This window comes from Bradyrhizobium sp. UFLA05-112 (assembly GCF_053572325.1).
The window spans coordinates 1-57,671 of the sequence record NZ_JBANBK010000030.1 but is presented as its reverse complement, the minus strand read 5'-3'; the positions used below and the strand labels follow the sequence as shown (position 1 = coordinate 57,671).

The 57,671-nt window shown below is 58.8% G+C and carries 47 protein-coding genes and 4 pseudogenes (1 of these 51 running past the window's edge); 11 read left to right on the top strand and 40 right to left on the bottom strand.

The window, feature by feature from the left end; genetic code table 11:
- Positions 1–712, top strand: partial view of a hypothetical protein gene (locus SO180_RS19140; protein ID WP_449380387.1) — the 3' portion only. Its footprint begins 1,196 nt before the window's first position; the window shows 712 of its 1,908 coding nt (coding positions 1,197–1,908); its start codon lies beyond the left edge, outside the window; it ends in the stop codon at positions 710–712.
- 1,042 nt (positions 713–1,754) lie between these two features.
- Here SO180_RS19140 and SO180_RS19135 read toward each other — a convergent pair.
- Positions 1,755–3,158, bottom strand: coding sequence for an MATE family efflux transporter (locus tag SO180_RS19135; RefSeq protein WP_449380412.1), 1,404 nt, complete (start codon positions 3,156–3,158; stop codon positions 1,755–1,757).
- Between the two features lie 1,097 nt (positions 3,159–4,255).
- On the opposite strand from SO180_RS19135, the gene SO180_RS19130 reads away from it, so the two are divergent.
- Together SO180_RS19130 and nodU are read left to right on the top strand one after the other, a co-directional pair.
- Positions 4,256–4,597, top strand: a complete 342-nt coding sequence (locus tag SO180_RS19130) for an SAM-dependent methyltransferase (protein ID WP_449380386.1) — start codon at positions 4,256–4,258, stop codon at positions 4,595–4,597.
- Positions 4,598–4,874: 277 nt separating this feature from the next.
- Positions 4,875–6,545 (top strand): nodulation protein NodU, encoded by a 1,671-nt coding sequence (nodU, locus tag SO180_RS19125; protein ID WP_449380385.1) that lies wholly within the window; start codon positions 4,875–4,877, stop codon positions 6,543–6,545.
- A gap of 812 nt (positions 6,546–7,357) precedes the next feature.
- On the opposite strand, the gene SO180_RS19120 is transcribed toward nodU, so the two are convergent.
- From SO180_RS19120 to SO180_RS19110, 3 genes are read right to left on the bottom strand one after another with little or no spacing between them, the layout of a single operon-like run.
- Positions 7,358–8,344, bottom strand: a complete 987-nt coding sequence (locus SO180_RS19120) for a tyrosine-type recombinase/integrase (RefSeq protein ID WP_449380384.1) — start codon at positions 8,342–8,344, stop codon at positions 7,358–7,360.
- On the bottom strand, positions 8,341–9,255 hold the full coding sequence (locus tag SO180_RS19115; RefSeq protein WP_449380383.1) for a tyrosine-type recombinase/integrase: 915 nt from the start codon (positions 9,253–9,255) through the stop codon (positions 8,341–8,343). The genes SO180_RS19120 and SO180_RS19115 overlap by 4 nt, the downstream gene beginning before the upstream one ends.
- On the bottom strand, positions 9,249–9,923 hold the full coding sequence (locus SO180_RS19110; protein WP_449380382.1) for a tyrosine-type recombinase/integrase: 675 nt from the start codon (positions 9,921–9,923) through the stop codon (positions 9,249–9,251). Before SO180_RS19110 ends, SO180_RS19115 begins: the two co-directional genes overlap by 7 nt.
- A gap of 338 nt (positions 9,924–10,261) precedes the next feature.
- Between SO180_RS19110 and SO180_RS19105 the strand changes: the two genes are divergently transcribed.
- Positions 10,262–10,510 (top strand): hypothetical protein, encoded by a 249-nt coding sequence (locus tag SO180_RS19105; RefSeq protein WP_449380381.1) that lies wholly within the window; start codon positions 10,262–10,264, stop codon positions 10,508–10,510.
- A gap of 275 nt (positions 10,511–10,785) precedes the next feature.
- Here the strand turns inward: SO180_RS19105 and SO180_RS19100 are convergent, their stop codons facing one another.
- Positions 10,786–10,914, bottom strand: a complete 129-nt coding sequence (locus SO180_RS19100) for a transposase (protein ID WP_449380380.1) — start codon at positions 10,912–10,914, stop codon at positions 10,786–10,788.
- Between the two features lie 596 nt (positions 10,915–11,510).
- Between SO180_RS19100 and SO180_RS19095 the strand changes: the two genes are divergently transcribed.
- Positions 11,511–14,141, top strand: coding sequence for a CehA/McbA family metallohydrolase (locus SO180_RS19095; protein ID WP_449380379.1), 2,631 nt, complete (start codon positions 11,511–11,513; stop codon positions 14,139–14,141).
- Between the two features lie 232 nt (positions 14,142–14,373).
- Positions 14,374–15,051 (top strand): annotated as a pseudogene (locus tag SO180_RS19090) (Mu transposase domain-containing protein); the annotation flags it as partial.
- Positions 15,052–15,143: 92 nt separating this feature from the next.
- On the opposite strand, the pseudogene SO180_RS19085 reads toward SO180_RS19090, so the two are convergent.
- The 19 genes and pseudogenes from SO180_RS19085 to phnF form a co-directional block, all read right to left on the bottom strand.
- Positions 15,144–15,316: pseudogene (locus SO180_RS19085) on the bottom strand (transposase zinc-binding domain-containing protein); the annotation flags it as partial.
- Positions 15,317–15,474: 158 nt separating this feature from the next.
- Positions 15,475–16,947, bottom strand: coding sequence for a hypothetical protein (locus SO180_RS19080; protein ID WP_449380378.1), 1,473 nt, complete (start codon positions 16,945–16,947; stop codon positions 15,475–15,477).
- A 22-nt stretch (positions 16,948–16,969) separates the two neighbouring features.
- A complete protein-coding gene (locus tag SO180_RS19075) occupies positions 16,970–17,359 on the bottom strand; it encodes a cupredoxin domain-containing protein (RefSeq protein ID WP_449380377.1) in 390 nt (129 codons plus the stop codon).
- A gap of 16 nt (positions 17,360–17,375) precedes the next feature.
- On the bottom strand, positions 17,376–17,978 hold the full coding sequence (locus tag SO180_RS19070) for a CC0125/CC1285 family lipoprotein (RefSeq protein WP_449380376.1): 603 nt from the start codon (positions 17,976–17,978) through the stop codon (positions 17,376–17,378).
- Between the two features lie 47 nt (positions 17,979–18,025).
- Positions 18,026–18,724, bottom strand: a complete 699-nt coding sequence (locus tag SO180_RS19065) for a cytochrome b/b6 domain-containing protein (protein ID WP_449380375.1) — start codon at positions 18,722–18,724, stop codon at positions 18,026–18,028.
- Between the two features lie 31 nt (positions 18,725–18,755).
- The gene (locus SO180_RS19060) at positions 18,756–19,241 is read right to left on the bottom strand and encodes a c-type cytochrome (RefSeq protein WP_449380374.1); all 486 of its coding nucleotides are present in this window, start codon (positions 19,239–19,241) and stop codon (positions 18,756–18,758) included.
- A gap of 59 nt (positions 19,242–19,300) precedes the next feature.
- Entirely contained in the window at positions 19,301–20,635 is a 1,335-nt protein-coding gene (locus tag SO180_RS19055) for a DUF1552 domain-containing protein (protein ID WP_449380373.1), read from the bottom strand.
- 13 nt (positions 20,636–20,648) lie between these two features.
- The gene (locus tag SO180_RS19050) at positions 20,649–22,283 is read right to left on the bottom strand and encodes a DUF1592 domain-containing protein (protein ID WP_449380372.1); all 1,635 of its coding nucleotides are present in this window, start codon (positions 22,281–22,283) and stop codon (positions 20,649–20,651) included.
- Positions 22,284–22,727: 444 nt separating this feature from the next.
- A complete protein-coding gene (locus SO180_RS19045; protein ID WP_449380371.1) occupies positions 22,728–23,810 on the bottom strand; it encodes a hypothetical protein in 1,083 nt (360 codons plus the stop codon).
- Positions 23,811–23,867: 57 nt separating this feature from the next.
- Positions 23,868–24,872 (bottom strand): succinylglutamate desuccinylase/aspartoacylase family protein, encoded by a 1,005-nt coding sequence (locus tag SO180_RS19040; protein ID WP_449380370.1) that lies wholly within the window; start codon positions 24,870–24,872, stop codon positions 23,868–23,870.
- 27 nt (positions 24,873–24,899) lie between these two features.
- Positions 24,900–25,181, bottom strand: a complete 282-nt coding sequence (locus SO180_RS19035; RefSeq protein ID WP_449380369.1) for an energy transducer TonB — start codon at positions 25,179–25,181, stop codon at positions 24,900–24,902.
- 493 nt (positions 25,182–25,674) lie between these two features.
- Positions 25,675–26,070: an ExbD/TolR family protein gene (locus SO180_RS19030; RefSeq protein ID WP_449380368.1), complete on the bottom strand. Its 396-nt coding sequence runs from the start codon at positions 26,068–26,070 to the stop codon at positions 25,675–25,677.
- A 3-nt stretch (positions 26,071–26,073) separates the two neighbouring features.
- Entirely contained in the window at positions 26,074–26,757 is a 684-nt protein-coding gene (locus SO180_RS19025) for a MotA/TolQ/ExbB proton channel family protein (RefSeq protein ID WP_449380367.1), read from the bottom strand.
- Between the two features lie 28 nt (positions 26,758–26,785).
- On the bottom strand, positions 26,786–28,924 hold the full coding sequence (locus SO180_RS19020) for a TonB-dependent receptor (protein ID WP_449380366.1): 2,139 nt from the start codon (positions 28,922–28,924) through the stop codon (positions 26,786–26,788).
- A 328-nt stretch (positions 28,925–29,252) separates the two neighbouring features.
- Entirely contained in the window at positions 29,253–30,524 is a 1,272-nt protein-coding gene (locus SO180_RS19015; RefSeq protein WP_449380365.1) for an extracellular solute-binding protein, read from the bottom strand.
- Entirely contained in the window at positions 30,521–31,354 is an 834-nt protein-coding gene (locus SO180_RS19010) for a carbohydrate ABC transporter permease (RefSeq protein WP_449380364.1), read from the bottom strand. The genes SO180_RS19015 and SO180_RS19010 overlap by 4 nt, the downstream gene beginning before the upstream one ends.
- Positions 31,351–32,271: a carbohydrate ABC transporter permease gene (locus SO180_RS19005; protein ID WP_449380363.1), complete on the bottom strand. Its 921-nt coding sequence runs from the start codon at positions 32,269–32,271 to the stop codon at positions 31,351–31,353. The genes SO180_RS19010 and SO180_RS19005 overlap by 4 nt, the downstream gene beginning before the upstream one ends.
- Positions 32,271–33,437, bottom strand: coding sequence for an ABC transporter ATP-binding protein (locus SO180_RS19000; protein WP_449380362.1), 1,167 nt, complete (start codon positions 33,435–33,437; stop codon positions 32,271–32,273). The genes SO180_RS19005 and SO180_RS19000 overlap by 1 nt, the downstream gene beginning before the upstream one ends.
- A 358-nt stretch (positions 33,438–33,795) precedes the next feature.
- Positions 33,796–34,554 carry a phosphonate metabolism transcriptional regulator PhnF gene (gene phnF, locus SO180_RS18995; RefSeq protein WP_449380361.1) on the bottom strand — a complete coding sequence of 253 codons (759 nt, stop codon included), beginning with the start codon at positions 34,552–34,554 and terminating at the stop codon, positions 33,796–33,798.
- A 251-nt stretch (positions 34,555–34,805) separates the two neighbouring features.
- On the opposite strand from phnF, the gene SO180_RS18990 reads away from it, so the two are divergent.
- Both SO180_RS18990 and SO180_RS18985 read left to right on the top strand, forming a co-directional pair.
- Positions 34,806–35,861, top strand: coding sequence for an aminotransferase-like domain-containing protein (locus SO180_RS18990; protein WP_449380360.1), 1,056 nt, complete (start codon positions 34,806–34,808; stop codon positions 35,859–35,861).
- Between the two features lie 64 nt (positions 35,862–35,925).
- The gene (locus SO180_RS18985; protein WP_449380359.1) at positions 35,926–36,792 is read left to right on the top strand and encodes a phosphonopyruvate hydrolase; all 867 of its coding nucleotides are present in this window, start codon (positions 35,926–35,928) and stop codon (positions 36,790–36,792) included.
- A gap of 1,094 nt (positions 36,793–37,886) precedes the next feature.
- On the opposite strand, the gene SO180_RS18980 is transcribed toward SO180_RS18985, so the two are convergent.
- Positions 37,887–39,680 (bottom strand): hypothetical protein, encoded by a 1,794-nt coding sequence (locus SO180_RS18980; RefSeq protein ID WP_449380358.1) that lies wholly within the window; start codon positions 39,678–39,680, stop codon positions 37,887–37,889.
- Positions 39,681–40,222: 542 nt separating this feature from the next.
- Positions 40,223–40,826: pseudogene (locus SO180_RS18975) on the bottom strand (IS5/IS1182 family transposase); the annotation flags it as partial.
- 177 nt (positions 40,827–41,003) lie between these two features.
- Here SO180_RS18975 and SO180_RS18970 point away from each other — a divergent pair.
- Complete coding sequence (locus tag SO180_RS18970; RefSeq protein WP_449380357.1) at positions 41,004–41,693, top strand: class I SAM-dependent methyltransferase; 690 nt, start codon at positions 41,004–41,006, stop codon at positions 41,691–41,693.
- 479 nt (positions 41,694–42,172) lie between these two features.
- Here the strand turns inward: SO180_RS18970 and SO180_RS18965 are convergent, their stop codons facing one another.
- From SO180_RS18965 to SO180_RS18920, 10 genes and pseudogenes are all read right to left on the bottom strand, one after another.
- Positions 42,173–42,946 carry a class I SAM-dependent methyltransferase gene (locus SO180_RS18965; RefSeq protein ID WP_449380356.1) on the bottom strand — a complete coding sequence of 258 codons (774 nt, stop codon included), beginning with the start codon at positions 42,944–42,946 and terminating at the stop codon, positions 42,173–42,175.
- A 177-nt stretch (positions 42,947–43,123) separates the two neighbouring features.
- Entirely contained in the window at positions 43,124–44,188 is a 1,065-nt protein-coding gene (locus SO180_RS18960) for a glycosyltransferase family 2 protein (protein WP_449380355.1), read from the bottom strand.
- Between the two features lie 801 nt (positions 44,189–44,989).
- Entirely contained in the window at positions 44,990–45,439 is a 450-nt protein-coding gene (locus tag SO180_RS18955) for a CopG family transcriptional regulator (RefSeq protein ID WP_449380354.1), read from the bottom strand.
- Positions 45,440–45,448: 9 nt separating this feature from the next.
- Positions 45,449–47,425 (bottom strand): conjugal transfer protein TraG, encoded by a 1,977-nt coding sequence (locus SO180_RS18950; RefSeq protein WP_449380353.1) that lies wholly within the window; start codon positions 47,423–47,425, stop codon positions 45,449–45,451.
- Between the two features lie 91 nt (positions 47,426–47,516).
- Complete coding sequence (locus tag SO180_RS18945; RefSeq protein ID WP_449380352.1) at positions 47,517–49,244, bottom strand: relaxase/mobilization nuclease domain-containing protein; 1,728 nt, start codon at positions 49,242–49,244, stop codon at positions 47,517–47,519.
- 241 nt (positions 49,245–49,485) lie between these two features.
- A complete protein-coding gene (locus SO180_RS18940) occupies positions 49,486–50,079 on the bottom strand; it encodes a lytic transglycosylase domain-containing protein (protein WP_449380351.1) in 594 nt (197 codons plus the stop codon).
- A 317-nt stretch (positions 50,080–50,396) separates the two neighbouring features.
- A complete protein-coding gene (locus tag SO180_RS18935) occupies positions 50,397–50,903 on the bottom strand; it encodes a S26 family signal peptidase (RefSeq protein ID WP_449380350.1) in 507 nt (168 codons plus the stop codon).
- Complete coding sequence (locus SO180_RS18930; protein WP_449380349.1) at positions 50,903–51,367, bottom strand: DUF2840 domain-containing protein; 465 nt, start codon at positions 51,365–51,367, stop codon at positions 50,903–50,905. Before SO180_RS18930 ends, SO180_RS18935 begins: the two co-directional genes overlap by 1 nt.
- A 362-nt stretch (positions 51,368–51,729) precedes the next feature.
- Positions 51,730–52,596, bottom strand: a pseudogene (locus SO180_RS18925) (replication initiator protein A); the annotation flags it as partial.
- Between the two features lie 3 nt (positions 52,597–52,599).
- Positions 52,600–52,878: a helix-turn-helix transcriptional regulator gene (locus tag SO180_RS18920; protein WP_449380348.1), complete on the bottom strand. Its 279-nt coding sequence runs from the start codon at positions 52,876–52,878 to the stop codon at positions 52,600–52,602.
- 1,240 nt (positions 52,879–54,118) lie between these two features.
- Between SO180_RS18920 and noeE the strand changes: the two genes are divergently transcribed.
- Positions 54,119–55,294, top strand: a complete 1,176-nt coding sequence (noeE, locus tag SO180_RS18915; RefSeq protein ID WP_449380347.1) for a nodulation protein NoeE — start codon at positions 54,119–54,121, stop codon at positions 55,292–55,294.
- A gap of 536 nt (positions 55,295–55,830) precedes the next feature.
- On the opposite strand, the gene SO180_RS18910 is transcribed toward noeE, so the two are convergent.
- The 3 genes from SO180_RS18910 to SO180_RS18900 form a co-directional block, all read right to left on the bottom strand.
- A complete protein-coding gene (locus SO180_RS18910) occupies positions 55,831–56,352 on the bottom strand; it encodes a DUF2285 domain-containing protein (RefSeq protein WP_449380411.1) in 522 nt (173 codons plus the stop codon).
- Positions 56,353–56,410: 58 nt separating this feature from the next.
- Positions 56,411–56,542, bottom strand: coding sequence for a transcriptional regulator domain-containing protein (locus SO180_RS18905; protein WP_449380410.1), 132 nt, complete (start codon positions 56,540–56,542; stop codon positions 56,411–56,413).
- Between the two features lie 217 nt (positions 56,543–56,759).
- Positions 56,760–57,035, bottom strand: a complete 276-nt coding sequence (locus SO180_RS18900; RefSeq protein ID WP_449380346.1) for a DNA -binding domain-containing protein — start codon at positions 57,033–57,035, stop codon at positions 56,760–56,762.
- 165 nt (positions 57,036–57,200) lie between these two features.
- Here SO180_RS18900 and SO180_RS18895 point away from each other — a divergent pair, with 165 nt between their 5' ends.
- A complete protein-coding gene (locus SO180_RS18895; protein WP_449380345.1) occupies positions 57,201–57,455 on the top strand; it encodes a helix-turn-helix domain-containing protein in 255 nt (84 codons plus the stop codon).
- A gap of 102 nt (positions 57,456–57,557) precedes the next feature.
- Here the strand turns inward: SO180_RS18895 and SO180_RS18890 are convergent.
- Positions 57,558–57,671, bottom strand: a 114-nt coding sequence (locus SO180_RS18890) for a DUF736 family protein (protein WP_449380409.1), incomplete at its 5' end; no start/stop codon positions are given.

Genomic DNA, 57,671 nt, shown 5'->3' with positions numbered 1-57,671 from the left:
CGTTGTCTTCCTGAGTCCTCTTGCGCAACAGCGACGCAACGTCGCCACCCTGCTGCCCCTGACTGTGTTAGCACAGTTGTTCGCTGCATCAGTGATCAATGCTGCCATCCTCAAGCCGCGGGGTCAGGAGAAAGATCTGCGCGCTTATACCGCTGTTACCCCCCTGCCGGGCGGTGGAAAATTGGTGCTCTCGCAACCCCACCACGACTATCTGACCACGGCCAGAGCGCAGGCTCGTGCGGCCGGCCTCGAAGTCGGTGCCCCGGTGGTTGATCTCTCTGGTCGCTCGCCGGGCCTCCTGTTTGTGCTCGAAGCGCGAGCGCTCGGTCTACCATTGCTGGTCGGGCCATATGTCACTAGCGAAGCACACTATGGTCAACCTGGGCCGACCGTGCCATCTTCCGGCAGTAACGCCGTCGCAGTGGAAACGCTCCGACTTGAGAACTGCGCCGATCTGGCCAAAGCGTGGCTACTGATCGAGCCGGAGGGACCGCATCATCTTGACCAAGCCAGTGTCATGGCCTCCTTTGGAGCCCGTGAGGCGGACTACGTCGCCGCCGCTGCGTTCGAAGCCCCCATCAATGACGGGGATGATCCGGATGCTAACAGGCAGTCTTTGCTCAAGCCCATACGCCCCGCCGCGCTAGCGGAGCAATCCTGCCGTGAAGCTAGGTGGCAACGGCCGGATCGCCAGAAATGGAGCCAATGGTGAAAGCTGTGATCGGCGCCGGTGGTCTTAACCCTAATGTCCGAGGAAACCTACCTGGTACCGAAGCAAATCTTGACCGATGATCGCATGATTCTTGGCCGCATAGCGAGGCTCAGCAACCGCTATCCGCGAAGACTGTTAAGCAGTGTCCAAGCGCCTCACTCGACTGTCTGGTTGTCACCCTGGCTCGCACGCATGGCGTGGAGCAAGCTCGGAATGAACCGTGACGACGACGCCAATTTCTTAGCTCACACTGCACAAGGTATACGACCAGCCCGGAAGGAAGGACGATCCCAATCGGAAGCGCGTTATATCCCACTGAGGTTTGCGAGACGGAATGGACGAATGGAGAAACGACTCCGGCGACACTTCTGACGCCTGCTTCGACGCCATGGCTCTTCTTAGGGCCGGCGAGCTGTTGAGGACAGAAGTGGGTGGGTATGCATAATGGCTCGAGGCTGCAGCCTCAAATCAACTTCGGATTGATTAGCGCTGACCGCTGCCATCTCTTTGACGAGTCCTTTTGCATCGTCGGCGGGTCCATAAGAGGCCACGCTGAAGCCGACGTAGCCCAGCGGAAAGCCCCCACGCCAAACGCAAAAGGGGAAACGAAAGAGAGAAAAGCAGCTTCACCAGCCGCGCCGTTGGTGCCGCTCCGCGTCAGGTGACCTCGCAGCTGAGCCCCCCGCGGACGAGATCTTTCACCTGCTTCATCGCTCTTGCCGGTGATGATGGCTAATCGCTTGAGGCTCGGAAGGGCGAGCCCGATTGAAGACATTTGCGTATTCAGGCTGAATCCGCCATCAACTGGCTGTTTCGCAGGATACGGGAAGCTGAGGTTCGGGTGGCGCTCGCGGGCCTCCGCCGGCCCGCAGGAGGCAGTCGAGTTGTAGTTGGACGTGCCGTCTAATCTCGGGTTCGTGCCATGTCGGGGAAACGCATTGTACTGCGCGGGGAATTTCGATGCGAGGCGGCAGTGTCCAGGGCGGCAGCGTGGCCGCCTTCAATCGTCAGGGCTGTCATCGCACCGTTGCCAGCGCGCCCCCTAAAGAGCAGGCCTGCTTGCCACGAGATGGAAACGCAGAACAAGAAGCACCGCGCAGACGGTCGTCCCGATTGATAAGCCAATCCAGATACCGACGGCTCCGAGACCCATCTTCAATCCAAGCACGTAGCTAAGGGAGAAGCCAATTGGCCAATAAGCTATGCCGGCGAAGAGAAGCGGTACCCGCGTGTCCTTCAGTCCGCGCAGGCCGCCAGTCGCAACGCTCTGTGCGGCATTACTGACAAATAAGCTCGCGCCGACCAAAAGAAGCTTTGCGGCTAGTCCGACCGTCGCGTCGAAGTCGCCGGCCGATTTGCCCAGAAACAACCTGGCGATCTCAAAACGTCCGGCGATCACCGCGAGCGTCAGCAATGCAGCGATCACAATACCGAGCACCATCGCGACCAGACCTGCCCGCTTAACGCCGGGACCATCGTTGCGGCCGACTGCATGCCCGACGCGTACGGCTGCCGCCATGCTGATGCCGAAAGAGATCATAGACAGGATCACGGCGACCTGGAACGCGATCTGATGTGCTGCGAGTGTGCTTGTTCCGCTCAGGCCCGCCAGGACCGCAGCGGCCGAGAATGCTCCGCAGCCGATCAAGGAGGCCATTGAGATCGGCGACCCGGTCACAATCAGCGCTCGCATTAGGGGCCAATCAAAATGCCAAAGATGTGCAAGCACGTGGTAGTCACGGAAAGGACGACGCATTGTGGCGAACCACAACCCAGCCAAAAATGTCCCGCAGTTCACCAAGGTGGTCGCAAGACCCGCACCGAACAGCTCCAGCCGGGGTAGGCCGAGCTTCCCATAGATCAGCGGATAAGCTAGCAGGGCGTTGGCGGGGATCGCCGCGAGCGTGATCCACAAGACCGGCTCCGGCCGGTTGACTGCGCTCAGGAAACCACGGATAGCTAGAAAGCAAAGCGCCGGTGCCGCGCCCCAGGCGAGTCCGAACAGGTATTGCTGGGCGAGCCGTGCCACGTTGGGCGCTTGACCAAGCGCGACCAGTATTTGCTCTCCGCACACTGCAAATGCCACAATCGGGAGCGATAGAAGCAGCGCCGCCCACAATCCCATGCGTAGCGCGCGCCGTACCACCGCCAGATTATCCGCCCCAAACGCCTGCGCCGCCAACGGCGTGATCGCCGCGAGCACGCCTATGCCGAAGGTGACGCTGACGAGATAGATCCTGCCAGCCAGCGCTGCCGCGGAGAGTGCCTCAGCGCCGAGTCGCCCGATGAAGGCAACATTGGTCGTCATCACCGCGATCTCCCCAACCTGCGTCAACACCATCGGCAGTGCGAGTTTTGCGGTTTCCCTGAGCTCGACAGCGAAGTGATGGCCTGTCGCCTGTCTCGCCACTCCGCGCCGCAAACCGGATATATCCGTAAAACTCATGCTGTTCGGTTTGCTTTGGCAGGCAAGCGATCCTCTTGTTTCACCGAGAGGATCCCGTTTTCCGCCTGAGTTAGCGATGGCCGCGACGCGCGCACTGAGACGGATAGCGGCGTTGAGGCGGTCGAATTCAAATGAAAGCATAAGTCAACTGAGAGGCGGTAGCATTGTGAGCCATTCACTGAAACTCCTTTAGCATGCGATGCTGGATGACATCCTCTCTCATCAATATTTGTGCCATCTGCGAGAGATTGAGTCGTAGAGGCTATTTGCTCAAGAGGAGGTGCCGTGGACCCGATAGCATGTCGAAAATCCGACAGTCGGCGTCAGAGCGCCTGATTTCGATGTCGCAGAGATGGCTCGGACTTTGTTGTGTCCTCGTATGCGGCCGACAGCTTTATGGCATGGGCCAAGCGTGTCCAGTCGCTCTCTTCAAACCATCAGAAAGTCTGCCGACTCGTCCAACGATCCTGTCACCATGCCTCCATCGATGACATAAGAGACCGCCTCCACCCACGATGGATTTGTGACCTTGGTGCCGCGCTCGCCTTTCGTATTGACGCGTATTCGGCGAAACTGTTGGCGGGCACGAGGACCACGGTTTTCCGGGTTCAGCCGAGCGCGTCGGTACGGCAAGGAAATATTGCGGATGTTAGGTTACTGAAAAATTCTCGACTCGCGGTGGAGTGGGCATCCCCAGCACGTCATGATCAACTCTCGGCCGGTAATAATATCGCAAACAACGGGCACCGAATGTCCGAAGACGCGCTAGGCATCGTTCTGGATTGTCGCCGTGCCGGTCGATCACGCGAAACAGGGCGATCATCGCCTGGTTTCAAAAAGGGAGATACGCACCGATGTCTGGAACCCGCCAAGCGTGTTTGCCGCCGCGACATTCGGCGCAAACTCGCGAGCATTCCTTCTGGTTCGCGCTGGCCCGAATCCTGCACGTACTACGGTCGACGGCGACAGAAGGGGAGGCTCGTTTGAGTGTCAATAGCCACGCGACGATTAGGTCGCCGGAGACTGTTACGCACGTACAGAACCGCGGCGAAGAACACGTCGTCGTCCGTAATCCAACCCTACTAGGTGAATAATTCGTGACCCTGCACAACAACTATCAGTTGTTAGAGCGGGGATTGTCTCCCGACGAACCGCGGCGACTCGACGATATTCCGTGTGGCCGGGAGCATAACGGCGCGCTGACTGTCACTTTTCCAAGGGATCACAACGCCCTCGAAGTCGGGTGTGCGGCTACGCATTCACGGAAACGCGAGCATCCCAACTGCGAACGGCTCACAGTGGCCTGCGTCGTGCCGCAAGCAATTAGTCGAGCGCGCCAATGGAGGAAGAGGTGGACGCAATTCACGTGGATCGTCTCAGACATTCGACTGTTCTTGGAACCATTCGATCTGATCGTTGTAGCAGATGTTCTCTATTGACTCGAGGACGGCTGAGATGGGGCGCCGATCCGCAACCTGGTGCGGGTGCTTGGGCCAGATCGCGGCATCTGGATCACCGATCGACGCGCGATGCCCCCCGTCGGCTGTGCCGAGGCGGTCATCACTGTGCTGAACGAAACATTGATCGAAGATCGAAGTTGAGCGTCGGCCATGCCAGGAGGCGTCAACCTACTGAAGATTGCTTGCTGGCTTCTGCCTTCGGAGTCCGATTCGATCTTCGAATCAACGAATTTACGGGGTTCGACATGGAGGCACTATGCGCATCTGCGGTATCAAACTGACGCATGACGGAGCGATCGCTCTTATTGAGGACGAACGGCTTGTCTTTTGCATCGAGCAAGAGAAGCGGGGCAACAGTCCGCGTTATCAAGCCATCGACAATCTAGATGCAATTGTCGTTGCTTTGGCGGAGCACGGTCTGGGTACGAAAGATGTTGACGAGTTTGTCATCGACGGCTGGGCCGGAGACGCAGAGTCGCAATTGGATGTCGTCAGCGATACGTCGCCTATCACTCTCAAAGCGGCGCCGTATCTTGAACCTCATGCCGAGGGCCTGCTCACTTCATGCGACGGCTCTGGGTTGATCCTTGACGGCAAGATGTACCCTTACAAAAGCTATCCCCACGTCACAGACCATTTAGCCTCTGCATACTGCACTAGCCAGTTTGCCAGAGCTGGACAACCTGCGTTCTGCCTAGTGTGGGACGGCGCCATGTTTCCACGTCTCTATTACGTAGAGCGCCGCGGGGCCCGGTTCCTCGAATACCTGTTTCCGATAATTGGACATGCCTATCCTGCGGCGGGCCATCACTTTGGACCTTATAAGAACCGCACCCACCGGAGAGACCGGAGCCTTTCCGGCAAGTTGATGGCCTACATTGCGCTTGGGTCTGTTGATGAAGATATCGTGGCGGTGTTTCAGGAGCTCTATTGGGAACGCTTTGCTGCCGACATAAAGTGTGCCCGTGGTTATCGTGCTGATCTCAACAGCATAGATTCTAAGGTTGCGGAGCTGCATGATTTCTTCGATGCCAGCGCGCTCCGGTTGAAGGTCAAGTCACCCGAAGACGTGCTTGCATCGTTTCATTGCTTCCTTGAGCGTCTGCTCGTCCAGGAAATGGCGATTGCTTTGCAGCGGCATTCGTCTGTTCCGGGACCACGGAACTTATGTATTGCCGGCGGCTGCGGTCTCAATATCAAATGGAACAGCGCACTACGTGCGGCAGGCCTGTTTGATGCTGTCTGGGTGCCGCCGTTTACGAATGACAGCGGCTCGGCTATCGGTGCCGCTTGCGCTGCAGTGGCGGCGCGAAAAGGCTTCGTTTCGCTGGAATGGTCGGTCTACAGTGGCCCAGCCCTGCAACGTAGCGATGTGCCGCCCGAATGGGAGGCCGCGCCGTGCAGTATGCAGGAACTTGCGACAGTCCTCGCGAGCAACAAGCCGGTGATTTTCCTTGCTGGGCGCGCCGAGCTCGGACCGCGCGCACTAGGTGGCAGAAGCATTCTCGCGGCGGCCACATCGCCGGGCATGAAGGACCATCTCAACGACATCAAACTTCGGGAACACTTCCGGCCAGTGGCGCCGATATGCCTGGAGGATCGTGCACCGGATATTTTCAGGCCTGGAACGCCGGATCCTTACATGCTTTTCGATCACCACACACGGGCAGAATGGCGGGACAAAATTCCTGCCGTTATACATCTCGACGGATCCGCGCGATTGCAGACTGTTTCCAGAACCTCTGAACACAAAGTCGCTCATCTTCTCATCGAATATGAAGAGCTCACGGGCATTCCATTGCTTTGTAATACAAGTGCCAACCACCATGGACGTGGTTTTTTCCCGGATCTCGCGTCAGCCTGCCAGTGGGGACGCGTTGAACACGTCTGGTGCGACGGCCTACTGTGGACCAAATGCCGCAAGTGAGCGATCGCTCGCCGACCGGCATTGACGGCAAGGCGGATGCGCGCGTCGCCGGGACGCCTATTTCAAGACCGCTGGCAACGTCCACGTCAGGGAATGAGCTCGGATGGCGCAAGAGGTTATGGCGCTCTGACGAACCACCAGTCCTCTCGCTCGATCGAGCAAATTGAGCCTAGGCTTTTGACGTCTTGATTGGAATGAACCGCATATTTGGGGCGAGTAATTGCTTTCGCAGAATGCGGTCACATTATTGGCATCGGTCTTAACCTCCCGTCGCAAGTTGCGGCTCTACATGTTCGGCGGAATCACTCTCACGTCGCGCTCAAGCCGCTGAATCTGCGCGCAAGACAGAGACGGTCTCGGTTGTCTGAACAGCAATTCCGCGTCGATAGGTGGAGCTTCTGCCAGAGTTAGGCTGCCGCGCGGAATGGCAGCAGGTTGAAGTAAGCTTGATCCGGGGTGCCGCGGTCAAGGCTCGAGTGGGGACGCCGGCCATGGTACAAGGCTTGAGAGCGCCCACGGGACCGTATGCCGTGAGGTTCTGTACCGGCTTCACCCTTGGGCAGGCCGCGAGGTTTTCGTCCATGCCGTGATCGAACGGTCTAATTCTGTCGGCTCTTTTGGCCCGAAAGACATAAGGCGCGCCGTCGTGCGGATCTGAGCCGGCATCGCGCTCAAGCGCAACAAGACCATGGACACCCCTTGCGATTATGTGGTGCACCACATAATAGAGAGCGTTTTTAGATTAGCGGCGCGCCACCGAAGCTTCGACGTGCGCCGATGTGAGTGCGCCGGTAATCTAAAAACGCTCTCTATTATCCGGAGGTGAGCATCTCGATCAACCGATCTGGCGGGCGGAATTTGCCTGGCTTGATGCCGAGCGGTGCCAGGGCGCCGAGCATCTCGAGTTTCTCGGCCGGGTCGGCGCGTAGGTAAATCTCAGTGCTCTGGAGAGTGGCGTGCCCGAGCCACAGCGCCACCTTGCGGACATCGCGGGTCGCTCGCAGCATGTGCATAGCGCAGCTGTGACGCAGTACATGGGGTGATATCGACTTCGTGGCAAGCGAGGGCACGATGGCGGCGGCGGCGGCGTGCTTTGCCAGGATATATTCGAAGCCGGCGCGCGTCATCACCCGGCCGGCGTTGTTCAAGAAGAGCGCAATATCGCGGTTCTTGGGTCTGACCGCTGTCCAGGCTCGGATCGCGGCCGAGGTCTCCTGCCAGAGTGGTAGCACGCGCTCTCGCCGTCCTTTGCCGAAGACATGGATGCTGGCGGGCGCCCGACCGTCGAATTGATCGAGGGAGAGACCGACAAGCTCAGAAACGCGCAGCCCGCCGGCAAAGGCGAGATGCAGCACGGCGCGATCGCGAATGCCCAACATTGTCCGCCGATCCGGTGCGTCAAGCAGCGCCTGAACCTCAGCGCGCGAAAGCGAAGCGACGAGCGTCTCGTCAATCTTCTTCATTGGAATCGAGTGCACCCGAAGGGCTTGATCGAGCACCACAGCTACTCGGTGTTCGAGATAGCGAAAAAAGGACTTCACGGCCGCCAACCGAGCGTTGCGCGAACGCGCTTTGTTGCCGCGCACCTCCTCGACATGTTCCAGGAAGGCAAGGATCATCGCGACATCGAGATCCTCGATATGCAGCAAGCAGGGCCTCTTGCGGAGTCGTCGTGCGGCAAAGGCCACCAGCAGCTGGAAGCTGTAGGCATAGGCGTCGCAGGTATGGATGCTGGCTCGACGCTCGCGGGGAAGATGTTCTCGAAGGAAGGCGGTGAGGTGCGGGGCGAGTTGGGTCATGCCTGCTCTCCCCGATACAAGCCTTCGCCGGCCGCTGCCATATGCGTCATCAGCTCGGGCGTCGCCTGGAGATACCAATATGTATCGCTCACATGGGCGTGGCCCATATAGGTGCTCAGGGCTGTGATATGGCGAGCGACTGCCTGGGCGTCGTGCGCACAGCGTTCGAGAGAGCGAACGGCGAATGTATGGCGAAGATCGTGGATCCGCGGTCCTCGCGATCCTGGGGCGCCACGCAAGCCGATCGACCGAACGAGTTGCAGGAAGACCGTTATCGCTGTCGGATAGGCAGGCGGCATTCCCTGATGCGAAATGAAGAGCGCATCGCTCTGGCTTGATGCCTTTAGGCGAGCGGCGAGATATCCGTCCAATGCGCGTCTGGTCGTTAAATGGAGCGGCAGCAACCTGCTCTTCTTGAACTTAGTCTGGGCAATAATCAGCCCATCGTGTGTCACGTCTGGTAGTCGGATGGTGAGCGCTTCCGAAACGCGCATGCCGGTCGCGGCAATCAACCCGAACATTGTGGCGTATGTCAGTGGCCGAATTGAGCCAGCGGGGCCAAGGTGGCGCGCGGCGTCGATCAGCCGTCGGATGTCGCCGGGACTGTAAATATATGGAGTGCGGCGTCGAGGACTGGCGCGGCCGAAGATATCGGCTTCGGGAACTTCATGGCGCGAATCTTCAGCATGCAACGCGATCGCAAAGCGGCGTACGGTCAGCAGACGGTTGCGTCGTTGCTCGGGAGATGGGGCCTGTAGCGCCCACTCACGCACGGTCGTAGTCGTTATGACACGCTCACCCCGATGCTCGGCGAAGGCGACAAAGTTGCGCAGGAGGATGCCCGGCGTCCGGAACTTGAAGCCCAGCGCGCGTTGAAGAGCTGCATGATCGGCGAGATGTTGACTCAGCATACCAGGTCTCTCGGCCAGGGCTGAGAAATCAGCTCCAGCATTGGAATGTCGACCTTGGCGTAGTGAGCGGTCATATCAAGAGAGCGGTGACGCAGCACCGTGCCGACAGCCTCGAGTGTGGCTCCCGAACGTAACATCGTGGTTGCCGCGGAGTGGCGCAGCAGGCTGGCTCCGGTCGACGGCGGGTCGGAAATGCCTGCCCGCTTCAGCGCAAGTGCGACGATCGTGGAGACATAGCTGGACCGCGAGAATGACCGGTAGGGTGCGATCATTAAGAGAAACATTGCGTCTGAATGCACGCGAGGCCGTTCCTGCTCGATGTAGGCGAGTAGGGCATCTCCGACGTCCTGCGGGAGCGGCAGCCGAACCTCGCGGCGCGCTTTGCCACTCAAGCGCAGCATGCCGGATGTCCAATCAAGATCGCTGAGCCTGGGCCCAGCGACATCTCCAGCCCGAAGCCCCAGACGCGCCAGCAGGAGCAGGATCGCCTTGTCACGCAAACGGCCCCTGACGAGATGATCGCAGGATGCAATGACCCGGTCGACATCAGCGGCGACAAGATATCGCGGCAATGACGAAAGACGCCGTTGCACGACAGACGGGATGGCGTCGTCGAGGTTGGGTCGGCAAAGTCCAGCACCAGCAAGGAAACGCAGATAGCTGCTCAAGGCGCTCGTTATGGTCCGCATGTTGGCGGGGCCGGTCCGCTCACGCCACTCGCGGACAACTTTACGTATGAGGGTTGCGTCATAGTCGTGGGTCGCCGTGCCAGTGCTGGCAGCAACCGATGCAAATCGCGCCGATGGCGGGTAATGGTCCGCTCCGACAGTCCCCGGTGAATACGCAGCCAGCTCTGATAGTCGTCCACCAGGGGATATGGTGACGCGACCTTCGAGGGTGCTCGTGCGACTCCGATCCGTTGGAGGAAAACAACGAACCGCCTTGCGCGCCGCCAATAGCGGGGCGAAATACGCTGCCATTGCCGGCTGCAGGGACAGTGACACCGATGTTCGGCAAAGCGACGAACGACGTCGTCATCAATGGCATCGATTGGGATAGCCTCAGCACCGAGCCAAGCCGCGAAATGACGCGCCCAAGCCGTATAACCGCCAATGGTCAGCGGTGTGTATCTCTGAGCGGCAAGGTCGGCCGCAAACTGATCAATCCACAACGACACCGGTCCCGGATCGAGGAACCAGTGATTACGATTATTGGTATCCATCTTCGCTCTCCTCACGATGCTGAATCATCGTGAGGAGCATAGTTATGTGGAGCGAATGCGTGCCCGCTTCTTAATTAACTACCTGTGGATGCGTCATAATCCACGTGTTGCCAAAGCCAACTCCGCATAATCATGTCCGCCGCATAGTTGCGGAAATCGACTGGATGGCTGGCGAGGAACACCAGAGAATCATGCCAAACGAACCGCTCGGATCACCCGCTAGAAGTGTACCTGGTCGACATCCATGCCGGCGCGCACGATGTCCTCGCCAATGGCAATCTCGATCACTGCGGCTGCCACAGACGTCGCTACACCCTCCCAACTCGAGTGCCGCTCGGCCCGAGCTCGCGGTGCCAGGCGAACAGCTGTGACGGGTGAATGCCGATCCGGTGGGCAATCGCCGATACGCTCGCGCCAGGCTCCAGCGCTTCCGTCACAACTTGCGCTTTGAACTCGGCCGACCAGCGTCGGCGAAGCTACCGCGGCGCTCTCTCAAGACGGTCGGCGATCGCTTCAATCATGTGGAAAGTTCTAGTGCCAAAATTAGTTGCATTCCAAAATTAGTTGCATTCATAGAAGCCTCATATCGGCTTACAAACTCAGCAGCCGTAGCCCATCGTTCACCCACTCCGCTCAGCTCCAACGTAGTACTCGCACTGAATGGCTAGGCCTTTCTCGCCTGCATCGGGGCCTTGATGATTCCGGTCCCGGGGTTGGTGTCGCACTCGAGACGACTGTCGGTGTTGAGCTTTATGAGCCAACTGGTATCGCGGTGGGCTCATCTCAGCTAACGAGTGCCACGGGTATGCGCTCCTCACAGAGGACTATCGCACTCCGACGCCTTCGCGGTGGATCCCCCGGGTCTGTCTCCAGAAGCGAGTTCAGCCGGGAGCACAGTGTTTCCCATATTGCGGCAGCACGACCTGTCACACAGCTGTCATGCTTCATGATTTTAATGTGCTAGAAGTCTAGAACGAATGGGGTGACTCAGCTTGATTGCTAGTACTCGACCTGCCGGACTGGAGCCGGCAGAATGAAAACGCCACCGTCGCCGCACTTCATTGCTGTAGACCTAAAGCGCTATTTCAACACTCGACGCCGGCAGCTGGACGCGAGGCTCGGTCAGAAAGCTGGCGACAGCAATTGGAGCGCCAAGCTCCAAGGGCCCCAGACGCTTCGAGGCATGCCGTTTATTTTCGGCGACGAAGGTGGGGCAGATGTGCTAGCTCTGCGGCCTGCAGAGGCTCCTGTCAGCATTGTTCTCTCGCCGACGGTCGCCACCTACGTGATCTTTGTTCAGGCAGTCACCGATTGTCCACCTAAGACGCCCCACGGCTTCGGGCGTATCGGGCCGACACGCCCTAACGACGGCAGTGACCTTGGTGAATTGGTGTCGACCTACTCGCTCCAATATGCCGATGGCAGCGAGGTCGAGGTGCCCGTGTTGCGGCGCTTCGGAATTCAACAGAGGCATATCTCTTGGGGCGCTAGTCCTTTCGAAGCAGTACCGGCGCGGGAACCGAGCGTACATGCGACCCATGGTGAAGATGTCGCGCTCGGACGAGCGTCAGGCCTGAGTTTCGGGTATGCCGAAATGCGAGCGAATTCGGGGCGCCGTCTTAATGGCGAGAACCTGTGGCTTTATGCGCTGCCAAATTCGCAACCGCATAAGGAGATCACGGCCATTCGAGTGCGAGCGGAAAATGAGGTCTCGCTCATCTATGCGGTGAGTACCACCGAGCTAACCGAGCATCCCCTGCGCCTTCAAGGTCGCCGCAAGCTGAGAATGCGCCTGCCCCCTGGAGTGAATCTCAACACTCTAGGAGAAATCGATACTGACGATCGCGGCAATCAAATTGGTATCGACCTCGGAACCGTCATCTCTGCTCGCGCCGTACTAGAGTACTCGTGCTCAGACTGGCTGAGCGATCTGCATGACGTCCAGCCGGTGCGGTCTGGTCAAGAGGTTATCGTCGAATACTCCGCTCACCCTGATGCGAGACTTTACCTACGGTCTGACGACGGCAGTTTGCTCGTGCACGAGCTGCGTTCGTTGGAAGCTGCTCACTCGCCCACCGCCTCCCCACTGAAAGCCGTGGCCGTCGAGCCGGCCGCGAGGCCCGTGAAGTTTCGGATAATTGACAAAGACACAGGCTTGTGCATTGCCGCACGCCTACATGTGCATGGCCCACATGGTGAATATCTTCCGCCGAAGGGTTACCATCGGAAGGTGAATACCGGATTTTTCGAGGACTTCTTCGCCGAGTTCGCAAATGGCCTGAATCAGTATGCCTATGTGGATGGGAATTGCGTTGTCGACGTTCCGGTCGGTCCCATTTTCGTTGAAATAACAAGAGGCTTCGAGATGCGCCCGCTCCGGCGCATAGTCAACATTGGTGAGAGCACCGAGACCCTAACTTTCCAGTTAGAAAAAGTACTCCGCTGGCGCGAGCAGGGTTGGGTTAGTTCCGACACTCATGTTCATTTTCTTAGTCCGCAGACCGCTCTTCTCGAGGGGCGGGCGGAAGGGGTCAACGTCGTCAACCTGCTCGCGTCCCAGTGGGGCGAAATGTTCAGCAATGTTGGCGATTTCGACGGTCGAACGACGCTGGGAGCGAAAGAGTTGGGTGGCGATGGCGAGTTCTTGGTTCGCGTCGGCACCGAGAACCGCATGGAGGTGCTCGGGCACATCTCTCTTCTTGGATACGAGGGCGAGATCATTAATCCGTTGTGCGTCGCCGGTCCAAGCGAATCAGCGATCGGTGATCCTCTAGAAACCACCACGGCGAGCTGGGCGGAACGTTGCCATCGGCAAGGAGGACTCGTCGTATTGCCGCACGCTCCCGACCGGAAGGCGGGGCATGCGGCAAACATCGTTCTCGGATTGATCGATGCGGTCGAAATGATGACCGTCAATCCGCGAAACGCCCAAATCTGCGCTTTCGGACTGGCCGATTGGTATAGGTATCTCAACATTGGCTATCGTTTGCCGTTGGTCGCGGGTTCCGACAAGATGAGTGCTGCCTCGCTCCTTGGCGGTATTCGGACATATGCGCAGCTGGGAGACCGCGACTTCACCTATCGCAACTGGATGGACGCCGTACGGTACGGCGACACGTTCGTTACAGTCGGCCCGCTCGTCAGTATGACTGTAGAAGGGAGGCGCCCTGGAAGTACGATCCAGCTGCCTCCTGGGGGCGGTATGATTACGGTCGACTGGAGAATTGAGTCGGTCAGCGTCCCATCGAACCGCATCGAAGTCGTTCGTAACGGCGCGGTTGTCGATGAAACGCGCTGCGACGGGTTGTCGTGCCAAGGGCACCGTTTACTGCAGGTCGCAGAATCCTGTTGGCTGGCAATCCGGGTGAGAGGCAGTGTTGCTGGGCGTGATGCCGACATAGCCGCACATACCAGCGCTGTGTATGTCGACGTCGGAAATAGCCCTCTCTTCGCAACGACTGACGCAGTGGCAGTCCTTGCGCAGATCGAGGGGTCAATAGCCTACCTGGACACGGTGGCGCCGAGAACAGATGAAGCGCGGCACGCGCGCTTAAGGGCCACTCTGCAGCTTGCTCATCATCGTCTCCGCGAGCGGATTCACCATCTCGGCACAAGGCACGAGCACACACGCGTTCACTTTGCTCATATAAAACGTGAGCATTGATGGCAAACGAATCTGATTGCTCTGATTTACAGTGCGATGCATCTGTGCCTCTGGTCGCAATGTTGAGTCTCCGCATTCGCCGGCGCATTCTCGTCCGTTAGATTTCCCAAAGTTGTTTGCAATAAAACGCTTGAGCCGTACTGCGGTAGGCACTTTTTGTCGCTACGGTCCCGGCTAGCGATGGACCCTTTCACGAGCACAATCGATGTCATGCTTCCGACGAAGACTGAACAAGCGTGAGGTCCAGGCCATGTTCCAGGAGGAGAAGCCGCAGGATCTGCGGCCATTACTCGAGACCGGCTTCCGTCACTTCTCCGAGCTCGTGCGCACTGTCTACGACGACACCACCGTGCGCGTGGATCACAGCGACTATGCCGCGCGCCCTGCGCCGATCGGCAGCCAGGTCCTGGTACGCAGTTACGACACCACGATCGAGATCTGCGACCGCAGCACTCAAGCGATGCTGCGCGTTCATGCCCGCGCCGCACGGCCCGGTTCGCTCGCACTGCCGGACAACGAGCGCCCGTTCAATCCATCCCGTCAGACCGCCCTTCCTGCTGGCAAGCGCCCGCGACATCGACTGCAAGCGAAGGCGCTCTGTCAGCACCTGTTCGACACCGAAGGCCGCGTCGGACAACGCGCGATGTGGGGCATTGTCGGACTTGCGAAGAAGTATCCGGCCCGGCTTGTCGAGCAGGCCTGCGATCACGCGGTGTGTCATCACATCCATCGCTACAAACAGGTGCGCGCCATCGTCGAGCGATTGTGCGAGCAGGCGCTCGATCGTCTCGATCGAGCACCACAACTCACGATGTCTCTGACGCAGGATCATGCACCGATCCGTCCCGCAGCCGAATACGGCGAACTCTTTCACCTCGGTGCCCAGACAACGAGAGCCGCCAGGTTCGATCGCCTGTTCGAAGACTTCGCCATGGCCCGCCTCGACGGTCGCTTCCCACGTCTGATCGACAAGCTCGCGCGCGTCCGGTTGCTCATCGTGGTGGGAGATCCGCTGCTCTCCGCAGCGATTGCACTGTTCGACATTGCCGCCGAGCGCAGCTGTTCGACAGCGCTCGATCGCAGTCATTGCTGCACGCAGTGAGTTCCAATGCTGCTCTCGCCAAGCAGCACCATAGCGGCGGAATATATCCGCTACTCCGGCCTGAGCGTCCCATGAGGCTTGTCTTCACAAATGAGCCGGATGGGCGGCGATCCGGGCGAGGATATCCACAAGCCACGCCCGGCGGTCTGTGACGCAGCAAGACTAGTAGATGAAACAGCGGCGGATACGACCGATTTCTGGTCAGCCCTACCGGCTTCTCCACGCGTCACGCTAGTTGCCGTGCTTGTCGATACGGTTACCCTGGTCGTCGATCGGATAACCTTCGTCAGGATGAATGCTCACGCCGCCCGGAAAGTGCGGGCGATCAAGTGCTTTTAGGAAGAAATCCTTGCTGGGGAGACCTTCCAAGTATTTCTCTAGACGGGGATAGTAGGCTTCTCCGGTGCCAGGTGGGACATCCTGGGGAATGCGAGTCTCGACGCCCTTGATGATGTTCGCCTTGAGAGCGTCAAAGCCCGGCTTTCGCCATGTCATATATCCCAATACCATCGGCACTTCCATAGGCGTCTCGGCATCGACCACATAGGCTGACGCCATCTTTATTCGATAAGCCGTTGAGATGCCGTCATACTTGCCAGTATTCGCATTGTACATGCCGTCGACGTTGCGGCGAAGCGCGTAGTACATTGCGACATGGTCCTCGTGATAGGTAGCGTCAGCAGCGCCGGCGCCGCCTTGAAAGGCGATACTTTCGGCATAAAGATCCCGCCAATTGCGGTAGCCGCCGATTAATCCGGTGGCGCTCAAGCCATCATGCGCGATGTTAAGACGGATTTTTCCATTGCTAAAATTGCTGTCCTCCCAGACTTGCCTGGCATTTGTGGCGAGGCACGGCATGTGCAGATGTTCAACCTGCTCGGTCTCCACCACCCCGTTTTTGATCTTGGCCTTCAGCTTGGTGTATAATGCCGAATTTAGGATTCGATAGGAATAATCTATCGCGATGTCACCGCGCGCATCTTTGACGGTTTTGTCGGGTGAATAGCCAATTTCCAGTGTAGCGTCGCTGTCATTCAACGGGTCCTGGTTACCGGAGATGCGGAGAACTATGGTAAAGAGGCCAGTCCGAATTGAATCCATGGTCTGAACGGCGGAAAGGGAGTTGCCGTTGCCGCGTGAGAACCGTTCGCATCCCCAAGCACGGTAAAGCGCATTGTCGATGCCCTTCTCACCGTCGGGATTGACGAAGTCATGAGGTCCGATCTTGCTGTCCAGATTGAATCCTTCAGCGATGCGGCTGGTCACTTGCGGTTGCCCCGTATCTTCCGCCGCCCAGGGATTGACGTAGGTTTCGATGCCTTTCTTGTAGCCGCGGTAGGACAGAGCGCGAAACGAAATCCCTTGAGCGGCCTCAGGCCCTCCCTCAATCTTATCTAGTCCTGGGGGATTGGCGATCCAGTCGATCTCCTGTTGCGACCGCCACTTTTGGCGCGCCAGCGTGCTCTTGATCTGCTCAGGGTTGGTATAGTTGTTCGTGTTCGTCGTCCCATGCGGGCAGTCCACGCCCGGCTCAACCTCCCCATAGCGGGTGAAACCGGGACGTCCGCCATAGCGGAATGCAAATTCATAGGCGCTCACTACATAGCCGCGGGTCCAGGGCGCGGCCGCGGCGGGCAGTGCGGTGCAGCCGGTCACGGCTAAAACTGCCACGCAAGCCATCAGACTTTTTTTCAGAACCATCACGTTCACCTCCCAGCGGCAGGATTCAGGAAACGACCACTGTTCCAACCATTCCCATCGCTTCGTGAAACTTGCAGACATATTTGTAGGTGCCCTTGACCGTGAAGGAATGGCTGAAGGTGGCGTCTTCCTCCATGTTGCCGGAATCGAACGGCGCCACGCCCACCGGCAGCGCGACATCAGAAGCCGTGGATGCCTGCGCGGGATCGAAAGTGACCGAGTGGGTGATGACGCCAGGATTGGTCCACTTCACCGTGTCGCCCACGCTGATATTGACGGTCGCGGGCACGAACCCGCCTTTGGGACTATTCTTCATGGAAACATCAACGGTCTTGCCTTGAGCCAGCACGGGTGAGGCAGCAAAGAAACCCAGACTGGCGAGCATTTCTGTAAAAGCACGACGATGAATCTTCATTGGAGATTCCTTGCGATTATTCCGGCGGAGAGACTTGGTTGATCAAGAGGTCGGATACCGCTCCAGCCTCAAAAGCCAGGGGATTGGCGTCATCCATCTGGCCCTCATGGAGGACAATGTCGGCGCTGACCTCGAAATCAGTAATGCTTTTGAGATCTTCGGTGGCGATTGCTGTGCCCGCGAATGGACTCCAGCTCTTCCAGACCGGCGAGCCTTTGACCTTGTAGCGCCAGACCGGGCGGAAATATTCCATCCGGAAACTGTAGCGCAGGCCGGCGGGATCGCGTTTGGGCACGGGCGCCGTGTCACCATTGGAGCGTGATTCAACAAATGTGAACCAGCTCGCCTTCTGCTCCATGGTCAGTTGCGCGGCGCGATAGGCGAGATACTTCTCGATATCGTCGCGTGTGGTGAACTTGTGGCCGGCGACCACTAGGTGAAGCCGGGCGGCGTCCTTTTTTGTCACTGTGAACACACCCGGCTTGGCGGGCGGCACCATGGGGAGATTGTCGGAGGAAGCCTGGGCGGGCTTGGCCGGCGCTGGCGTCAAAGCCGGGGTGGCCGTCGGATCGGCTGCCAAACTGATCCCGGCCGAGGCGCAAAGCGCAGCGAGGGCCAATCCGGTAGCAATATGGCGTTTCATTCTTCCCTGCCTTGTCTTGGATCCTAGAAATAGAAACCGATCGACACTGCGTACACGATGGCTGTAGCGACGACCGCGCCGATTAAAAATCGCCAGAAGGACGCGCCCTGCATTTCCATTTCGGCAGCATTACCAACATCGCCCGCATCAACCCGGCACTTGCCGTGGATCATGGGGCCAATGAGATTCCGGCGCTTGTAGAATAAGTAGAAGATCACCGCCGCCAGGTGCAGCGCGATCACCCATAGGAGGATATTGAACCAACGATAGTGGAGATGCGCGAGATGGCGGCCCTGCTTGAAGGTGATGTAGCTCGACAACGGTCCCGAATAGAGCCCGTCCACATCGACCGCGAACAGGCCAAGGATTACCACCGCCAGGACCAGGCCCAGCATCACAACAATACTGATCGCTCCCAGGGCAGTATGGCCATGGCTCTGGGGCGTGCCGCGCCTATGCAGCGTACTGGCATAGTCGAGAATGGCTTTGGGGCCCCGCACGAAATTGACGAAGCGGGCCGTCGAGGAGCCGACCAAGCCCCAATAAAGACGCATCAGCACGATCCAGAGGATCGCGTAGCCGCTCCACAGGTGATATTTGAGTTCATTGTTGGCGCCAGTCCACCAGCATACGCAGATCCCGATCACCAGCAGCCAGTGCATGACGCGCACCGGCAGGTCCCAGACTTTGAGGTCCGTTGTGTCGGCGGGCGCCGTTTCCATGCGGCCGGCCTCAGACAAAGTCATCGGATTCCTAGTCTTCATCGTAGTCGGGCGATCGATAGCGGTCATGGCAGGATTTACAGGCCTTGCCCATCGCTTCCACCTGCACCTTCAGGGCGTTCGCGTCCTTGCTGACCGCAATCTGATTTAGCTTGGCTGCCTCGACCTCCGCTATTTTGCCCAGCGTTACGAAATTATCATTGCTCTGCCAGATTGCCGGGAGCGCATATGTCTTGACTCTGGACTCAGGGCCGCTGCCCTTGGGAAACCAGTTTAGCAGGTAGCCGCTGCGATCTTTGACCGTCTGAGCGTTAGGCGCGACCGTATTGTCCCAATCAATCGTTCGCTTCTTCAGCTCGTCACTGATCGCCTTGAGTGCACCGCCCATGTCTCGGAACTTGTCCTGGCGGGACTTGATCTGAGCGACTTCTGCCGGACCGGCGCCGGCCCCCAAGGCAGCAATGCCAAGCGTCAGACACGCCGCTGCGGCGACACACCGATAGCTCAACACAGACATACGAACAAACACTCCCAACCGATGCGACTAGCCCACTGGTGATGGATGAACGGATACGACTATGTCAGCAGGTCGGTGTAAGGCTGCCTGACTTCCATGGAGCCCTTGCCCCAGACGTCCTGCGACACGCCCATCGCCTTCAGAAGCGTCAGGCCGACGCGCGACACCGGATTGCCGTCGCCGGCGACGTGATAGCCTGTCTTCATCCGGCCGCTGGCGCCGCCGGCCACCAAGATTGGAAGATTCTCCATGTCATGGACTCTGGCATTGCCCGATTCGCTAAAGGCGAACACCAAGCTGTGGTCGAGAACCGTGCCGTCGCCCTCGGGAATTCCATCCAGCTCCTTCAGGACCCCTGCGAACAGTTCCATGACGTCGACATTGAATTGGGCCACGCGCGGCTGATAGCCCAAGACCGGGTCGATTAGCTCTTCATGGGTGGTCTGGTGGTAGGTCGAGGGGTCGCCGGGCTCAAAGAGGCCAGATGACCCCTCGGAGAGGCTGAGGTTGAATACGCGGGTCTGGTCGGTGGCGAGCGCCAGCGCACCAAGCCGCGCCATCAAGGGCGTGCTCTTGCGCAGGTTCAGTAGGGACCTGTTACACATCATCTCGGCCGGCGCGTCGGGGATGGCCACCTTGGCCTGGATTTCGGGGCGTTGCAGCTGCGCGGCCATCTGCAGCTCGGCTTCGCGCACTGAGGTGAAATACTGGTCCATGCGGGCGCGGTCGGCGGCACCGAGATTCTGCATCACCCGCTTGCGATTGTCGGCCACAACCGAGAGCACGCTTTGTTGGATCATCACTTGAGGATCCGGTTTCCACTCGCCCTTGGTGGGATCCTGGAAGCCGGGCCCGAACAGGCGGGTATAGAGCGAAAGCGGCGAGATTTCCGCCGGCAAGGTGTTGGCGCCGCCAAGGCTCGAAAAGCTCTGCTTCGGATCGCCGCAGGCAGTGGCGGACACCGATTTAAGACGGGTGCCATGGGAAATGACGTCGGCGACCTGCTGGTCGATGGTCTTGGAATCGAATTCGTTATTCTTTGTGGGCGAAATTCCCGTCGCGGCCGCCGCCAGGCCCGACCAGTGCTGAAAGTTGGGATTGTCGTCCAGGGGGACACGCAGGCCGCTGAACACGTTCAGCTTGTTGCGGAAGGGCTCGAGCGGCTTCAGCTGCGAGGTCATCTCATAGTTCTTGCCGCCCGTCTTGGGAACCCATAGCTGCTTAGTCAGGCCAAGTGGGAAGAAGAAGGTGTTGAAGCGCATAGGAAGCGGCTTTCCCGTCGCGGCTAGCGCTCCGCCTTTGCTGTCCAGAAAGCAGTCGAGAAACGGCAAGCCCATGACAGCCAGAGCACCTCGGCATGTACCGCGGAGCAGAACTCTGCGATCGATCTTCATGACTAGTTCCTTTTTACTGGGCCGGGACCTTGCCTGCAGGACTGTTTGTTTCGGGAGTAGGCGCAGGCGCGCTGAAATAGTCCTTGTCCTCAACCATGGCCTTCAGTAGTGAACGTATGCGAAAACCGGAATCCGCGAAGGACTTGTAGGCGGCTTTGAGCGCGGAAAACGGAACGTCCTCGCTATTGTCGCCGCGGGAATAGGCATAGACCTTGCGCGCGAGGCAGGCTGTGTATTTGGGATCGTCGTGCAGGAACTGGCCAAGACCCTCTGCACCAACAAAATGCTTGCCCTTTATCGTGGCCGAAACGTCGATCAGCTTGCCATTTTCCATGACGCGTTGCTGACCGATGGTGTCAAAGCCCTCCAGCGACAGGCCGATCGGATCGCTGTGAGTGTGGCAGGAGGCGCAGCTGCTGTTGGTGGCATGGGCCATCAGTCGCTCACGCACGGTCTTCAATGGACCGCTAGTGTTGTTGACCACCGAGAAATCCACATTGGCTGGCGGCGCGGGCGTCGGCTCGCAAAGGAAGATATCCATCACCGCTACACCGCGCTTGGTGGGCGAGCTGCGGCCGGGATGGGAAAACATGGTCAGCATGCTGGCCTGGGTAAGAATGCCGCTGCGGCCGGAATCGGCAGGGAATTCATAGGGTATCCATTCGCCCTTGAACGGGAACGGAAGCCGGTAGTCGGCCGCCAGGTTGCGATTGAGGAAGGTTTTGCGCGTAGTCATCAGGTCGCGCATGTCGCCATTTTCATGCAGCGCCAGGTGAATGGTGGTGCGCAGCGTCTCTTCCTTCGCCGAGGCCGCGATGTCCAAGCTCCATTTCGGGTATAGGATGCTGTCCTTGGACACCGTATCAAAACTGTCGAGCTCCAACATGTCGTTGAAGAAAGTCCGCACGCCGATGTCCAGCCGCGGCGAAGCCATCAGGCGGTCGACCTGCTTCTCCAGCCCCGCGACCGTATTCAGCTCACCCTTTTCCGCCGCTTGAATCAATTCGTCGTCCGGCGTGGAGTCCCACATCAAATAGCTGAGGCGCGTCGCCCGGCTGTAAGGGTCCAGAGTCCATTGCTTGTCACCGGCGGGCACCGCGGTTTCCATGCGGAATACGAAATCCGGCGCCTGAAGCAAGCTGGCCAGACCGTAGCGCAGCCCAGCATAGAAATCGGCTTGCGACTCGGCCAAGCCATGGCTGAGATTGACGGCAGGCCGTATCTCGTCTGAGGTTAAGGGCCGGCGGTACAGCATTCGCCCATAACGGCTCAGTATCTGGGCCGTACAGGCATCATCGGGCTCCCTGGCTGACTTGGGCGCGCACGGAAGCTTGGCGCGGTATTTTTCCCCCGTCACCTGGACGGCAATGCCGTCCGCCATGTTGGAGAAGGACTCGAAGCCGACCGGCGTCACCGACAGCACCGATGTGCTGGCCGCTTGTAGGCCACCAATCCGGATCGCGGGATCAAAGGAGCCGCGCACTTCGATCTCCGGGCCGAAAATATCGGCAATAGAGTTGCGATATTCCTGCTGGGTCAGGCGCCTCATGCTCACCACTTGGGAGCTGGTGGTGGCATGGGCGGAGGTGATGGCGGCAGCAGCCATCGCGCCGGACGCCAACACGGTCAGAGATAGAAAGGACACCACGCATGCGCTCCACGTCGCGCCGTGCGCGTTTTCGCCCTTTGATCTCCGAGACATCGCTACTTGCTCTATGCTTCTAGACTTATAGAAGTATATAGGCGACGTGAATGACGATTTCATGACGTGAACGCGATTTCAATATCACCCTGTTTAGTCGGCCTTCTTCTACTGAGTGGCGACTGCCTCTTATCGCTTTGTCGTGCTCCGCTCTCGGGTTCGTTGCTGCTTACACTCTAGCAGCAAGCTCGAAGCCGAGTGCTGCCTGTCTGCCGCTTCTTCCAGTTCTATCTTTCAGCATCGCGGCACACCCAGCTTCCTTGCTGTTTTCATCCAAGGCACAATGCTCGAAGCCTTTGCTCGATTTGTTTCGATGTTGAACGCCCTATCTTTCGAGCGGCGACGACCAAGAATTCTAGTGTTCTTCTATACAGCCCGTTCTAGCTTCGCTCATGGTGCCAAGAGCCGCCCTGTGCTCACCTGCAAATCCTCAAGCTGCTTGCACAAATCCTGAATATGTGACGTGGTTTGCGCGGCGCCGTCGCGTCCAACGAAAAAGAAATGACCACCCTCCACGTACCGACAGAGTCGGGTTGGAAGTTGCAAGGCCAAATCTCGCAACTGCGTCCAGTCGAGCGCCGGGATCGGTTTGGCTGCAGAATACTCGGAGAAGAACTTATGGCTGTTCAGGAACCCCCACGTCGCCTGATCCGTAAGAGCGTGTCGCGCGTCGCCTATGTGTGTAGGCGCGATCACGCCCGTGAAGGGATAATCCGGGTAGGTAAACGTTCCCAAGTCCGCGATTGTGTCGACCAGGGAATTGCGTTCAAGACCCGCGTGTTGATCTGGCTCACCCCGCAACCGGATCGGAGTGTTCACGACGTAGTACTCCGCGTATGCGGCAGCGTCGATGATCTCTGTCCCCTTCCAATTGATGTCGCGGAGAAAGGATTCATTGCGGGCGGAAAGGTTGCCTGGATTATCATTTCCAGTTCTCCAGAAGCCTTGCGCCGTAAACGATACCCCTCCCGGTTCGGCACGAACCATGCCGGGCAAGGGCGGTGTCGCTGCGAGTGCGATGAACCCTGGCATGTTGAGACCCAAACGGCGCGCGGCGACATTGAATGCCCGACTGGCTCGGCCCGCCATGCTCCATCCAATCGGCACGATCGGGCCATGCAGACCTCGCCTTTTCATGATCTCAGCGGTCATCACCGCGGCAGCATTTGCCCAATCTGTGACCGTCAGATCCGTGAGGCGACGCCGAAAGGCGCGATGATCCGATGGATAGGAAAGAGCGATGAGGCCCAGGCCGCGCAGCGCGAGCCAAAAATCAATGAAATCCTCCGCGCGGCTGCCGGGGTGACCGTAGAATACCCTTGCCAAGTGACCGCCGCCGGGAAGGCCAATGATCGTCGGCGACCCCGGCGCGCCCTCGCGGACGTATGCGATGGCAGGAACGCCGGAGGCTTCTACCAGAAACTCGGATGTTAGCAGGCCGTCCCGCTCATGCTGCGTCGGACTTGTGTTCATTGTACCGATATCGTGTACCAAGTGCGGTGGGTGCGTCGTAGCCGATCTGTCGTCAAATCAGCACTGCAGATCTTCAGCAAAGACCATCAGCCCGTCTCCTCTGCGCGCAAGACCCTGCGCACGCCGACAGATGAGCGTGCCCGTGACGCTTGAGTGGACAATGAAAGGTTCGTGCCAAGGCACCTCCGGCGTGAGGATTTGCCCTACCGGTTGGCCTCGCGACACGCGCGCGCCAAGCTCGATCAACGGCTCGAAGACGCCTGTGCTCTCGGCGTAAACGTAGTAACCGGTGTGGGGGCCAGGCCGCCTGAGGACCTTCATCGGACCTGGTGGAGGCAAATTTGCAATGGCATCGGGATCGAGTGCGCCGAGATAAGCGAGCACGCGAAGCACGCCGGCTTCTCCGAGCGCCACGGCCGCCGGCGAGACACCGCCCCCGCCTCCAAGCTCCGTCCCCAGACGCTCGATTCCAGCGCGGCGGCACGATCCAATCGTGCCAACGTCCGTAGTCGGCGGCTCGGAGAATACGTACCCAAGAGGCGATCCAAAGGCGCGGAGTATACCTAAAAGCCTTGAGCGGACCGCTTCGTCTTCGCTGTCGGTGACGCTCGGAGCGGGCAAATAGTTAAGCGAGTTTCCGCCGGAATGAAGGTCTATGAGAAAATCTGAGTCAGGGATCAGCGTCTTCTCGATAAAATTCGCGATGCGTTCAGTCGCTGTGCCCCGGGGATTGCCCGGGAAACTGCGATTCAAATTGCCGTTGTCCAGCGGCGATGTTCTCATACCCGCCAACGCCGCCGGCAGATTGATCGCGGGAAGAAGTACGAGGCGCCCACGTATGTGATGTAGGTCCAGTTCGCGCGCCAGCCTCGTCAATATGATTTGGCCCTCGAATTCATCGCCGTGGTTTCCTGCCATGAGCAGGATACGGGGTCCTTCTCCGTTGCGGAGCGCAACGATGGGTATTTGAATCTGCTGGTAAGCGGAATCGTTGGTCGAGGAGGGAAGGCTGATGGTTCCGGTTTGCCTACCATTCTTATCGAGGTTTATGTTCAATCTCATCGCGGCCCCTCGGTGCGCATGCGGCGATCACTGCCCTGCCTTGAATTCGACGTAGACGCTGAGATGAAGCGTCTGGTGGCTCAGTTCGGGGGGCGGAAGCGGATAATGCGCGCTCCTGACGGTGGCGAGTGCAGCCTGATCGAGTAGCGCAGAGCCGCTCGATTGCGCCAGTCTGATTGCCGATACGCGCCCGTCCAGAAAGTCGAACATCACGCGCGCACGACCATGCTGGCCTGACGCTCGCGCCGATGCTGGATAGACCAGCGCACTTTCTACAGCACGTCGCATTTGGCCTTGAAAACTCGACATCGCGCCAGCGCTCGGTGCCGCGCTTGCCGTCGCTTGTTGCTGCGCTGGGCGCGCGGCCGGTTTCCGCTGGACCTGCCGCGGTGGTTTTGCCGGCTTGGGGCGTACGACCGGCGCCTCCGCCTTCGGAGGCGGCGGAGCAGGTTCAGGTGGAGCAACCTCTGCCGGCGGTGGAGGGACCTCCGCGGGCGACGGAGTAACCTGAGGATCTTCCGCTACCGGGGGAGTCTCCTCGGGCACCGGCGGATTTTCCGCGACCATAGGAGGCGGATCCGCTGGAGCTTCGGCCGGCGCAGGTGGGGCGGCCACCAGCGAGATCTGCATGGTCGGCGCTGATGATTCGATCCTGGCCGGACGTTGTGCGAGCCAGCCGACGACCGCAAGAAAACAGAGGCCCTCTAGCAGTAGCGCTGCGGCAAACGATGCGGGCAGTGCGGAGCGCTCCTGCGGCGGGCTAAACTGATCGGCTGTCGCGATGGTCACAACGATTACACTCCTACTTCGCTTCCTTCGCGGCGAGCCCCACCTGGACGATGCCGGCTTTGCGGCACGCATCCATCACAGCGAGAAGATTCTGCAGCGTGGCGGTGCCGGCTCCGGCAATGGTAACGGCAGCGTGCTCGCGGTCCGGTTCGCTCGCCAATTTTGTCGTCAGCTCATCAATAGTTAGTTTTTGACCATCCGTCTCGATAGCGCCGTCGGCAAACAGGGTAACGACGATCTTTGGGTGGGGCAGATCCTGTGCCGTACTGCTTTGCGGAAGCTGTGAGGCGATGCCGGTCGCCGGGATCATTCGCAGCGTGATCATGATGAAGAACACCAGCAAGAAGAGCATGATGTCGATCATCGGGATGATTTCAATGCGGCCCTTCCGCACCTCGAGATATCGCATCGGTCAGGTCCCCGTATTAGCGATCGGATGAATTGCGGGGCTGTGAGAACGCTTTTCTCCTGAAGCTATCCGCGGCGCATCGAGACGGTTGACAATGGAGATCTTCAAAGTCTCAAGTTGATGGACGATAAGCCGCGTCCAGTTGTTCAGGCTGTTGAAACAAACGAGACCGACAATAGCGATAAGCAGGCCGCATGCGGTCGCGATCAGAGCCTCGCCGACACCGCCCGTGATCTGCGTCGCCGCGTTGCCGGCGTCGCCGAGAACTGCGAACGCCTTGACCATACCAGCGATCGTGCCAAGAAGGCCAAGCAAGGGCGCAAGCGTCACGACTGTGTCGAGCATCCACAACCGGCTATCCAGCTTGGGTACCTGCCAGAGGATCGCCTCCTCCAATAGCTCGGACATCCGATGCGCATCCTTCAGCTCCGAATGATGGAGCGGCACTTCCAGCAAGGCGCGATGCGGTAGCCGCGGCGATTTCTCGACGAGGTCTGCAAGTGTCTTGCGGTCGAGATGTGCGAATTGCGCGATGACACTGGTGACGCGCTTTCCGCGACGGATGGTCCGGCCCAGGTACCAGAAGCGATCGATAATCACGGTGAGAGCGATTAATAGTAGGACGGCCATTACATAGAGAATGCCGTCGGACTGCGCCGCGAGCTCGGTGAGATGATCCAGGGTCATGTTTGTTCCTTCGGTGGTGATTTGGCGGTCAAAACTGCACAGTCAGGCTGCTATAGATGTTCCGGCCGATCTGCGTGTAGAACAGCGGCGTCACTGACCCGCCGGAATAGCCCGCAAAGTCTACGATCGCATGACTGTTCAGGATGTTGTCGATCCCGAACTTTGCCGTAACAGCGGCCAAATTGGGCAGTGGGTTCTTGACCTTGTAGGCGATGGCCATGTCGAGCTGATTGAACGGTGACAACGGTTGCTTTTCTCCGACGTCGCCGAAGCGCATTCCGACCCATTTATCCGTCAGCGAGGCATGCCAATTGCCCTCTTCGTAAATCAGGCCGGCCGCAGCCGTTGCGTTCGGCGCCTGGGCGATCCATTGCCCGGTCCGCTTGTCCTTCGCGCTGTTGAGGCTGCCGTTGGCAAACACGCTGAAGCCGTTGCCGACGTGGACCGTTCCTTCGACTTCAACGCCCTGGTAGATCACGCCACCGATATTGAAGTAGTTGGTGATACCGCCGATCGTCTGCGATGCGATCATATTGTTGAAGTCGATGTAGTAGACATCGCCGGCGAGCGTGAAGGTATTGCTCTGGTAGGACGTGCCGACCTGATAGTTCAATGTCGTTTGAGGTTGAACATTGGATCCTGGCGTCACAATAGGTGGGGACAAAAAGCCTTCCGCGGCCTGCGCGTACACCGACCAGTTGGACGACAGCTTGTAGTTCGCGGCAAGCGCGGGCAGGACCTTCGCCCAACTCTGAGCATAGTCCAGTGGCCCGTGGGTGTTGGGATCGACGAGCGACGATTGGCTACGACTGACATACGCGTATTTCGCGCCGGTCGTAATCGTCAGATCGGGCAGCGCTTTCCAGTCTGCCTCGACATAGGGTTGAAAAGTATCCAGCGCGAGGTGCTGGTTGTAGATGGTCGAGATGTATCTCTGCGCCAACGTCATATCGACGTTGAAATTAGCCCGATAGGCCGGCTGATGCTCCGCCCATGCCCCGACCTTCACGTCACCAAAAAACGTGTCCTTGGTAAGCGCGACCACATCGCCATAGGAGCGGTAGTTTACCGGATTTGAAATGCCAGGCACGTTCGTGGCGCCGAAAATCGTGCCGTTGCTGGAATTGTCACTGACATCCTTTCCCGTAAGCAACCCTGCGGTGTTATAGCCGTAGGTGTAGATCTTATTCTCGACATGCCAGCCATCACCATAGTCGGACTTTAGGCCAAGGTATTCGAAATCGGTCTGGAGCCTCCAGCGGTTGTAGCCCGCGTACGACTGCTGGTTTGGAGAAGACGACAGGCCGTAGTTCGGACCGTAGGCAGCGATTTGGGCTAGCGACCTGCCCTGAAAGTAGTTCCTTGTCTCATCATTGTAGATCGATACAAAGGTGAGCATCGTATTGTCGCTGAGCGGCTGCAGCACCTTTAGCGCCGCATTTTCTCGCTCTTTTGCGTTGTTCGTGTAATAGCCGTCACTCTTCGTGAACTGCGTGTCGAGGAACAGCGACGCACCGTTTGCTCCTTTGATCTGACCGGAATCAAATTGCAGACCGTAGAGCTGGGTGTTGAAGCTGCCGTAGCTCGTCGTCGCCGTCGTAGCCATAGCCGACATTGGGGACTTGGTTTGGAGCCCGACTGTGCCGCCGAACGTCGCATCGCCTACGGTCGACGCTGTACCCGGGCCGCGGTCAATCATGACCTGCCCCAGGTCGTTCGTCATGATGAAGGTTCCGCTGCGCTGGGTCCCACCGAAGTTCCGGAGCGGGATTCCGTCTAGGGTGGTGTTGAACTGACCATTTTGAAAGCCACGGATCGAGATTTTTGCATCATCTCCACCGCTTCCGCTCGGCGACGTCATGACGCTCGGCGCGACGTTGATGACCTTGTCGAAGTTACTGGTCGAGGGAATATTGTTTTCGATGTAGTGCCTGTTGATGACGGACGTCGGCTGCGTCACGGTCAAGGGCGTTGTCGTCGGCGCTTGATACACGGCCGAATTGACATCGCCCACAGTATCCGCGGTCTCGACGGTCCCGAGGTCCGTCGTCTGCTGGGCGTGAGCACCCGTCGCCCCAATCATCGGCGGAACGCTTGCAGCCAGCCAAAGCGCGGCGCAATGGCGCCTGATCCCCCGCCGGTCTGCGGTACTCGAAACTCGTCGCATAACCCCTCCTGTTGCCCCGTTTGAGCCCACCTGCGTGTTCATCGTCAGGGGCGTTCGCGCCCCCAATCGTTCTATAATTATAGTCTAGTATCGACGGTTTTGTGACAGTCAGAAAATCGCGTACTTTTCACTTGCTGAGTGCCTGGTCCCGGTCGGTGCCGCTGAGGGATGAAATCGATTGCTAGACTAGCTGGCGCGATCGCAAGGCGAGCCACGCGGCGCTTGAGCCAATGCATTGGGCTTGGGGTCTAGCAAATCATGGCGCGCGAAAGTTGCGAATACGCTCGTCTTTAGAGTTTAACGACGCGTCGCAGGAGTGCCTGCCGCATCATTTGGGCAGCAGGGCCTTAATATCGTCAGCAAGGCGCTCGAGCGCCGGAACTGGAAGTTGCCGAAGTCTCATGACGTCGCCCACACGATCCTCGATCATCATATCGATCCGGCCAGCGTTTTCGCCCGGGAAAGCGTACCAGCCTCTACTCTGCGGGAGAGAACGCAGCGCCGCCTGCATGTCTGGATGCGCCGCATAGTAGTCGGCGAGGGCTCCGTTCGAGATTGCGATTTCGTTGGCGGGAACATAGCCAGTCGTCGTTCCGACCAAGCTTTGTCCCTCTGCGCCGGTTACGAACTTCATGAAACGCCATGCGAGGTCCTGCTGGGCAGGGTCGGCCGTATGCATTACGACCGTTATGCCGGCTGTGGGGAACGATGCGTCACTTCCAGTCATTGGCAGCGGAGCTGTGCCGATTTCGAACCGGCCGGCCACTTCGCTTTCAAATGATGCGAGGCTGCTGCTCGAATCTAAAAGGATCGCGATCCGCGCCCCTGTAAACGCCTGCCGCGACTGCGATTTGGTCATGTCGACCTTCGCCTGTCCGGCGAGACCGATGCGACGTATCAATTCCATCGCCTGTTGACCGGCTTTGTCCGTAAAGGTGATCTCAGAGTCATCGGAATTCATCATGGATCCGCCGAAGCAGCCCACCAGCCCTTGGAACATGAATGAGTTGTATTCAGAGAAGAGTCCGAGGACCTGGGTGTTTTCTGACTGGATACGTCTGGCGACATCTAGGATGTCGTCCCAATTGCTAGGGATAGACCTAGCTCCCTCTTGAACCTTCGAGACGAGAGATTTGTTATAAAAAACGATAGGAAAGGACATCCCGACACCCAGACCGTAAGTCATCTTGGCGACGCGGCCGGCCGATGCCACCGAGGAGGAGTAGAGTTGTGAATTCCACGCAGGATCGGCATTCATGAACCGGTCCAGCGGTATCAGCAAATTGCGGTCGGCAAGTAGGCGGAGATAGTTGGAGCCCTGAAAAGAGACGTCCGGCAAGTCACCGAAGATCGCCATTCGCAGAGTCTGCCGCATGATCGCGGGCTGGTCGAATTGCGAGACGTCAAGATCGATCCGAACATCGGGATTCTCTCTCTCGAACGCAGATGCCAGCGCGCGAAAGGCCTTTGAAAAGGTCGAGGGCGCCGCGGAAACACGCAAGACCCTGGGCTTAGCAAATGCAACGTTTCCGATCAAAACCGCACCGAGGATTACCGCGGCGAGCGAGCAACACAGACTGATGAACTTCCGAACTCTCATTTGACGCTTCCGGCCGTGAGTCCTTCGACAAACCAACGCTGCGCGGCAAAAAAAGAAATGACCAGTGGTGCCACAACCACAGTAGCTCCCGCCATCAATGGTCCGTAATCATTGCCGGTTTCCGCATTGGCGAAGGTGACGATGCCGAGCGACGGAGGCATAAACTTTTGAGAGTGCACTACGAGGAGTGGCCAGAACAGATCGTTCCAGTGGCTGACGACCGAGACAATCGAAAAGGCGATGACGGCGGGAAGGGACATGGGCAGCATAATCCGCCACACGATGCTCAGCTCCGAAAGACCGTCCAGGCGAGCGGCATCGACGATGTCGTCAGGGATGGACATAAAGAATTGGCGGAACAGGAAGATGCCGAAGGGTGAGACGACAAACGGGAGGATCAGCGCGGCATATGTATTGAGAATTCCGAGCCAGTAGCAGAGAATGAACAGCGGCAAGGCCAACACCTGATGCGGAATGAGCAAACCGATCAGTACGACCCCGAAGAAGGCCTGCCGACCGACGAAGCGAATTTTCGCAAGCGCATAGGCCGCTGGCGCGCAAACGATGATTTGCAGCAGAAGGATCGCCGAGCATACGATCACTCCGTTCAGCATGTACCTTGGCAAAGGCGCTGCGGTGAGCGCCTTGGTGTAGTTCTCCACCGCGAACCAATGCTCCGGCAACAATGTAAAGTTCGACGAGAAGAGTTCAGCCGGCGGCTTCAAAGATAAGCTTACCATCCAGATAAAAGGCACAAGAACGAGCGAGCCGGTCGTGATGAGTATCACGTGGCGAACCGCGCCAGCCAGAATTTTCGTACGCGAGGTCATGGGTGAGACGTCCGGGTGTTCACGACGCGCGCCTGAATCGCAGCAAGTGCGATAACAATCACCAGAAAGATGACGGCGATGGCTGCTCCGTAGCCCGTCCTCAAATACTCGAAACTCTCTCGGTACAGTGCGTACAACAGCATGACGGAGGCGTCGTCTGGCCCTCCCCGCGTCAGGATCTGGACGATATCGAAGGTCGCAAAGGCGCGCAGCGTCACGACGATGAGGACGAAGAGGGAGACCGGAGCAAGCGACGGCAGCGTCACGATCTGCAAGCGATCGAGCAACCCGTCGGCACCATCGATTTCGGCGGCATCGTAAAGCTCCCGCGGAATGGCTTTGAGGCCCGCGAGGAACAGCACCAGCGCCAAGCCGAGACTTTGCCAGGTGCCGATGACCGCCAGGATGGGCAAGACGGTCGTCTCGCTACGTAGCCAGTTGGCCGTCGGCAACCCAATAGCCGCCAATACTTGGTTGACTAAGCCGATAGTCGGATGCAGCAGCGCCTCCCACACGATTGCCATGGCGGCGAGTGAGGTCATAAACGGCAAGAAGTGGATCGCACGATAGAAGGCGCGCAGGGTCTTACCGCTCTCGATCAGGAGCGCCAGGGACAGCCCGAGAACCAGCGTGCTTGGCACAACCATAAGTAGGTAAGCGGCCGTATTGAAGAGCGCCGCGCGGAACGCCCGATCGGCGAGCAGACTGGTGAAGTTCGCTGCACCAACGAATGACAATGTCTTTGCTCCGAGATGCCAATCGGTCGTGGCTATCGCGAGAACCGCGGCCCCCGGCAGGATGAACAGCGCAAAGATGAGGATCAAAGCCGGCCCGACCAGGACATAGCCAGCAAGCGTCTCCGAAGAGTCTGGCTCGACCCGCAACTGTCGTTCGACAACAGATGACTGTTCCGACATCACTCTCCGTAGCTCCGAAGCTGTGCAACTTGACCATCGCCCTCGAAAAGCCGACGTCCATCGGCGGAAAACAGTAGCGCCTGTTCTCGCCGCACTCGGAGATGTACTGTTTGCTCGGATTGAAGCTTTGAGGCTAGCTCGACCGGAAGGCGCGCAACCAAAGGTTCGCTCAAGCCCGGGACGTCGACATAAGCGAACAGATCGGCGCCAACATGCTCGACATAGCGCAGCCTTCCCGTCAATGTATTCAGGCCGACGCGCTCGGCAAACTGCAGCGACTCTGGGCGAATACCGACCGTGACGCTGCTTCCAAAATCCAGCGCATTGTCGATCGCAATGGTAGACTCCGCAATAGCCAAGAGTCCCTCGCCTCTCGGCGCGGCCTCGAGCAGGTTGATCTTAGGCGCACCTATTAATTCGGCAACTCGTCGATCCGCGGGACAGGCGTAGATCTGCCGCGGCGATGCCACTTGCGCCAGTTGACCATCCAGCATGACCGCGACGCGATCGGACATGGTCATGGCTTCGGTCTGATCATGGGTGACGTAGACGAATGTCACACGAAGGCGACGATGCAGTTCCTTGATTTCGCCGCGCATCTGGATGCGCAACTTCGCGTCCAGATTGGAGAGCGGCTCGTCCATCAGAAAGACTGCAGGGTGACGAACCATGGCCCGGCCGACGGCCACGCGTTGACGCTGCCCGCCGGAAAGTTGGTTGGGTTTGCGCGAAAGGAGATGATCGATCCCAAGCGCCTTCGCGGTCCGCGCTACTTCGGTCTTGATCTCGGTGCTCACCGAGCGAACATTTGGGAGGAGAGCACGTATGACAGGAAGTCGCTGCCAAGCCGAAAGTCTACGCATTCTCAGAGGCAGCGCCATATTCTCCGAGACTGTCAGATGCGGGTAGAGGGCGTATGACTGAAACACCATCGCGACATCGCGCAGCTTGGGACGAAGGTGATCGACTCTGATGCCGGCGACCTCGATGGTTCCGCAATCCTGCTGCTCGAGCCCCGCGATGATTCTGAGCAGGGTGGATTTACCGCACCCCGACGGACCGAGCAGAGTCAGAAACTCTCCATCGCGGATGTCGAGCGAGAACCCGTTGAGGATGGGAGCAGAGCCGAACGATTTGGAAACTCCGCGAATTGATACGCCAGCCAAAGGATTTCCTCAACATCTGCACTGAGATTATGATTATAGAACCATTACCTCATGACCGTTTGATGACGAGGCCCGTGCTGGCTCGAAGGTCGAATGGGGGGCATGAAATGGTGCTGAGGGGGCAGGCAGTTTCTGCGACAGGGTTTGGGCGGCGCCCCGGGTCGCTCGACGCACTATTCCCAAGAGACAGCGCCGTTGGCCGACCCAGTTTCGGCGGGCTTGACTTTCCAGGACATACTTCGCCAGACGAGGGCAGCGTGTCTAAAGCCGGACCTCAGCGAGCGCTATTGAGGGCATCGACCGCGTTCGGCCGACGAGGGTCGGTGCGAGCTGACTCGTGCCTGCCATTCGCGAGGAATCAGATGTCCACAAGCAAACTTACGCGGCCGGCGCTATAGCAGGTTTCGGCATACACGACTGGGGTGTCCTTGCTGTCAACCTGAACGATCTCCGTCAACAGAACGTAAGCGCTCATTGGCATCTTCAGATGGGCTGCCTCTTCCCGGCTCGGCGGCCGCGCACGGATTCGGATTGCCTTGCGTCGAAAATCCTTCACACCGATGGACTTGAAAATCTTGCCGAAAGAAAAGTCCTCTGTGGGCTCGTTACCTATGACCTTGAAAGCCTCCTCCACACCTGGCATCCGCTGCACCGGAAAATAGTTGTAATTGTAGTTGACCGGAAATCCATCCGCTTCGCCCAGCAGGGTCACGAAGAGAACCGGGCCGCCGGGCTTAATTTGGAGTGGCGTCGCGATCTCTAGTGGGGCGCGAATTCTATCCACAGCGATAACTGTACGTGAAGGCGTGCGATTGCCGTCACGCAGATTCTGCTCGAACCAACTTCTGGCACCGAGGCGCAATTCAATGGGGTTCACGACGGCGAAGGCGCCCCGCGCACGCTCGATCCTTACAAAACCCTCCGATTCCAGGTGTGCGATCGCCTTCAGCACGGTGTGTCGATTGACACTGAAGCGTGCAGCAAGCGACTCACTTGAAGGCAGACGCTCGCCCGCTGTGAAGACGCCACTTGCAATATCCTCGGCGAGCGCGTCTCCGACCTGTCGCCACAGGCTAATGCCCGCGCGCTCGATCCGATTTGAATTTTCCTTCACCACTGCGCCTTCCCTGCTGAGCCCACACAAGCGTACACGTAAAACTGTTTTGGAAATAGCCGTATAGAACCTTTGACTCTTGAACGTTGTATGGTTATAGAATTAAAGTCCACCCGCAGCCAAAATTCGACTGCGAGCGATTCTTTGCAGATACAACCCTAGCTTCCATGGAAATCCAAGCTCCGCAAGTTTGCCACCCTCCTCGTGAGATCTCGCTTGTTGATTTCACTCGTTCATTACCGCCTGCGGTGCCTATGCTTGACGCCAAACTGGCTCGCGCGCTTCAGCAGCTTCGTTCCGACCATGGTCTGGACAGATTCATTCATGGTGGCGCCGCACGCGGTTCGTCCAGCGGAAGACTAGGTGGAGCGCGCTATCTGGCGCCACGCCTTGGCGATGCGATCGATATCGAATGCATCCTCACGACCAACGGGACCCAGAGCGCGCTCCTTATCCTGCTTCATCATTTGGTCGGCAAAGGTGGCCGATTGCTAGCGGAACGCTTGTCTTACGGAGCCTTGCGTGAGCTTGCCGAGATGGCCGGCGTGCAGTTGGTGGGACTAGATATCGACGAGGACGGTATTCTGCCTGACGCCTTCGAGAGAGCTTGCCGGAACGGCGGCGTTCGCGCCCTTTACTGCAATCCCACGGTGCAGAATCCGACGACGGCGATCATGCCGTTATCCCGTCGGCTCGCTCTTGCAGATATCTCCCGCCGTTACGGCGTGCCCATCATCGAGGATGATGCCCTTGGACGCCTGCATCCCGTTGCCGTCCCACCGATTGCCAAGATCGCGCCTGATGTCGTGTGGTACGTGATGAGCGCAACGAAGGGACTCGCACACGGATTGCGTTTGGCGTACGTGGCGGCGCCCTCGCCGGCGCACTGCGATTCGGCGCTGGCGCCGGTCAAACGGCTGTCGTTCTGGACTGCGGCTCCACTGTTGGCTGCCGTCGTTGCAAATTGGACGCTTTCGGGCACTGCAGATTTGATTTCCGCGGCGATCCAAGAGGAGAATATGGCGCGAGAGGTCATTGCCCGTGGCGCCCTAGGCCGCTTCGGCCTTGTCTCAAAGCCCGGTTCGATGCATGTCTGGTTGCCCTTGCCGCCACCATGGACGAGCGACAGCTTTGTACGATCGGCGGTGGCTGCCGGCGTATCCGTTAGGAGCGCCGAGCTCTTCGCCGTCGATAATCAACCCGCGCCAAACGCAGTGCGATTGTCGCTTTCAACGCCATCGAGCCGGAGAGCGGCTGAGGTCGGCATCACCCGGATAGCGGCTCTCCTAGAGAGCAGGCGCGCGGGGTAAGTTATTCAATGTGCTTGGTGCTCAACGGGGCTGTTGACGAAGCCGCTACTAGAACGGAGTCACGATGACCTCAAAATTGCGAGAAAAATTAGCCGAGGATCGGCTGTTACATGTCATGGCGGCTCACAGCCCCTTATCGGCAAAGCTCGTCGAGGAAGCGGGGTTCGATGGAATCTGGGCTTCCGGTTTTGAGCTCTCGGCTCTTTACGGCCTGCCTGATTTGTCATTTGTCAGCATGACTCAGCACCTTGATGTGGTGCGCGCAATGTCAGGTTCTACGCATTTGCCGATCATTGCCGATATCGATACCGGCTATGGTAATGCCATCAACGTCACACACGCAATTGCTGAATACGAGCGTGCCGGCGCTGCGGCAGTCGTCATCGAGGACAAGACATTTCCCAAGGTATCCAGCCTTGCGACTACAGGCCGGCAGGAGTTACTTCGGATCGAGGAGTTCAAAGGCAAGATCGCTGCGGCGCTTGCTTCGCGGCGAGATCCTAACTTTTTGGTCATCGCTCGGACCGAAGCATTGATCGCGGGTTTGGGGGAGGCGGAGGCGCTCAAGCGCGCAACAGCTTATGAGTCGGCTGGCGCCGATATGATCCTCATCCATTCTAAGCAGAAGACGCCAGATGAGGTAGAAAGCTTTGTGCGCGCCTGGAGCGGCAATGCTCCGATAGTAATCGTGCCCACCGCTTATCCAGAGATGAACGAGGTGCGGATCTGCGCACTGGGCAAAATAAGGATGGTGATCTACGGCAACCATGCAATCCGTGCCTCTGTGACGGCGATGAAGGATGTCTTTGCGCGCATTCGGCACGATGGCGGCATACTTATGGTAAACAAGGATATTGTTTCCGTCGAGGAAATCTTTCGACTGCAGGGTATGGACCGGGTGAAAATTGCCGAGGAGCGGTTCCTGCGCTGAATTCTCGTTCTGTCCTGCCGAGCTCCAATGCTGGGCGTGTGAATACGTCCAGGGTCCTCGGTCCGCATTGGGTCCATATCAGAGGAAATTGCCCCCTCTGGCGGGATTCGCGATGTAGTGCTCTCTAACTCCGCTACACCTCCAGCAGAATGCGTTGCTGGGCTAACCCGACACAAAACCGTGAGCCGATTCGCATACCTTTTCTGCCAAAGCGAAGAGATCTACCAGCTCGGTGCGACAAGCTTAGCAGGTTGTGGAAAGGCCCTGCGGTAATCATTTGGCGCAATGTCAGAAAAGTCAAACAATTTAAGCTCTGAGGGTCGATCCGACTATGTAGTGGTAGCTCGATCGGCCCCTGCACCTGCGACAGATCAAGGGAACGTAGGAGACTCAGCTTCTTGCGTAGAATGCCCGTGCGGATGGCAGAAGAAAGCAGGCCACGACGCTGCAATTCCTTGATGACCAGGGTCGTTCAACTCCTTCATCGAACCTGGTAGCAAAGGCGGCATGACATTGAAACCATCCGCGGCGCGAGCACTGACCCAGCAGTCGGTAATTGTTGCGGCCGTACCCACGACCTGCAGATGACCTCGAGCGCCAGCGAAGCACATGAACATCTCGCGGATTGTCAGAGAGTCGCGCCCCGCGCTCGCGACAAACAATTTCTGCCGGCTCTTGCTTGATTGGCCACGTCAATAACTGACGGAAGCATGTCGTCGCGAGTAAGCCCGGACAGGTCGAGACCAGTTAGGCGGCTAATGAAAGGGAATGCCAAGAATGCAGCAAGGATTGCAGGCGTTCAAAGCGATTCCCGGCTTCGCGCTGGGTTGGTCCCGCCGCTGGAAATGTGCTGGGCGTAATTCGGAATGTAATGCGCCGATCACCAATTCGCCATGAAGGTCTCTGGCGAGATTTCATGCCCACGCGATCGCAATGTATGTGCGGCGCAAAGTATGAGGAGGTATCGATAGGCTCGATACCCTTCTCGACGCTTGTAAACGTCTGACGTGCCGCCGATCTCGATCATGGGCTCGGGCCGAAGGTGGTTTCCTCGAAGAGTCGGGCTCCAAGGCCATCCGCAAGGATCACGGCTTTCACCATTGGCCCCATTTCTGGCCGTGCCGTTGTCCCCTGGCTTCACGGCAGGATTGCTCCGCCTGCGCGGCAGAGCGTATGGGCTTGAACAGAAAGTGCCTGGTCTCTTTCGCATAATCCCCGTCAACGACAGGGGGGTCGAGAGTAGCGGCGGTGAGGTAGTCCCGCTGCCCGGCTCCAAAAGAGGCCATCACACTAACCTGATCAATATGATATGGCCCCTCTGGCTCGATCAGTACCCACGCTTTGGCCAGATCGGCGCAGTTCTCGAGTCGGAGCGTTTCCACTGCGACTGCGTTACTGCCGGGATAGCCTCCGATCAGCCATGGTAGACCGAGCGCTCGCGTCTCGAGCATATACAGCAGGCTCGGCGAGACGCCAGTGAGATCGACCACGGGGGCACCGACTTCAAGGCCGGCCGCACGAGCCTGGGCTTTGGCCGCGGCCAGATAGTCGTAGAGGGACTGCGAGACCACCAATTTTCCGCCGCCCGGCATGAGCATGACAGCAGTATAGGCGCGCAGATCTTTAACCTGACGGAACGGCTTGAGAAGGGAACCATTGACGACGGATGCAGTGAGCAACTGTGCCAACACTGTCAGGGGCAGTAGGATGGCGACGACGCTGTGTCCCTGTCGCGCAAGAGGGCTCAGGAAAGCAACGACTGCGAGCATCCAGAACAAGGCGTCCCTTGCACCGATGCGCCAGTAATTGCCAGCGGAGCCCAGTGCGCACAGGTGCGGTAGGACCAAAAAGGTGAGCGCTAGAGCGATGCTGGTAGGCGTCTGGGTGCGCAGAACCAATCCCTCACGATAGAACATTGCGCCAAGGCATATGAAGACCGGCACTAGGAACAGGGTCGAGAGGTTGATGCTGATCGGATCGGTCCCCAGCAGCGCAATCGCTATCGTTACGATCGACACAGCAGCGAGAGCCAGCGATGAGAGGAACTTGTGCGTAGACCCCATGAAAATGCTGAGCAGCAAGGCTATCGCCATTAACACAGCGATAGCGAGTTGTTCGCGACTGATGTCGAGCCAATCGATCCGAAACATGAGAGACACCTCGTGCCGGGCCCCCAGCAGCATTTCCAAATCAGCGCTGTTGACCATACGGATCATCAGCCCGGTGATGCCGCCGTCGATCAAGTAGGCGGTAACGATCAGTAGAGCGAGAGCGACCAGCGCCGCGCCAAGCATGGGCAGCAGCGACGTTCGGCGCAAAACGACGACATAGAGCATCACGAGGAGGGCAATAGCTGCAGCGGTGGTCGGCTTGGCCATGAAGCAGCACCAGCCGCCAACGCCGATCAGGATGCATCCCAAGACCTGACGAATGCGCACTGGCCGATCGGCCAGCAGCAAGCCGATCATCACAATTAGAAGCGATTGAAAGGTCAGTGTGTAGTAGCTGGGGGTAACACCCCAGCCACGATAATCGCATAATGCCAGGCTGGCGATTCCTGCCGATAGCACCGCCGCATGATGCCAACCCGCTATCCAGAGGCGTCGGATCACAAGGAAGCTGAGAATACAGCCCAGCGCCATGGTAAGCGTGAAGCTCGCCGCGCGAAGCATCGCGATGTCCCCACCCGCCCACTGATATGGCCAGTGATAGACGAAGCCGAAAAGGGACGGCGGCATATTGATGGCGTAGGGAAATGGGTTCGCGATTAAGTTGAGGTAGAGACCTTCGTCGGCAAGCATGAGACCGTAACTGCTGTAATACAGCAGCAAAGAGAAAAGGATTGCTGTGGTTACGGCCGACAGAACCAGCAAAATCCGATTCAGCAAACCTGACAACATCCTGCCGTTGGCAACTTGGTTACCTCTTGGCATGGGCCCCGTTCTGCCAGCCTCGTAGACGAGGCCCATTCCAACGGATATTAGCCTCGAGCAGCTTCTAACTGACCGTAGCCTCGCAATCTCCTCCCAAAATTAGTAGAGTCGATCACCCTCGGAGCGGAATCGACATGAAGCCGCGCGATGGGGTATTGGGTCCCGATCGCCTGACCTATTTGCCGAGTAGCCCCTTTGACTGATGATCATGGATCGATTCCATCCAAAGGAGGAAAGTCACGATCTGAGGCCGACGGCAAGCCGCATCACCACGATGGAGTTGCTCGGCTCACGTTCGCAGGCATGCAGGATCTTTGCTCGCAGCGTCTGCGCCGCAGGGAGCGAGCGCGACCGTGTTATGGCCAAGAGCTGAGCTGGACGCGTTCGTTGCTGAAAATCGTCAGCATCGCCCAGGTGTCCGGCGCGCGTCGCGTATCTCCTTCGATCAGGATATCCGAAACGCACGCAATAATTATGCTACGCACTTGCGCACTAGGGGCGGTAGTTTCGTAGCGGGTTACCACCCGGCCAAATTTCTCCAGCTCGCTGAAGCAGTACTCGATGAGTGAAGCTGCTCGTAGAGATGCTTGTCGAGGGCATTTCAGTGACCGAGACGGATTTTCGGAATCTCGGGCTTGGGCTTCCTTTGTCGGAGGCAGATTCGCGGATGTGATCGCCGTCGCAAGCGGCATCAGCAATGAATTCAGCAGGCGCTTCCCCCCAAAGTGGACCGGCTTGCGGGGGGGCGGCTTCCTGACCAGCTAGGAGGATGAAGCGGACCGGGCCACCCCCGTCCGCGCGGCCAAGATGATCTTGGTGTTCAGGCTCAGGCCGCTACCCGAGCGTCCTGATGGCCTGATCTTGCCCCCCTTTTGCGCCGCCGGCATGCGAGCGCGGACACTGGTGGAATCCGCAATCACGTACTTCGAATTCTGGGTCGTCAGACAGGGTATCGGCGACACGCTGCCAGACACCTTTCTGGCTCCAGCTGGAAAGACGCTGTTTCACTCCCCGAAGACTTCCGGCGGGCAGAGCATGCCTTCCACAAACATGCGGCCCATTTCGCGCCGTCGAACCGCGCTGATGGGGACGGCCGATGATTAGCCTGTGATCAGCTCACGCTCAAAACAACTCCGTCCATGACGCCCAAGACCGCCTACCAGAAAGCAGCGTTGAATCATGGTTCGACTAATTTGAGAATCCCAAGAGTCCACACGACCTAACGCATCACCTGCCGGTTCTTGGGGGTAGGAACCCTGCTACAGGACACTAAACGCGATGCATGAATGGATCGATTACTACGATTCAACGCACACGATTTATGTGAGCAGACGGCACCGCGACCTGCACTTTGAGGTCATCGCGCGCGACATCATTGGCTACATCACCTCGCCCGACGCCGTGGTGCTAGATTACGCCTGCGGCGAGGCGCTCTCGGCGGCGAAGGTCGCGGATGCTTGCGCAACACTCTATCTGGCCGAGCCGGCGCCGGGCGTGCGCAGCCGGCTGATCGCGCGCTTCGCGCCGAACACCAAGATCCGCGTTTGCTCGCTCGGCGATCTCCGATCAATGGACGGGAACTCGGTCGATCTCGTCGTGATGAATGGGGTCGCGCAATACATGACGCCGGAGGAACTGGATTCGGCCTTTGACGTGATCCATCGACTGCTGAAGCCATTCAGCCGCTTTGTGCTCGGTGACAACCTGCCGCCCGGGGTCGGCATAACTAGAGACGTCCTGGCGTTATTGCGTTTTGCGGCAACCCACGGCTTCCTGCGCGATGCACTGATCGGGCTGATCCGCACCGCGTTGTCTGACTACCCGCTATTGCGCAACAGGATCGGCCTGCGGCGCTACAGCGAAGACGAGATGATCGTAAAGCTCGGCGCGGCCGGATTCAATACCACGCGCGCGCCGCGCAACACCGGGTACAATCCATGGCGAATGACGTTCGTGGCGCACCACTGATCGAAGGTTGCAGGCAGGAGTTAAAGCTAATCAGATACTTCGTAGGTTCTGAAACAATGAGTTACGATCCGCTCGGCCCGGTGGGGGAAGCATCGACGCGGGAACGGTGCATCGCTCTCTATCCTGATTGAACTCCAGGTAGGGCCTCCAGCTTTCGGAGCTTCCGCTTGGCAGGGCCCTCTCGTAACGAAAGCTGCTGCGGCATAACCCAAATGCCGAAGCCAGGTCGGAGGGATCGCCACGCTCCCCCAGCGGAATGAAGATACTCGAGGCGCGCTGACAGTCCTGGCGATTGAAGGCGGCTATGCTTGACGGAGGGACTAGGCTTGGGCCGGCCGCAGGGACAGAACGTAAAACGTGACAACTAATCCCAAATGAAGCTGCCGCCCTGCTCACTCCTGACTTGCATCGAATTCATCTGTTCAGTTCACCACAATTTCCGAGCGCACTTCTCAGACACAGCACGAACCGAGGCAACTTTAGGCTGCACGTCCAACTACGACCCGGCTGCCTCCTGCGGGCCAGCGGACGCCCGCGAGCGTCATCCGAACCTCAACCTCGAGTATACAGCGAAGCAGCCCATTGATGATGGGATTTAGTCTATACTCGTAAACTTCTTCAATCGCGCTCGATTTTCTGGGCTTCAGGCGGCTGGCCATCATCAGCGGCAAGAGCAATGAAGTGAAAGACGATGAAAACAGAACTTCGAAGCTGTTGCTACGCACCTTTGCTTCCAGCTCGCCCCGGCGATAACGGCGCTCATGGTGAAAGATATCGTCCGCGCGGCTCCATAGCCACGGATGCTGCGGCACGGTTAAGATCGTTCCACCTCCGCTTTTTGTTGCGGCTCGCAGGCCTTTTAGAACCGCCTCATCGTCTGCAATGTGCTCCACAACGTCGAATGCGCCGGTGAGATCGAATACACCTTCTGCTGGAAGGTCACGTGCGTCCATTTGGACAAATTCTACCTTCGACGGCAGATGTTTCCTCGCATACACAAGCCCCGCAGGGTGTAATTCGGTCCCCACCAGACGATCCCATTCCCGGGACCCTGCAATCGCCCGCAGCACGAAGCCAGTCCCACAGCCTATTTCCATGAAAGAGCGCGCTCGTGGAAAGAATCGATTCACCAAGCCGACGATCAATCGGTTGCGAGCGACAAACCAGAAATGTCCGGCCTCGAATTGGGCAACCGTGTCGAACGCATCGGGATCGAATCCGCTGGCGGTATTCGCAAGCTCGGCGGCGAACATCGGAATCCCTTCCGCTTGTGGAACGACGTGCCCACATCTAGGGCAGCGCCAGGCAATCGGCCAAATCGGTTCGTCGCCGATCACCGGTTCGATCGCATCACAGACTAGGCAGCGCCGGCCGGAAGCCACACCACCGGTCTGATGGATCCGGTGCCCAACTTCGTTTATATGCATTTCCTAGGTAGCCCCCAATTTCAATTGCGTGTTTATCCTTTCGCTCGCGCTCCCGCGCCCCTCAACCGCGAACGGTTTCTCGCTGTGCTCGGCCACGAAATAGATCGGCCGCGCCTTCAACTCGGACAGGATCTTGCCGATATATTCGCCGACGATACCAATCATGATCATCTGCACGCCGCCGATGGTCATGAGGCCGACGACGAGCGACGGATAGCCGGGCACCTGTTTGCCAGTGGTCCAGACTTCCCAACTGATCCAGAGCCCGAACAAGAGAGCGGCCGAGGCCAAAGCCACACCGAGGAGACTCGCAAAGCGCAAGGGTGTCACCGAGAATGAGGTCAGACCCTCTATGGACAGGCCAACCAGCCGCATGCAGCCGAAGGTGCTGAAACCACGCGCGCGCGGCGCCGGCTCGTAGTCAACCCGGATCTGGCGGAACCCGATCCAGCTTGCTAATCCTTTGAAGAAGCGGTTGCGCTCGGGAAGCTGGCGCAGCGCTGCGACTGCCCGCGGCGAGAGCAGCCGGAAGTCGCCGGCATCTTCCGGGATCTTCTGCCTCCCGCCCAAGTTGATCACGGTGTAGAAGCCGTGCACCGAAAGGCGCCGCAACAGCGATTCATTGTCGCGGTTCGCTTTAGCGGTATAGACCACGTCATAGCCGCCATCGATCCAGTGGCTAACGAGCTGTTCGACTAGCGCTGGCGGATGCTGACCGTCGCCATCCATGAACAGCACGGCGCCGCGGCGGGCATAGTCGAGTCCGGCCATCAGCGCGGCTTCCTTGCCGAAATTGCGCGACAGCGAAACCACCTGAACGTCGATCGAAGAGGCCGGGAGCGTGCGCGCGATCGAAAGCGTCGCGTCGGTAGAGCCGTCATCAACATAGATAACTTCGCTACCGAGTCCGTAGCGCTTCCGCAGCACCTTGGCCAGATGGCATATCAACTGATGGAGTTCAGCGAGACCTTCAGCCTCGTTATAGGCGGGCACGACAATCGACAGTCCGTTTGCAGCGGCGGTGACTGCGGTCGTGGACAGGCTTGAGACGTGGCCAGTCAGCATCATCAATTTTCCAACTCGCCCTCGACAAGCTTCTAACCGACCTGACCTCCGGGATCTCCTGCCAGAACTGGTAGAGTCTATCACCTCAGAGCGGGATAGACATGAAGTCCAAATGAAGACGGAGGAACAGATTGGCAGCGCAATTTTGAAAGGCAAAATGGACAGCTCTAGAGTGGCGCTCGATGCGATCGTGATAGCAACTTATCGTCCTCTCTCTTTCACGCATTAGGTGCGTCTCAGCGAAGCGGAAGCCGTGCACTGGTCGCAAGACTATTTGGAGGCTCGCGCCGACATGATCCTGGTTCATTCGGCATCCGCAACAAGCACTGGCGAAGGTAGCGAGAGGGTAAGGGTGTCGCGATGGCTGGCCTGTGCATTCCGCGAGAGGTTACGCCCCGCTACGACGTGATCGCGCAGGAAGCGGCGGACCCAGGCGCCCAGAAGACTTCTGTCAGGCATGGCCATTCTCAGACTGTGAGTAGCGCGCAAAGCGCTGGCTGGCCTCCTGGAGCAGCTCGGGGGGCATCCGCAGATAGCGTTGGCTCAACGTGATATCCACATGCCCCAGGTAGGTCGCGAGCTGTGGCAGAAGGGGCTAAACAGCTTTGCCGATGCGGTATCATCAACAACGCGATGATACGGTAACCGCGGCTGCTGGCCCATGTCCCTCTTCTCCCTTCTCAAGACACACCAGTCGACGCCGCAGCGATCGTTTTTTTGATGAGGTGGTTGCAATCGAGAGTGCTTCAACTGATGGACGATGGCGAGTCGCAGTCTGACTTAGCCAAGGAAATGACGGGTCAATCAGGTGGGACCGGCTTTGTCTTCTATCGGATTAAGGCTCCCAGCTTCACACGATTCGAGACTGACTTCCTTAAGAACGCTCGATCCGCTGGAGAGCCGCCGACCTAGCGCTTCGACAAAGCGATCGTAGCGTTCAGCGCCCTTGGCGCGCGCTGCGGGGCTTGACTGCTCCGGCAATGCCGGAGTTGCTGTCAACCAGAAGCGGATGAACAGGGCAATCGTTTCCAGCGTAACACCGTCATTGCGCTCAAGTCGCTCGAGCACACGGACGATCCGGTCGAGCCGCTTGGCTATCGCTGCTTCCCGCCGCTCGGACTCATCGGGAGACAAGAAGGAAGCAAGAGCAGCCTCGGCAACCAGCGACTGAGGCTTGCCCTGACGTTTTGCGAATGCCTCAAGACTGCGAAATATCTCTGGATCAAGATAGATGCTGAGCTGGACCTTCTTCATCTCAGCCCCTCAAAGGCCCATCTTATCGTCTGGGTCGAGGCTGACCGAACGTGCCAGCCCCTGCATTGAGCGGTTGAGGGGCGTCGCTTGCGCGGCATCAGCATCGCTGTCATCGAGCCCGGCATCGAATTCGTTATCGGCGCGCGGCGCTGTAATCACGACCTCGTCCTGCTGCGGCAGTTCGGGCTCGCGTCGAATGCCGCCATTCGCATCGCGGACGTTACGCTTCAACGCGGTCAGCAGATCGACCGAGGCCGGAATCGGTGTGCGGCCTGACCAATCGTCGGGCTGCGAGACCAAGCCGACTGGAACGTTGCGCGACGGGCCCAATATCCGGCTTTGGAACTGAGGATCTTCGTAGTAGCGGACTTTGTGGGCGCGCACCGGGTGCACGCCGGAAACCATCACAATGGCCTCGCTGGGCGAGAGCTGCATGACTTCTCCGGGTGTCAGCAGCGGACGTGATGTTTCCTGGCGGCTGACCATAAGGTGGCCAAGCCATGGCGAGAGCCGATGCCCGGCATAGTTCTTCATCGCGCGCATTTCGGTTGCGGTTCCGAGCGCGTCCGACACGCGTTTGGCCGTGCGCTCGTCGTTGGTCGAGAAGGCAACGCGGATATGGCAATTGTCGAGGATCGCGTGGTTCGCCCCATAGGCTCGCTCGAGCTGGTTGAGGCTCTGGGTGATCAGAAAGCTGCGGATGCCATAGCCTGCCATGAAGGCGAGCTGGCTCTCGAAGAAGTCGAGCCGGCCGAGGGCTGCGAACTCATCGAGCATCAGGAGCAGCTTCTGCCGCCGTCGGTCGGTATCGAGGCTCTCGGTTAACCGCCGCCCGATCTGGTTCAGCACCAGCCGCATCAGGGGTTTTGTCCGGGCGATGTCGGACGGTGGCACCACAAGGTAAAGCGAGATCGGTCGGGGTCCGTCGACAAGATCGCGAATGCGCCAGTCGCTCCGCCCCGTGACCTTGGCAACCACGGGGTCGCGGTAGAGCCCCAGGAAGCTCATCGTGGTCGACAACACGCCGGAACGTTCATTTTCACTCTTGTTGAGGAGCTCGCGCGCCGCCGAAGCCACGACCGGATGGACACGTTCTCCCAAATGGGGCGTCGCCAACATTGCGTTCAGCGTCGTCTCGATCGGGCGCAACGGGTCCGACAGGAAGTTGGCAACGCCGGCAAGCGTCTTGTCTGGTTCCGCATAGAGGACGTGGAGAATTGCCCCGACCAGCAGGGAATGGCTGGTCTTCTCCCAGTGATTACGACGCTCGAGCGCGCCCTCGGGATCGACGAGAATATCGGCGATGTTCTGGGCGTCGCGGACCTCGCAGTCGCCTCGGCGAATCTCGAGCAGTGGATTGTAGGCCGCGCTCGCCGCATTGGTCGGGTCAAAGACCAGCACTGGTCCAAAGCGGGCGCGCCATCCGGAGGTCAGCTGGAAATTCTCGCCCTTGATATCGTGGACGATCGTGGAGTTCGGCCAGGTCAACAGTGTCGGAATGACAAGGCCGACGCCTTTGCCGGAACGGGTCGGGGCAAAGCACAAGACATGCTCGGGTCCATTGTGCCGGAGGTAGCGGCCATCAAAGCGACCGAGCACGACGCCATCTAGCCCCAGAAGTCCCGCACGGCGAACCTCCCGCGCGTCCGCCCAGCGGGACGACCCATATGTTGTCACATGCTGAGCTTCCTTGGCCCGCCATACCGAAAGGAAGATGGCTACGCCCACCGATGCGATTCCGCCGCTTGCGGCGATGCATGCTCCCTTGACGAAGATGATAGGTGCGTAGGCGTCGAACTCGAACCACCAAATGAAGAAGGCAGCCGGTTGGTAGATAGGCCAGCCCGCGATCGTGAACCAGGCAGGCCCGAGCTGCGGCTGGAAGGCCAGACGCCAGGCCGTCCATTCGGTAGCCGCCCAGAGGAAAGCGAGCACGACCATAGAGACAAAGAGCAGTTGACCCCAAAGAATCTTCGTCGCGGGCATGGCCAGAATTGATGCGCACCGTGAGGGCGCCATTCAACGGCAATCCTTTCGAGGTCGCGTTGTCGCGCAGCATGGCGAAGAGATCGGCGGGTCAGAGCGAAAGGTCGCGCTTGCGCCCAAAACTCCAGTCGACCCCGCCAGGACCGGCGATCCCGCTGACCTGTTTGCCGAGCTCACGCTCGAGCGACGGGATCCAGGGCACGAGCTGGAAGCCTAGCCCGTTGTCGATCATGGCGAAGCGACCGGAGGCGAGCGAGATCCTTTGGCGGTAAACCCCGGAAATGGTCTCTCCCGCCTCAGCGGGCAAATGCGCCAGCCCAGTTTCGGAGGCCAAGCGCCGGCCCAAATTATCGACCTCACGGTTGCGTAGAGTGCCAATCAGATTGCGGCCCAATGTGACTTTGTCGCCATCCCGGCGAGCAAGCCCCTGCTCTACCAGCGCATCGATCCTGCGATCGAGCGCGGACCGAACCTCGGCGCCAAATCCGCCACGCGCCAGATCGACGGGCTCACGAGCGACCAGGCGCCGATCGAGCCAGGTCGCCCCTTCCGAAGCCACCTGCTGGTCGAGATTAAGATCTGAGCGGACCGCAAGCGCGACCCGCTGACGGCCCCTCATATCCTCGAAGCGACGCAGCTCGACAATACCGCCAACAGGGCCGTCACCGGCGGCATCGATTTCGGGGAACCTAATATGATGCACACGTCCGTCGATCCCGTCGACGACGGCGAATGCCGATCCCTTGAGCTCATCATCGAGCCCGCGGCTGATAAGGCGGCCGATAACAGGCTCGCCATGACGTTCCCCCTCAAGTGCCCAGGAGGATGGCGCACGAGAGGCGCCCTCCTTTGCGAGTGTCTTGTGCAGCCGCTTGATGATATCGCCGCGTTCCCCAAGCGCACGCAAGCGCTGCTCTATATCAGGAGCGAGAACCCAGCGCGCCGGACCGGCGGGCTCGGCGAGCCCGAGCCGCTCGAGCGTCCGCATCCGGCCAATCCGGATCTCGCGCAACGGGTCGGACCCGCCGCCGCGCTCCGGCCGCAGATCAATCACCCCGTCCGTACGTCCCGCTTCCCAGGCAAGCGCACGGTCGAGCCGTGTCCAGCGCTCGGCCGCCACCTCTGCCTCAAGACCGCGCCGAACCTCAAGCTCTGATCGGGGACCAAGCTCGCGGGTGACCAGATCACTTGCGCGGGCCCGCAGGCCCGTTCCGATATAATCGCGACTGATCACAAGGTCGGAACCATCGTCGGCCCGGCCCCGCACCAGGATGTGAATGTGGGGGTGCTCAGTATTCCAATGGTCGATGGCGACCCAGTCAAGCCGTGTACCGAGATCGCGTGCGGCCTGGTCCATCAACTCGCGCGTAAAGCTCCGTAAACTTGCGAGTTCGCCGGCGTCATCTGGCGAGACGATGAAGCGGAAATGATGCCGATCGTTCTCACAGCGCTCAGCAAAGGCTCGGCCATCTGCGCCATCTCCGGCGGCATCGAATAGCTCGCCTCGCGATCCGTCACGGGTGACGCCGTCGCGCCGCAGGTAACCGATATGGGCCCGCAGGCCGCCTGGCGAGCGCATCCGCCGCACGACACGCGCCTTGACCATGGCGCCGCGGCCGCGATCTTGCAAGAGCCGGTTGGCCCTAAGGGTCGCAGCGCGCCCACGCCCAAACCTGCCGCCACGACTGCCGGCACGACGTGAAAGACCGCCAGCCTCCTGCGCGGCCTGTAAGGCTTGCGCCAGGAAGGGCTTTGTTCGCGGCCCGCGTGTCGAGCCGATTCGGCCTGGGCGAATGCGGAAATCATCGTTACGCGTCATATCGGCCCCCGCAATGTGGGGAAAGCCGAGCCAAAACAGCGTCTTGGCGAAAATGACAAGTTGTGCCGGATCTTCGCAATGTTTGGAGCGTATCTGAATTCACTGGCAATTCTCACCCAACCGACCGGCCGCACCTTGCGGCTTTTATCCTGCCATCCGCGGTCGAACATTCCCTGCTCCTTCCCGAGCACTCTCCAACGCGCGATAAACTTCGACAACACGCGACGAAATACGATTGCGATCATCGGGACACCGCTTCGGTTGATCGCGGCACAAAGAGCCCGGTCGCACCAGGTACGAAGACAGGCCTTCGTATGTACGCCGGGTCGTTCGGAGTGCTCATCGAATGCGGAGCTGATGTCGATCCGGCATTAGCCGACGAGCTGTCCGAGCGGTCATAGAATAATGCTGCCTGCTGCCACGGAAGAATGCGTCGGATGGCCAAAGCCGCATGCTCGTTCTGCCCAATGCCGATCAATCCTTCGAGCCTGGCGACGTAAACCTGGGTTTCCTGGGGTAGTGGTCGCCCTGTCGCCAGATGCGCCTCATAACGCTTTGGGCCCGCATTGTAAGCTGCGAGAAATCCTTGCCGTCCAAACCGGTCGAGCATCTCGCGAAGGTAGGCCGTCCCTCCGAGAATGTTGCCGCGGGGGTCAAAGGGGTCGACACCGAGGTTGTAGCGAATACTTAGGTCGACCCAAGTCTGGGGCATGATTTGCATCAGGCCCAATGCTCCCCGGGACGATACGGCGTCTACGTTTCCGCTACTCTCGACCTGCACGACGGCACGGATCCAGTGCTCCGGGATCGCAAATCGGCGGGAGGCTTCGGCCATGAAGGCTGTATATGAATTGACATGCAGGGAGCTGAGCGAATGCAAACTAAGCGGCGGGATTGCGGTCTCAGCCCAACCTTCCGACGGCAATTCGAGGACCAGCAGAGCTCCCAAAACCCAAACCGCCATTACGCAGATTGAAACGCAGGCGCTTGCGCTCGCGAAACTGATGGGTAGCGAGTTCGGCCGCTGGGTGCGAGGCCACCGCCGACGAGGATAGCGCACGATCTTCTTAAAAGGTCGGGCCGAGAAGGAGCAAGGGCGCGGCGATCCATCAACCGACGAGACTGCATATCCACGGAGCGGGCCGAACAAGATCAGTCTCCCTTTGTCCATACGGGCAGAGCTTGTCCGATGACGACGGATGCCGGAATCGGGCCGAAATAGCGTCCATCGAACGAGTCCGCCGACTGCCAGTTCATGAGAAAGACTTCGTCTGGCGCTATGAGGCGGCATCCGAGCCAAACTGGCAGCGGACGGCCACGTGCATCGCGATCCCGCGCCTGACCCATATCGATGCCGTCGACGGAAACGACGAGGCCATTTCTGCAGACGGTTTGCCCCGGCAACGCAATGACGCGCTTGAGCATGGGAACGCCGATCGGCAGATAGCCGTTCAAGTCCATGAAGGTGGCAAGCGGCTCGGGCGGGCGAACCGCCACGAGCTCAGTCACAGTCAATCGTCGCGATGGCTGCAGACGATAGAGGCCGATCGGAACACTTTCTGAAGCATTCCAGATGTACGATGGAGCTACATCTCTGTCCGAGCACAACGCGAGAGCTGCCGATCCGCAGGTCGCTAGAATAATCGTCAGCCGTCCCATCAGAGGCCCCGTCTTCGACGGCGCAGCCAAGCCTGGTGGCGCGCTCGGGTGTAGGTTCGCGGCGCTTCGTTGACAGAGAGGCGGTTGTGAACGTGATGCCAATAGTCTGGCGCAGCATCTGCAGGATTGATCTCAAGTGCCTCAACCGCATCGATCAATTGCAGTGCGCGCTCGACTTTTGTCCATCCTGACAATCGGAGCAGACTTTCTCCGCCGGGGTACACCCAAGGGACAGTTGAATATCGCTGCCGTGGCGCCGCGGCGCGCAGAATGTCGATACGCGACAGAACGGTTCCAAAATCGTTGGACGTCCAGCGCACGAACGCGAAAATGCTACCGGTCGCGAATGAAAGAATCCGGCGGTGTTGGTCAATGATCTTTTCCGATACGGGCCGGCCGAACCGAATTCGGTTCTCGATCCGCCCTTTGACCCACAAGAGTTCGACAGTTGTGACATCGCTCATTTGACGGCTCCTTTGTTCGGAGACGTCTCTGGTTCGCGCCGACAGACGCGTATCCGCTGGCCCGCGGCTGCAATAACGTTGGCTGCCGCCGAGAGGTTATAGTGAAGTGCAACTAGGCGCGGTCGCGAAACCCTCGCGGCGGCCACCTTGCTGATTGCAGACGAAAGCGTCTGATGTGTTAGGAGGAATCGGACGGATTCAGGGTTAGCAGAGCTAGTGGAGCGGGCAGCCACCACGCAGCGGAGCGTTACCGGCACTTTCCATTTCCGATAGCGGCAAGGCCCGGTCCCCGAAGGCACCAGAGTTCTTGTCCCTGATAGCGCGATGCAGCTCTCAGGCCTTGCCTCTGCTCCGAGATGCGCCTGCCTTCGCAGCTGTTTTGCAATGGGACGGACCTGAAGTGGCGCGAAGTTTAATCGGTCCACAGCGTCAGTGTCATGCGTGATGACAAGCCGATATTGGGGTAGGGTTTGACGACGGACGATCTGGCGCGGGTCGTAAGCAAAGTGCTCGAGGGGGAATAGGCTATTCGGCTTGGCGTGGAGATGAACGAAATCAACGCGCCAGCCGCCCGTTTGACCGCCATCATGTTTGCGTTTGAGGCGATAGAGGCATCGTTCAAATCCGCCAGTCAGATCGAACGGGGAACGGGCGATGATCAATACGGGGGCCTCACTGCGAACACCCTTGGAGAACCGATGCCGCCCGATGAGATCGATTCCGCAGGCATGACCGTGCATATCTGCCGTCTCCTTCCATTCGTTGATCCCAGAGAAGCGATGGCGTCGGCGCTCGGTTGGCTGGCGCATCGAAATCGTGATGGTTGTCAATTGCAACCGGTCGTGTGCAGCCTTGCGGCGTTCGAAGTCGCGCACGCTGGCGCCGCGATCTACGAAGGTCGGGATCTCGTATGGGGTAGCTGCCAACAGCCGGGGCGTTGTCGCGCCGGCACCTCGAGTCTCGCCAATCTGCGAACCTGCCCAGATCAAAACGTCCGCACTCCAAATCGGAACCATGCCACGTTCCGACATATCTTCCGCACGAAACGTGATTGCCCCAGCGCGGAAGTTGATCGGTAAAACCCGTATCGACGTTGACGGCAAGGAGAACGGATATGCCGTCAGGACTTGCGCATCGTATGGTGAGAGGTCGCCAGGCAATGAGCGCAACAGATCGCGTTGACCGCGCTCAGAGTGACGCCCATGGGCAGAGGATATGCAGTCCGACATGGGTCAGCGCCGCTCCTTGCCTGCATACGGAATCGGCGTCTGCCGTTTTGCGGGCAAGACCGTGCCTATGCCGGGATCGCTGGTTGATTTCTTGGCTCCACGGTCCGCCCAGGCTTTGAGGTCCTCCAGCGCATAGACAACGCGGCCGCCAAGCTTGCGATAGGTCGGCCCTGTGCCATAGGTGCGATGCTTTTCCAGAGTTCGGCCGGACAGGCCGAGAAAGCGTGCCGCTTCAGGGGTGCGCAATAATCGCGGCGGCAAGCCGGCGGTCGGATCGGGCATTTGAGCAGCTCCCGTGCTCGTCTGGAGGATGCGCGCGTTTGATCGCGCGCCGACGAGCATCATGGGGGAGTAGAAGTGCTTAAGGGGATGCCGAAGATGCAGTCATGATTTTCGGCACCCCGGCTCCGTTCCTGACAGCTGACAGGCAGAGCACTGTCCGTCAGCCAACGCACATCAGTTGACAAACGTTGCGCAAAGCGATGGTCCGCCGCTGCATCGTTGGCGCGTCTAGAGGCGCGCTCCCGGACCGTCCGAGGCCGACTAACATTTGGACAGTGGCCGGACTCGCGATCGCGTGCGTCAATCGAGGGCGCGCAGCACCAACGTCAAACTCTCGCGGCGCTGGAAAATGAAATGGAGGTTCTGAGACGACCCTCACTTGCGTGCCGCAGAAGCCGCACCGAGAGGCAGTTTGCTTGAATAAGTGGCACCGAATCGGCAGCCTTGTCTTTTTCAGACAGAGAGGCTGAGCCGAGTGGATCTATCTATCGCCTGAATGGTTCGATCAAAACCATTGATTTTGCCAATCTACGAATGGCCGATAATAAAGGTCAGTCGGAGAACTCAGATATCGGAATCATCTTCGCCCCAGCTCTGAGACGAATTCTAAGGTCTGCGACGCGTATCGGCTGAGGCGAACCCATGACGACCGTCATCTTCGGCGGACGCGTGAGCGGCATCGTGCCGGCTCGAAGCGAAGGACTTCCTCTAGGTCGCTAAGCGCATATTTCTATAAACCACAGTATGCTTTTCCGAGGCTCCCCACGTTGATATGGATAAACACCGCGCGACTGAACGAAACTTGCGCAGCTGCAGCTTCGCAAGGATTGGTCGCCACCGATTGGGTCCGGGCTGCAGTCTGGTCAAATGGATCGATTTCATGGCAGCCAGATTGCCAAATATGAATAGTCCAGTCATCGAGATCCGATGCGAATGGGATCCATACATGATGCAAACCTGCCCGTCCCCTTAAATCACCGGCATTTTATGTACGCCCTAATCGGACCTGCCGCGCTTGGGTCGTCCGCCCCCTAACCGTGAACGGGCATGCAGCGCAAAAGCCAAGCGCGACTATAATTTCGTCGGACTTTGTCGCGGCAAGTCGAGATCCTTACGGACACGTCATGTGAGGATCGCAATGGTTGAAGCCTACCTGAAGCTGCATTGCTGGTGATGTTTCTCATCGGCCGGAAAAAGGGTTCAGGACGGACGGTGGGTCTGTCCAAGTATAGGATGTTGAATGATGAACCAGGATGTAAACCATTCGCCTGCGGTGTGCTTTCTTCTAGGTCTTCCCCGCTCGGGGACGACGCTGCTGGCGCATCTGCTTCAGCGCCACCCAGATATTTTGGCTCCGCCTGAGCCGTGGCTCATGTTGGCACTTGAGGCCTTCGGTAAAGTGGACCATCGTCACCCAGCCGGCGCATCCCTGGTTCAGACAGCAACCTCGGAGTTCTTGGGGCGAATAGATCGAACGATCGTCACTCGCACTTTTGCCGACGCTGCTTATGGCCGATATTTGGCAGCTGCGGGCAAGCGCACCCTGATAGACAAGACTCCGCGCTATTGGACGGTGCTCGATTTTTTGGATTCCCTCTATCCGGAAGCGCCGCGACTGGTTCTCATGCGTAATCCCTACGCCATCGCGGCGTCGCTGAAAACGACGTGGGGCGTTCCCCTCCTGTCGGCAAGTTATCCGCCTGCGATCGCTTCGTGTGTTGCCGATATCGTCTTGGGCCAACCGACGCCTGCGATCGCATCTTCTCTCGCCGATCTCGTTCTGGGTTTACCTGCGCTTGCAGCGTACCGCAGTCGGCCTCAGACGCAGGTGGTGCAATACGAGGTCCTTGTGGCGCACCCCGACGAGGAAATCCGGCGCGTGCTTGCTGGCCTGGGTTACAGCCCAACGGACGTGGCATCGGCACCGATGGAGCAAATGGACTATCTCCGGTCCAGCACTTTCGGGGATCGCAAGATCCTGGAGAAAAAGGCTATCGATGACCGATCAGTGCAGGCTTGGCAAGCCGACCTGAGCATCGAAGAGATGCAGGTCGTGACCGATCTCGTTGGGACGGAGCTTTTGATAGAGCTCGGTTATGAGGAGGACCTTCGGTTCGCCGAACGGGCCGGCGTCGTCGATAAGGGTCCGGAAGTAACCCAAGGCTATCGCCAGTTATTTCGAGCCTGCTGGGATTTTCTCGAGGGCAAGACAGAAGGATCATTTGACATCCCCGCTGACGGCGCCGTATGCGGTAACGGTTCGCAAGCAGAAGAGAACTCCACGTTGGCTTTCGGCCCCTCGATATTTCAACAAGCGCAACGACTGGCCGCCTCCAAGAAAGAGGAGACCTTACAGGTCGCAAATTCAATCGCGGCACAGTTGAATGAAGCGCTCACGGCTTCGAAGGCCGATTGAGATGCGCTCCAGTAGGCCGTTTCGTGATGGCGTGCCCGCATGATGATGTTGCGCGCCGAGATCGTGAGGCTTGGGGGGCAGACCTCATCATTTCAGAGGCCAAGCACGGCTCAGCTTCAGCTGTCATGCGCAAGCAACATGAAAGTGGAGAACTACAAATTGCTGCATTTGAGGAACGGATGGCCAAGGTGTCCGGCATACGTCAGAACGATTGCTCACTTGCTTTCTTCGGAATATCCCGACCCCGTGGGGCACACGTCACACGCAAGCTGCTCTTCTACAATTGAGCTCGCTGAATTCAGGGAGCGGCAGTGCCATCGTGTGTCCGAAGGCTTGACCTCGGCCGCCCGACCCAATCCAGATCGGCCGTGTGGCGTCAGAGTAGACGTTCGCTTACCCCAAGCTAGATGAACCCCTTCGAGACGTCGCTACAGGTAGCCGACGTCCCTGCAGCACTCTCAAGACTTAAACTCGCAATCCACGAAGGCGCTCAGAGCGTACGTTCTAAGGTTGGGAATCGACTTTCAGTATCGGTTTTATTCCTTGCGAGAGGGTGGACGAAGGAATGCGCGATAGCCGCCGCGCATCAGCGCCAAGCCGGCCTGAACCAAGCGGATAACTCGGCTGCGCAGGTCGTGGGTTTTCCAGGCGCGCTCGGAGACCCGTCTTGCACCAAACAACACCTCGGCAACGGCACGGTATGTGGCGCCGTCCATGCGCCCATCGAATGCGCGCAGCGCCAGCGTTAAGCGCTTACGTCGTTGGGCTGATAGGTGATGAAACGGAGGTCCTGGCGAGCGACCGTTGATCGCAAGCAAGAACCGATATGCGGCGTGGGCACGGATGTTAAACTCGGCGTCAGGCGGCAGTTCGAATGCATAAGAGGCACCGAACTGCGGGGCCTGTTTCAGCCATAGATGATGTTTGGTTCCGTGAATGCGCAATACAACATGCCAACCGTCCGCTGCCCGTCTGATGCGACGCGATGCAGGATCGGCAAGTGCAAGGCCAGCGGCAAGGATATTCGAGCCGGAAGCGCTCCGAACGATCGGCAGCACCGCCGGCAAGGCCTCCGGCGCCCAGAAGATGGTCTGCTCGTGAAAGGACCCCTGGGGGTCATGAGCGAAAGCAGAGGCCCCATCTCCTCCGAAATTCGGGAGTCACCCGCCCGTGTTTCGAAAACATGTCCCGATAGTCAGCTTGATACTTGGGATTGCGGCGGAGGATTTCCCAAGCGAAATCCGACATCTCGCCGTCTTTGACACTCTGATACGATTCCGGTGAGCGCCAGTCGAATTTAGACACTGCTGTGATCTCCCGCCAAAGCAAAATTGCGGCGCAGTGTCTATAAATCCCAGGGTTGTCATGGAAGTCTCTATTTGTGCATCACGTGATGCAGATAGTCGATCACGCCATCAGCGAGAGAAATTCCTTCTCCGCAGCGCGATCCCAGCGACTTTTTTTGCTATTTGGGAGCGCCGGCGCGAAGCAAATCGCGGTAGCCGCGGTCAGCCATCCATTTCGCGCGCGCCAAATGGCTGTCGAATGCATTGCGAGCGCGCGCTGGCTCGCGATCTGGATCAATATGCAACACGATCCGGGCAACTTCGCTCCAATCGGCGCCATCGGCCTCGGCATCGAGCAGCCGCCAATATGTCACCAGATGCTGCTCGTCATAGGACGTCAGCGCCGCATCTGTGGGCGCCAAGTCCGCGACATCGGGGTTAAGCGGCGTTTGCATGAGAATCCCGCAAAGTATGAGAACAAACGTGTCGGTGGCGACTCGACGCGCGGGGCTTGCTCGCTGAAGATCGCACTTTAGCTCTATTCCCTGGCTCGGTCCCAACCCGAGAATACATATTATAGGAGATAAACCTCCTAGTATGTAAAGACGCAACTTGCGCAGATGGACATGCGCAAGTTGGTGGGCCGGAATTTCTTAAAGCTGCGGAAGCGGGAAGGCTTCACGCAGGAGAAATTCGCCGAGGCCTCCGGCTTCACTCAACAATACATCAGCAAGTTGGAGCGTGGTCAGCGCAATCCGACTGTGGTGACGCTGTTCGAGCTCGCAAGCACGCTAGGTGTCAGTCACGTCGATCTTGTCTTGCCTGACGAGGAGTTTTGCAAACCGCGTGCCAAGACAGCAAAGCGAAATCCATGATGCGATCGACGCCGATCGATCCGGTCCCGTTGGCGGCTTTCTTTTCGGCGTCAAAAAGCGCCCCGCCCGACTGGATCGGGCGGGGCGTACTCGGCGCGAGGCTTACTCGCCGGTCTTGCGCGGGCGCGACCAGAGGAGGGTGTAGCCTTCGCTGGCTTCGTCCTCGAACAGGTTCGCGTAGATCGGTGCGTTGAACGAGGGGTCATCGAGCTTGAG

What these genes read in the sequence shown, in the direction of transcription:
- SO180_RS18905 (WP_449380410.1), bottom strand. Translation starts at nt 56,542, where the DNA reads ATGTCGGATTTCGCTTGGGAAATCCTCCGCCGCAATCCCAAGTATCAA.
- SO180_RS19105 (WP_449380381.1), top strand. Translation starts at nt 10,262, where the DNA reads ATGTTCGGCAAAGCGACGAACGACGTCGTCATCAATGGCATCGATTGG.
- SO180_RS18920 (WP_449380348.1), bottom strand. Translation starts at nt 52,878, where the DNA reads ATGCCCGATCCGACCGCCGGCTTGCCGCCGCGATTATTGCGCACCCCT.
- nodU (WP_449380385.1), top strand. Translation starts at nt 4,875, where the DNA reads ATGCGCATCTGCGGTATCAAACTGACGCATGACGGAGCGATCGCTCTT.
- SO180_RS18955 (WP_449380354.1), bottom strand. Translation starts at nt 45,439, where the DNA reads ATGAAGAAGGTCCAGCTCAGCATCTATCTTGATCCAGAGATATTTCGC.
- SO180_RS18970 (WP_449380357.1), top strand. Translation starts at nt 41,004, where the DNA reads ATGCATGAATGGATCGATTACTACGATTCAACGCACACGATTTATGTG.
- SO180_RS19135 (WP_449380412.1), bottom strand. Translation starts at nt 3,158, where the DNA reads ATGAGTTTTACGGATATATCCGGTTTGCGGCGCGGAGTGGCGAGACAG.
- SO180_RS18990 (WP_449380360.1), top strand. Translation starts at nt 34,806, where the DNA reads ATGCTTGACGCCAAACTGGCTCGCGCGCTTCAGCAGCTTCGTTCCGAC.
- SO180_RS18935 (WP_449380350.1), bottom strand. Translation starts at nt 50,903, where the DNA reads ATGGGACGGCTGACGATTATTCTAGCGACCTGCGGATCGGCAGCTCTC.
- SO180_RS18930 (WP_449380349.1), bottom strand. Translation starts at nt 51,367, where the DNA reads ATGAGCGATGTCACAACTGTCGAACTCTTGTGGGTCAAAGGGCGGATC.
- SO180_RS18965 (WP_449380356.1), bottom strand. Translation starts at nt 42,946, where the DNA reads ATGTTCGCCGCCGAGCTTGCGAATACCGCCAGCGGATTCGATCCCGAT.
- SO180_RS19075 (WP_449380377.1), bottom strand. Translation starts at nt 17,359, where the DNA reads ATGAAGATTCATCGTCGTGCTTTTACAGAAATGCTCGCCAGTCTGGGT.
- SO180_RS19055 (WP_449380373.1), bottom strand. Translation starts at nt 20,635, where the DNA reads ATGAAGATCGATCGCAGAGTTCTGCTCCGCGGTACATGCCGAGGTGCT.
- SO180_RS18940 (WP_449380351.1), bottom strand. Translation starts at nt 50,079, where the DNA reads ATGGCCGAAGCCTCCCGCCGATTTGCGATCCCGGAGCACTGGATCCGT.
- SO180_RS19060 (WP_449380374.1), bottom strand. Translation starts at nt 19,241, where the DNA reads ATGTCTGTGTTGAGCTATCGGTGTGTCGCCGCAGCGGCGTGTCTGACG.
- SO180_RS19065 (WP_449380375.1), bottom strand. Translation starts at nt 18,724, where the DNA reads ATGGAAACGGCGCCCGCCGACACAACGGACCTCAAAGTCTGGGACCTG.
- noeE (WP_449380347.1), top strand. Translation starts at nt 54,119, where the DNA reads ATGATGAACCAGGATGTAAACCATTCGCCTGCGGTGTGCTTTCTTCTA.
- SO180_RS18895 (WP_449380345.1), top strand. Translation starts at nt 57,201, where the DNA reads ATGGACATGCGCAAGTTGGTGGGCCGGAATTTCTTAAAGCTGCGGAAG.
- SO180_RS19025 (WP_449380367.1), bottom strand. Translation starts at nt 26,757, where the DNA reads ATGACCCTGGATCATCTCACCGAGCTCGCGGCGCAGTCCGACGGCATT.
- SO180_RS18900 (WP_449380346.1), bottom strand. Translation starts at nt 57,035, where the DNA reads ATGCAAACGCCGCTTAACCCCGATGTCGCGGACTTGGCGCCCACAGAT.
- SO180_RS19005 (WP_449380363.1), bottom strand. Translation starts at nt 32,271, where the DNA reads ATGTCGGAACAGTCATCTGTTGTCGAACGACAGTTGCGGGTCGAGCCA.
- SO180_RS18945 (WP_449380352.1), bottom strand. Translation starts at nt 49,244, where the DNA reads ATGACGCGTAACGATGATTTCCGCATTCGCCCAGGCCGAATCGGCTCG.
- SO180_RS19030 (WP_449380368.1), bottom strand. Translation starts at nt 26,070, where the DNA reads ATGCGATATCTCGAGGTGCGGAAGGGCCGCATTGAAATCATCCCGATG.
- SO180_RS19095 (WP_449380379.1), top strand. Translation starts at nt 11,511, where the DNA reads ATGAAAACGCCACCGTCGCCGCACTTCATTGCTGTAGACCTAAAGCGC.
- SO180_RS18985 (WP_449380359.1), top strand. Translation starts at nt 35,926, where the DNA reads ATGACCTCAAAATTGCGAGAAAAATTAGCCGAGGATCGGCTGTTACAT.
- SO180_RS19020 (WP_449380366.1), bottom strand. Translation starts at nt 28,924, where the DNA reads ATGCGACGAGTTTCGAGTACCGCAGACCGGCGGGGGATCAGGCGCCAT.
- SO180_RS19015 (WP_449380365.1), bottom strand. Translation starts at nt 30,524, where the DNA reads ATGAGAGTTCGGAAGTTCATCAGTCTGTGTTGCTCGCTCGCCGCGGTA.
- SO180_RS19035 (WP_449380369.1), bottom strand. Translation starts at nt 25,181, where the DNA reads ATGTCGAGTTTTCAAGGCCAAATGCGACGTGCTGTAGAAAGTGCGCTG.
- SO180_RS19040 (WP_449380370.1), bottom strand. Translation starts at nt 24,872, where the DNA reads ATGAGATTGAACATAAACCTCGATAAGAATGGTAGGCAAACCGGAACC.
- SO180_RS19045 (WP_449380371.1), bottom strand. Translation starts at nt 23,810, where the DNA reads ATGAACACAAGTCCGACGCAGCATGAGCGGGACGGCCTGCTAACATCC.
- SO180_RS19115 (WP_449380383.1), bottom strand. Translation starts at nt 9,255, where the DNA reads ATGCTGAGTCAACATCTCGCCGATCATGCAGCTCTTCAACGCGCGCTG.
- SO180_RS18960 (WP_449380355.1), bottom strand. Translation starts at nt 44,188, where the DNA reads ATGATGCTGACTGGCCACGTCTCAAGCCTGTCCACGACCGCAGTCACC.
- SO180_RS19010 (WP_449380364.1), bottom strand. Translation starts at nt 31,354, where the DNA reads ATGACCTCGCGTACGAAAATTCTGGCTGGCGCGGTTCGCCACGTGATA.
- SO180_RS18950 (WP_449380353.1), bottom strand. Translation starts at nt 47,425, where the DNA reads ATGCCCGCGACGAAGATTCTTTGGGGTCAACTGCTCTTTGTCTCTATG.
- SO180_RS19120 (WP_449380384.1), bottom strand. Translation starts at nt 8,344, where the DNA reads ATGACCCAACTCGCCCCGCACCTCACCGCCTTCCTTCGAGAACATCTT.